Origin of the sequence: Streptomyces sp. NPDC001933 (assembly GCF_042890955.1) — a bacterium.
Lineage (GTDB): Bacteria > Actinomycetota > Actinomycetes > Streptomycetales > Streptomycetaceae > Streptomyces.
The window spans coordinates 227,181-284,851 of sequence record NZ_JBIASS010000012.1 but is presented as its reverse complement, the minus strand read 5'-3'; the positions used below and the strand labels follow the sequence as shown (position 1 = coordinate 284,851).

At 71.6% G+C, this 57,671-nt stretch carries 46 protein-coding genes (2 of these 46 cut by a window edge); 28 read left to right on the top strand and 18 right to left on the bottom strand.

What is annotated here, in order from left to right:
* Positions 1–697, bottom strand: the 5' portion of a protein-coding gene (locus ACFYY7_RS28015; RefSeq protein ID WP_388665565.1) for a hypothetical protein. Its footprint begins 104 nt before the window's first position; the window shows 697 of its 801 coding nt (coding positions 1–697); the start codon lies at positions 695–697; the stop codon falls past the left edge of the window.
* 366 nt (positions 698–1,063) lie between these two features.
* Here ACFYY7_RS28015 and ACFYY7_RS28010 point away from each other — a divergent pair, with 366 nt between their 5' ends.
* The 4 genes from ACFYY7_RS28010 to ACFYY7_RS27995 all read left to right on the top strand — a co-directional run bounded on the left by ACFYY7_RS28010 (position 1,064) and on the right by ACFYY7_RS27995 (position 4,828).
* Positions 1,064–2,347: a glycosyltransferase gene (locus tag ACFYY7_RS28010; protein WP_388665563.1), complete on the top strand. Its 1,284-nt coding sequence runs from the start codon at positions 1,064–1,066 to the stop codon at positions 2,345–2,347.
* Positions 2,344–3,183: a transferase gene (locus ACFYY7_RS28005; protein WP_388665561.1), complete on the top strand. Its 840-nt coding sequence runs from the start codon at positions 2,344–2,346 to the stop codon at positions 3,181–3,183. The genes ACFYY7_RS28010 and ACFYY7_RS28005 overlap by 4 nt, the downstream gene beginning before the upstream one ends.
* Positions 3,184–3,241: 58 nt before the next feature.
* Positions 3,242–4,201 (top strand): helix-turn-helix transcriptional regulator, encoded by a 960-nt coding sequence (locus tag ACFYY7_RS28000; RefSeq protein WP_388665559.1) that lies wholly within the window; start codon positions 3,242–3,244, stop codon positions 4,199–4,201.
* A 411-nt stretch (positions 4,202–4,612) separates the two neighbouring features.
* A complete protein-coding gene (locus tag ACFYY7_RS27995; protein WP_388665557.1) occupies positions 4,613–4,828 on the top strand; it encodes an I78 family peptidase inhibitor in 216 nt (71 codons plus the stop codon).
* Positions 4,829–4,942: 114 nt separating this feature from the next.
* On the opposite strand, the gene ACFYY7_RS27990 is transcribed toward ACFYY7_RS27995, so the two are convergent.
* Positions 4,943–5,950 (bottom strand): phosphatase PAP2 family protein, encoded by a 1,008-nt coding sequence (locus ACFYY7_RS27990; protein ID WP_388665555.1) that lies wholly within the window; start codon positions 5,948–5,950, stop codon positions 4,943–4,945.
* 533 nt (positions 5,951–6,483) lie between these two features.
* Between ACFYY7_RS27990 and ACFYY7_RS27985 the strand changes: the two genes are divergently transcribed.
* The gene (locus tag ACFYY7_RS27985; RefSeq protein ID WP_388665553.1) at positions 6,484–8,184 is read left to right on the top strand and encodes an MFS transporter; all 1,701 of its coding nucleotides are present in this window, start codon (positions 6,484–6,486) and stop codon (positions 8,182–8,184) included.
* 73 nt (positions 8,185–8,257) lie between these two features.
* Positions 8,258–9,454 carry an acyl-CoA dehydrogenase family protein gene (locus ACFYY7_RS27980; protein ID WP_388665551.1) on the top strand — a complete coding sequence of 399 codons (1,197 nt, stop codon included), beginning with the start codon at positions 8,258–8,260 and terminating at the stop codon, positions 9,452–9,454.
* Positions 9,455–9,476: 22 nt separating this feature from the next.
* Here the strand turns inward: ACFYY7_RS27980 and ACFYY7_RS27975 are convergent, their stop codons facing one another.
* Positions 9,477–9,917, bottom strand: a complete 441-nt coding sequence (locus ACFYY7_RS27975) for a cell division protein SepF (protein ID WP_266736239.1) — start codon at positions 9,915–9,917, stop codon at positions 9,477–9,479.
* A 308-nt stretch (positions 9,918–10,225) separates the two neighbouring features.
* Here ACFYY7_RS27975 and ACFYY7_RS27970 point away from each other — a divergent pair, with 308 nt between their 5' ends.
* Positions 10,226–11,461 (top strand): DUF5685 family protein, encoded by a 1,236-nt coding sequence (locus tag ACFYY7_RS27970; protein WP_388665549.1) that lies wholly within the window; start codon positions 10,226–10,228, stop codon positions 11,459–11,461.
* A gap of 39 nt (positions 11,462–11,500) precedes the next feature.
* On the opposite strand, the gene ACFYY7_RS27965 is transcribed toward ACFYY7_RS27970, so the two are convergent.
* Positions 11,501–12,439 (bottom strand): ABC transporter substrate-binding protein, encoded by a 939-nt coding sequence (locus tag ACFYY7_RS27965; RefSeq protein ID WP_388665547.1) that lies wholly within the window; start codon positions 12,437–12,439, stop codon positions 11,501–11,503.
* 505 nt (positions 12,440–12,944) lie between these two features.
* Between ACFYY7_RS27965 and ACFYY7_RS27960 the strand changes: the two genes are divergently transcribed.
* The 10 genes from ACFYY7_RS27960 (at position 12,945) to ACFYY7_RS27915 (ending at position 23,627) form a co-directional block, all read left to right on the top strand.
* The gene (locus ACFYY7_RS27960) at positions 12,945–13,811 is read left to right on the top strand and encodes an amino acid ABC transporter permease (protein ID WP_388665545.1); all 867 of its coding nucleotides are present in this window, start codon (positions 12,945–12,947) and stop codon (positions 13,809–13,811) included.
* The gene (locus tag ACFYY7_RS27955) at positions 13,808–15,652 is read left to right on the top strand and encodes an FAD/NAD(P)-binding protein (RefSeq protein ID WP_388665544.1); all 1,845 of its coding nucleotides are present in this window, start codon (positions 13,808–13,810) and stop codon (positions 15,650–15,652) included. Before ACFYY7_RS27960 ends, ACFYY7_RS27955 begins: the two co-directional genes overlap by 4 nt.
* A 147-nt stretch (positions 15,653–15,799) precedes the next feature.
* Positions 15,800–16,699 carry an amino acid ABC transporter permease gene (locus ACFYY7_RS27950; RefSeq protein ID WP_388665542.1) on the top strand — a complete coding sequence of 300 codons (900 nt, stop codon included), beginning with the start codon at positions 15,800–15,802 and terminating at the stop codon, positions 16,697–16,699.
* A 29-nt stretch (positions 16,700–16,728) separates the two neighbouring features.
* Positions 16,729–17,481 (top strand): amino acid ABC transporter ATP-binding protein, encoded by a 753-nt coding sequence (locus tag ACFYY7_RS27945; RefSeq protein WP_388665634.1) that lies wholly within the window; start codon positions 16,729–16,731, stop codon positions 17,479–17,481.
* A gap of 32 nt (positions 17,482–17,513) precedes the next feature.
* On the top strand, positions 17,514–18,488 hold the full coding sequence (locus tag ACFYY7_RS27940) for an ABC transporter substrate-binding protein (protein WP_388665540.1): 975 nt from the start codon (positions 17,514–17,516) through the stop codon (positions 18,486–18,488).
* Between the two features lie 107 nt (positions 18,489–18,595).
* Positions 18,596–19,663, top strand: a complete 1,068-nt coding sequence (locus ACFYY7_RS27935; protein ID WP_388665538.1) for an LLM class flavin-dependent oxidoreductase — start codon at positions 18,596–18,598, stop codon at positions 19,661–19,663.
* Positions 19,660–20,961, top strand: coding sequence for an NtaA/DmoA family FMN-dependent monooxygenase (locus tag ACFYY7_RS27930; RefSeq protein ID WP_388665537.1), 1,302 nt, complete (start codon positions 19,660–19,662; stop codon positions 20,959–20,961). The genes ACFYY7_RS27935 and ACFYY7_RS27930 overlap by 4 nt, the downstream gene beginning before the upstream one ends.
* A 4-nt stretch (positions 20,962–20,965) precedes the next feature.
* Positions 20,966–21,781, top strand: a complete 816-nt coding sequence (locus tag ACFYY7_RS27925) for a DUF1684 domain-containing protein (RefSeq protein ID WP_388665535.1) — start codon at positions 20,966–20,968, stop codon at positions 21,779–21,781.
* A 254-nt stretch (positions 21,782–22,035) separates the two neighbouring features.
* Positions 22,036–22,935 (top strand): S1 family peptidase, encoded by a 900-nt coding sequence (locus ACFYY7_RS27920; protein ID WP_388665534.1) that lies wholly within the window; start codon positions 22,036–22,038, stop codon positions 22,933–22,935.
* Between the two features lie 212 nt (positions 22,936–23,147).
* Positions 23,148–23,627: a hypothetical protein gene (locus ACFYY7_RS27915; RefSeq protein WP_360920425.1), complete on the top strand. Its 480-nt coding sequence runs from the start codon at positions 23,148–23,150 to the stop codon at positions 23,625–23,627.
* Positions 23,628–23,703: 76 nt separating this feature from the next.
* On the opposite strand, the gene ACFYY7_RS27910 is transcribed toward ACFYY7_RS27915, so the two are convergent.
* Positions 23,704–24,600 (bottom strand): DUF4231 domain-containing protein, encoded by an 897-nt coding sequence (locus tag ACFYY7_RS27910; RefSeq protein ID WP_360920588.1) that lies wholly within the window; start codon positions 24,598–24,600, stop codon positions 23,704–23,706.
* Between the two features lie 255 nt (positions 24,601–24,855).
* On the opposite strand from ACFYY7_RS27910, the gene fxsA reads away from it, so the two are divergent.
* The 4 genes from fxsA (at position 24,856) to fxsT (ending at position 32,820) form a co-directional block, all read left to right on the top strand.
* Complete coding sequence (gene fxsA, locus ACFYY7_RS27905) at positions 24,856–25,023, top strand: FxSxx-COOH cyclophane-containing RiPP peptide (protein ID WP_388665532.1); 168 nt, start codon at positions 24,856–24,858, stop codon at positions 25,021–25,023.
* A 68-nt stretch (positions 25,024–25,091) separates the two neighbouring features.
* Entirely contained in the window at positions 25,092–27,338 is a 2,247-nt protein-coding gene (gene fxsBH, locus ACFYY7_RS27900) for a radical SAM/SPASM protein FxsBH, inactivated beta-hydroxylase extension form (RefSeq protein ID WP_388665530.1), read from the top strand.
* Positions 27,339–27,542: 204 nt separating this feature from the next.
* Positions 27,543–28,904, top strand: coding sequence for an FxsC protein (fsxC, locus tag ACFYY7_RS27895; RefSeq protein WP_266736216.1), 1,362 nt, complete (start codon positions 27,543–27,545; stop codon positions 28,902–28,904).
* Positions 28,888–32,820, top strand: a complete 3,933-nt coding sequence (gene fxsT, locus ACFYY7_RS27890) for an FxSxx-COOH system tetratricopeptide repeat protein (protein ID WP_388665528.1) — start codon at positions 28,888–28,890, stop codon at positions 32,818–32,820. The genes fsxC and fxsT overlap by 17 nt, the downstream gene beginning before the upstream one ends.
* Before the next feature lie 54 nt (positions 32,821–32,874).
* Here fxsT and ACFYY7_RS27885 read toward each other — a convergent pair whose 3' ends face one another.
* The 7 genes from ACFYY7_RS27885 to ACFYY7_RS27855 all read right to left on the bottom strand — a co-directional run bounded on the left by ACFYY7_RS27885 (position 32,875) and on the right by ACFYY7_RS27855 (position 40,561).
* On the bottom strand, positions 32,875–33,750 hold the full coding sequence (locus tag ACFYY7_RS27885; RefSeq protein WP_388665526.1) for an alpha/beta fold hydrolase: 876 nt from the start codon (positions 33,748–33,750) through the stop codon (positions 32,875–32,877).
* Between the two features lie 299 nt (positions 33,751–34,049).
* Complete coding sequence (locus ACFYY7_RS27880; protein ID WP_388665524.1) at positions 34,050–34,547, bottom strand: phospholipase; 498 nt, start codon at positions 34,545–34,547, stop codon at positions 34,050–34,052.
* A gap of 113 nt (positions 34,548–34,660) precedes the next feature.
* Positions 34,661–35,173, bottom strand: a complete 513-nt coding sequence (locus tag ACFYY7_RS27875) for a hypothetical protein (protein WP_266736209.1) — start codon at positions 35,171–35,173, stop codon at positions 34,661–34,663.
* A 112-nt stretch (positions 35,174–35,285) separates the two neighbouring features.
* Positions 35,286–36,530, bottom strand: a complete 1,245-nt coding sequence (locus tag ACFYY7_RS27870) for a VWA-like domain-containing protein (RefSeq protein WP_388665522.1) — start codon at positions 36,528–36,530, stop codon at positions 35,286–35,288.
* Complete coding sequence (locus ACFYY7_RS27865; RefSeq protein ID WP_388665520.1) at positions 36,527–37,801, bottom strand: AAA family ATPase; 1,275 nt, start codon at positions 37,799–37,801, stop codon at positions 36,527–36,529. The genes ACFYY7_RS27870 and ACFYY7_RS27865 overlap by 4 nt, the downstream gene beginning before the upstream one ends.
* 123 nt (positions 37,802–37,924) lie before the next feature.
* Positions 37,925–39,331: a hypothetical protein gene (locus tag ACFYY7_RS27860; protein WP_388665518.1), complete on the bottom strand. Its 1,407-nt coding sequence runs from the start codon at positions 39,329–39,331 to the stop codon at positions 37,925–37,927.
* Between the two features lie 189 nt (positions 39,332–39,520).
* Positions 39,521–40,561: a DUF3533 domain-containing protein gene (locus ACFYY7_RS27855; protein WP_388665517.1), complete on the bottom strand. Its 1,041-nt coding sequence runs from the start codon at positions 40,559–40,561 to the stop codon at positions 39,521–39,523.
* 188 nt (positions 40,562–40,749) lie between these two features.
* Here ACFYY7_RS27855 and ACFYY7_RS27850 point away from each other — a divergent pair, with 188 nt between their 5' ends.
* From ACFYY7_RS27850 to ACFYY7_RS27835, 4 genes are all read left to right on the top strand, one after another.
* Positions 40,750–44,232: a DNA polymerase III subunit alpha gene (locus ACFYY7_RS27850; protein ID WP_388665515.1), complete on the top strand. Its 3,483-nt coding sequence runs from the start codon at positions 40,750–40,752 to the stop codon at positions 44,230–44,232.
* Positions 44,229–45,236: a hypothetical protein gene (locus ACFYY7_RS27845; protein WP_388665513.1), complete on the top strand. Its 1,008-nt coding sequence runs from the start codon at positions 44,229–44,231 to the stop codon at positions 45,234–45,236. Before ACFYY7_RS27850 ends, ACFYY7_RS27845 begins: the two co-directional genes overlap by 4 nt.
* 182 nt (positions 45,237–45,418) lie before the next feature.
* Positions 45,419–46,312, top strand: coding sequence for an esterase/lipase family protein (locus ACFYY7_RS27840; RefSeq protein WP_388665511.1), 894 nt, complete (start codon positions 45,419–45,421; stop codon positions 46,310–46,312).
* Positions 46,313–46,443: 131 nt separating this feature from the next.
* On the top strand, positions 46,444–47,991 hold the full coding sequence (locus tag ACFYY7_RS27835; protein ID WP_388665509.1) for a methyltransferase domain-containing protein: 1,548 nt from the start codon (positions 46,444–46,446) through the stop codon (positions 47,989–47,991).
* A 34-nt stretch (positions 47,992–48,025) separates the two neighbouring features.
* Here ACFYY7_RS27835 and ACFYY7_RS27830 read toward each other — a convergent pair whose 3' ends face one another.
* From ACFYY7_RS27830 to ACFYY7_RS27820, 3 genes are all read right to left on the bottom strand, one after another.
* Positions 48,026–49,453 (bottom strand): amidase, encoded by a 1,428-nt coding sequence (locus ACFYY7_RS27830; RefSeq protein ID WP_388665507.1) that lies wholly within the window; start codon positions 49,451–49,453, stop codon positions 48,026–48,028.
* A gap of 78 nt (positions 49,454–49,531) precedes the next feature.
* Positions 49,532–51,169, bottom strand: coding sequence for an amidohydrolase (locus ACFYY7_RS27825; RefSeq protein ID WP_388665505.1), 1,638 nt, complete (start codon positions 51,167–51,169; stop codon positions 49,532–49,534).
* A 90-nt stretch (positions 51,170–51,259) separates the two neighbouring features.
* A complete protein-coding gene (locus ACFYY7_RS27820; protein ID WP_388665632.1) occupies positions 51,260–52,732 on the bottom strand; it encodes an APC family permease in 1,473 nt (490 codons plus the stop codon).
* 170 nt (positions 52,733–52,902) lie between these two features.
* Here ACFYY7_RS27820 and ACFYY7_RS27815 point away from each other — a divergent pair, with 170 nt between their 5' ends.
* Positions 52,903–53,616 (top strand): TetR/AcrR family transcriptional regulator, encoded by a 714-nt coding sequence (locus tag ACFYY7_RS27815; protein WP_388665503.1) that lies wholly within the window; start codon positions 52,903–52,905, stop codon positions 53,614–53,616.
* 97 nt (positions 53,617–53,713) lie between these two features.
* On the opposite strand, the gene ACFYY7_RS27810 is transcribed toward ACFYY7_RS27815, so the two are convergent.
* Both ACFYY7_RS27810 and ACFYY7_RS27805 read right to left on the bottom strand, forming a co-directional pair.
* On the bottom strand, positions 53,714–54,208 hold the full coding sequence (locus ACFYY7_RS27810; RefSeq protein ID WP_388665501.1) for a DUF402 domain-containing protein: 495 nt from the start codon (positions 54,206–54,208) through the stop codon (positions 53,714–53,716).
* Positions 54,189–55,109: a GNAT family N-acetyltransferase gene (locus ACFYY7_RS27805; protein WP_388665499.1), complete on the bottom strand. Its 921-nt coding sequence runs from the start codon at positions 55,107–55,109 to the stop codon at positions 54,189–54,191. The genes ACFYY7_RS27810 and ACFYY7_RS27805 overlap by 20 nt, the downstream gene beginning before the upstream one ends.
* Before the next feature lie 80 nt (positions 55,110–55,189).
* Here ACFYY7_RS27805 and ACFYY7_RS27800 point away from each other — a divergent pair, with 80 nt between their 5' ends.
* The gene (locus ACFYY7_RS27800) at positions 55,190–55,567 is read left to right on the top strand and encodes a GntR family transcriptional regulator (protein WP_358940953.1); all 378 of its coding nucleotides are present in this window, start codon (positions 55,190–55,192) and stop codon (positions 55,565–55,567) included.
* A gap of 10 nt (positions 55,568–55,577) precedes the next feature.
* On the opposite strand, the gene ACFYY7_RS27795 is transcribed toward ACFYY7_RS27800, so the two are convergent.
* The gene (locus ACFYY7_RS27795; RefSeq protein ID WP_388665498.1) at positions 55,578–56,672 is read right to left on the bottom strand and encodes a DUF5925 domain-containing protein; all 1,095 of its coding nucleotides are present in this window, start codon (positions 56,670–56,672) and stop codon (positions 55,578–55,580) included.
* Between the two features lie 228 nt (positions 56,673–56,900).
* Between ACFYY7_RS27795 and ACFYY7_RS27790 the strand changes: the two genes are divergently transcribed.
* Positions 56,901–57,671 carry the 5' portion of an SGNH/GDSL hydrolase family protein gene (locus ACFYY7_RS27790; protein ID WP_388665497.1) on the top strand. It continues 30 nt past the right edge of the window, so 771 of the gene's 801 nt are visible here — the first part of the coding sequence; the start codon lies at positions 56,901–56,903; the stop codon falls past the right edge of the window.

The following is a 57,671-nucleotide window of genomic DNA, read 5'->3' as shown; positions in this document are numbered from 1 at the left end:
ACCCGGCCGGGGCGGCGAAGACGAGGACGGTCTGCGACTTGTTGGCCGCGGTCCGCCAGCCCTCGGTGACCTGGAGCGGCGCGTGCGCCTGCCACCAGGCGACCGGTGCGCCCCCGCCGGTGCCCGGCTGGAGCACGGCGTGCAGCTGGCCCATGGCGAGCAGGACCGACCAGCCGTGCAGCACGGCGGGCACCTGGTCCATCCGGTGGACCGGGTGGAAGCCCTGCTCCAGCAGCAGCTGGAGGAATTCGTCGCCCCGGCTGCCGTCCGTGCCCGGCCGGGCGATCGCGCCGGCCGGCTCGACGACGAGGGCCGGGTGGAGCTCGTCGTCGATCAGGACGAGGCCGCTGGTGATGCCGAGGACGGCCTGTTCGGTGAGGGCGTCCTGCGGCCGGCCCGCGCCGGCGCTCTCCGGGCCCTCGCCGCCGGTGATGCTGCGTACGGCGCCCTGGAGCTGCTCCTCGGCGACCTGGACGACCTGGGAGGGGATGCACGTCGCGTGGGCGAAGGCGAGGACAGCGGTCTCGTCGCCGACGAAGAGCACCGTGCTGGTGCGCTCCTGCTCGGAGTCTCCGGGGGTGCGGCAGGAAGTGCAGTCGTAACTGCCCGGGGCGTTGTCGCCGACAAGCAGCCGGTCGGCTTCGGCGTCGCCGATCTCGGCGCGTACGTCCTCGCTGACGTCGAGCATGCGCGGCACGGGTGGCTCCTCGAACTCGGTACGTGCGCCGGGCGGTTCCCGGCTCATGGATATGACAACGGGCGAGCCGCGGCCGGGGTCACGCGAGAAAGGGAACGTAATCGAACCAACCGGCCCGGAGAGTGAATCCCGGGGCCCAGGAGTGCACTTGGGGACCGTTCGCGCCGGTCCGACGGTTCGGGGTGTGGTCGACTCGGCGATGCGACGGTGCACCGCATACAGCAACAAAGCGGCAAAACGACAGATCGGACGAGTTCACGGCTGACCGAAACTCGCCCCTGCTCGGAGTGAACCGTCGACAGCGCTGTGCCGTCATGGCAAGTGCAGCCTGCCGCTGATCAGCCGAACCGGGAGATATGGCGTTTCATGCACATTTCTTTCCTGCTCCACAACGCGTATGGAGTCGGGGGCACGATCCGCACGACGTTCAATCTCGCCGGGGAGCTGGCCGGGCACCATGACGTGGAGATCGTGTCGGTCTTCCGGCACCGTGACGTTCCCGCGCTGGGTGCCCCCGAAGGGGTGCGCATGAGCCACCTCGTCGATCTGCGGAAGAAGAGCCCGACGTACGACGGCGACGCCGCCGAATACGCCCGCCCCGCGACCGTGTTCCCGCGCGGCGACAGCAGGTACCGCCAGTACAGCAGGCTGTCCGACGCACGGGTGGCGGACCATCTGCGCTCCCTGGAGGCGGACGTGGTGGTCGGCACCCGGCCGGGGCTCAATGTGCACATCAGCAGGCAGGCCCGCCGGGGACCGGTACGGATCGGGCAGGAGCACCTCACCCTCGACAGCCACGGCTACCGGCTCCGCCGCGAGATCGCGCACCGCTACCCTCTGCTCGACGCGATCACCACCGTCACCGAGGCCGACGCCCACGCCTACCGGACCGGGTTCAAACTGCCCGGCGTACGGATCGAGGCCATCGCCAACAGCGTGCCCGAACCGGCGGTCCCGCCCGCCGATGGCGACCACAAGTGGGTGATCGCCGCGGGCCGGCTGCACAAGGTCAAGCGGTACGACCTGCTCGTCCGGGCGTTCGCCGACGTGGTCGCGGTCCGCCCGGACTGGCGGCTGCGCATCTACGGCGGCGGCGACGCGACCGGGAACGAACGAGCGGCGCTGCTCGCGCTCGTCGCGGAACTCGGCCTGCACAACCACGTGTTCCTGATGGGGCCCGTCAACCCGCTGGAGGCCGAGTGGCCCAAGGGATCGATCGCCGCGGTCACTTCGGACCGCGAGTCCTTCGGCATGACCATCGTCGAGGCGATGCGCTGCGGCCTGCCGGTCGTCGCCACCGACTGCCCGCACGGCCCCCGCGAGATCATCGACGACGGCATCGACGGACGGCTGGTGCCCGTCGGTGACACGGCGGCCGTGGCCGACGCGCTGCTCGGTCTGATCGGCGACGACGAGGCACGGCACCGCGCGGGGCGCGCCGCACTGACCGCGTCGCAGCGGTTCGACCCGTCAAGGATCGCCGAACGCCATGAACGGCTCTTCACCGAACTCGCCTCGCGGGGCCCGCGCGACCGCTCGCACGGCGCGCTGAGCACCACACTGCACCGCGCCCGGGGCACCGTGCTGGACGGGGCGTACGCCCTGCGCTACAAGGCAGCCGCCGTGATCCGCAAGGGGAAGACCGCATGACCGACTCCGCAGCGCGAAGGACACCGCGGGCCGACTGCACCGCGGGACCCGGCGGCGGGATCACCTTCGATCTCGACCTCGGCCGCAGCGAGGACGGGGAGGCACCCGAACTGCTGCTCCGGCTGCGCGGCGCCAAGGGCGCGGGCGGCGACGGCGACACCGTACGGCTGCCGCTGAGCCCGCTGCGCGACGGACGGCTGCGCGCGGTGCTGCCGGGGGCCGTGGAACCCGCCGAGGGGCGCTGGGACGTCTACCTGCGGGAGCCCGGCGCGGACGACGACGTGGCCGTCGAGCCCGGCGTCCGGGACCTGCGGCTGCTCGTCGACCACGCGCCGGACAGCGGGCGGATCGCGGTCCGGATCCCGTACCCGACCCTCGACGGCCGGCTCGCCGTGCGCTGCTGGCTGCGCGCACCGCATGCCGAGGCCGGACCGGTGACGTTCGACGGGCACGGAATGACGGTCGAGGGCACGCTGTACGGGACCGGCCTCGGCGCCGATGCCCGCGTCGAGGCGCGACAGCCCGGCGCCGACGGCCGGGTCCTGCGGGTGCCGGTCACCGGCCAGGAGGGCGCCTTCGCCTTCACGCTCCCCCTGGACCGGCTGGCCGACGGGCCCGTCACCGCACCGCAGCTGTGGACGCTCTGGCTGGTCCCCGGGACGGCGGGGGACGGACCGGCCGGCGTACGGATCTCCCGCATCCTCGACGACGTCTGGGACCGCAAGAAGATCTTCGTCTACCCGGGCCGCGACGCCGGCGAGGGCGGCCGGGCCACGCCCTGCTACTCCACCGACAACGACCTCTGCGTACGGCTCGAACCGCAACCGGCGCCCTGAGGACCCCGCCGGGGGTTGCGGACCCGGACTGTCCGCAACCCCTGGCAGACTCGCCGCCATGTTGGAGACCTCGGCACGACTGCTGCGACTGCTCTCACTGCTCCAGGCGCACCGCGACTGGTCCGGCGCCGATCTCGCCGACCGCCTCGGGGTCACCCCGCGCACCGTCCGGCGCGACGTCGACAAGCTGCGCGAACTGGGCTACCCGGTCAACGCCAGCCCCGGCACCGGCGGCGGGTACCAGCTCGGTGCCGGGGCCCAGCTGCCGCCGCTGCTCCTGGACGACGAGGAGGCCGTCGCCGTCGCCGTCGGGCTGCGCACCGCGGCGGGCAACGGCGTCGAGGGCATCGGCGAGACCTCCGTACGCGCCCTGACCAAGCTCGAACAGGTGCTGCCGGACCGGCTCAGGCGCCGGGTGAACGCGCTGAACACCTTCACCGTGCCGCTGCTCCGCGGGCCCGGCGCTTCGGTCGCCGACGCGGGCGTCCTGACCGAGCTCGCCGGGGCCTGCCGGGACGCCGAGCGGCTGCGCTTCGAGTACCGGGACCACTCCGGTTCCGTCTCGCGGCGGACCGTCGAACCGCACCGGCTGGTGTGCACCGAGCGCCGTTGGTACCTCGTCGCCTGGGACCTGGACCGCGCGGACTGGCGTACGTTCCGGGCGGACCGGATCACCCCCACGCCGCCGCACGGCCCGAGGTTCGTGCCGCGCGAGGCGCCCGCCGAGGACCTGGCCGCCTATGTCTCGAACGGGATCTCCACGGCCGTGTACCCGACACGGGCGGTGATCCGGCTGAAGGTGGGGATGGAGCGGGCGGCCGAGCGGATCTCGCCCTCGGCCGGGGTGCTGGAGGCGGTCGACGCGGACACCTGTCTGCTGCGCGCCGGGGCGGCCACGACGGACGTGATGGTCATCCACGTGATGATGACGGGGTTCGACTTCGAGGTCGTCGAACCACCGGAGCTGAAGGATGCGATCAGGGTGGCCAGGGACCGGCTGACCAGGGCATTGGACTGAGCGCCGGCTGCGGCAACGCCATACGGACGACCGGGTCCGCCCGCTATACCGGTGGCGGTCGGAGGCCGTCCCGCACTGCGGCGTGAATATTGTGACCAGAGGATAAGGCTGCCATAAGGAAGCGTGAATTCCTGGCGACATGCTCATTTACGCACGTTATTCGGGACGGAAATTACACCCCCTCGATACGGGATATTCCGCTCCGATTCCGGGCCTTCCGAATGATCGTTCTCCAGGTTGTGTGATTACTGTGTGTCCGGTCCCGGGCCGCCGGTCCGGGTGGCGTGATTCATGCTGTGCGCGTGTCGTGATCCTGTGACACAAGTGTGACCGGCGGGGAACGTGAGGATGCCCCGCGACGGCGGGCGCCCCGGCTTCCGCCGCCGCCCGCGGCCGCCTACGGTGAGGGGCATGGCACCCATACCGACCCCTTCCACCCAGCCCGACGACGCGCCCGGCGAGTACGTCGGCCTAGCTGCCGAAGCCGCCGAACGGCGGGCCCGCAGCCGTGGCTGGAGCACCGTCAGATCCCTGCCGCCGGGCGCGATCATCACCATGGAGTTCCGGAGCGGACGGATCAACTTCGAGGTCGACGGAGCCCGCGTCACCCGCTGCTGGGTGGGCTGAGGCCCCCTGCGGCCAGGGACCCCGGGCCCGGATACAGGAGAAGGCCCCGACGTCCGTCGGGGCCTTCGGTCATGTCCGGGGAGCGGTTGTGCGTACCGGCTCCCTCGCCGGGTCTCAGCCGCCGGCCACCGGGCGGGCCGGGCTCGTGCCGCCGCGAGGTGTGCGGTCGGTGTGCGGTGGGCGCCGGCTGCCGGCCGGGGTGACCGGGGTCCGCTCCGAGCGCACCGCATGCGCCGGATGTGAGGCGTGCGCGCGTGAGCGGGTGCCCGTGGCCGCCGCGGCGACCGGCTCCAGCGCCGGGCTCCGGGCCGGGACGTCGCCGCCGTCCGGCTGCGGCAGCCGGACGGTCCGGGGGCCTCCGGCCGCGACGGGCACGGAGGGCACGGGACGGCCGAATCCCCGCAGGTTCTCGCGCTGGGCGAAGATCCAGGCCTCGGCCCGGGTGATCAGCGGCTCGGCCCAGGGCAGGCCCAGCATGATCAGCAGCCCCGCGGCCCAGCCCAGCAGGACATCGCTGAGCCAGTGCGTACCGAGATAGACGGTGGTGAGGCCGACGCCCAGCGAGACGATCGCCGACACGGCCGACAGATAGCGCCGGGCTCGGGGGGTGGTGGCCAGATAGGCAAGGATTCCCCAGGTCACAACCGCGTTGGCGGTGTGGCCGGAGGGGAATATATCGCCGCCCGCGAAGAGCTCGGCGGAGCCGATCTGGGTCGCGTAGTGCGGGCCGAGACGGCCCAGGCCGATCTTGACCGCGCCGACCGTGACGTTGAGCAGCAGCAGCGCCACGCCCAGCGTGATCAGGGGGCGCAGCGTGTGCTGCCGCCAGGAGCGCCAGCCGAGCCAGCAGGCGACCATGGTGGCGGTGGGGCCACGCTGGCCGAGCACGATGTAGTAGTCGAGGAAGGCATGGATTTCCGGCCACTGCTGATACGGCCGGAAGAGCATGACCTTCCAGTCCAGGGTCACCAGCCAGGACGAGGCAAGCACGGCAATGACGATGGCGAGATAGAACGCCAACGTCCCGCCGAAGAGCGCGATGCGGTGACGGCTCATCCGCGGTGGCTCTATCTTCGGCGGCTCCGGCTCCCGGTCCAGCCGGGCAAAGATGTCGGTACGCACCCAATCGACGTTACAGCGAGTTAGTGAGCGACCAGGTCGTTCCGGTCTCTTTGTGATGACGATGTGATGTGGACTATGTCTCAGTGCGGTCTTAATTCCTGATCCGGGTAAGCGTCTCGACAGGCCTTCGCGCTATTGATTTCGCACGCATTTCGGAAGGGTGTTTGGGCGTGGACAGAAAAGCGCAGGAGGTGCCGGTATGAATTTATCCGCGCCCGGAAGGTGGTGGAACGGACCGTGCCGGTCCGGTCACCGGCCGCTCTCGGCGCGGGCCCGGCGGGTGCTCCGAGGAGGCCACCGAGTACCGTCCCGTTCCGGGTGAGCCGGGTGTCCTCGCAGGTCCGGACGGCGGGGCGGGGTGGCGTACGCCACACCCCGCGGCTCGACCGGGTATGAGGTCGGCCACGTGGGAGGGCTCCGAACTCGCGTACGCTGACGCCCACTCGCCCGTCGATGCCGGGCCATGAGGAGCGGCGAACCGCCGCATCCCCGGTTGGCCCGCCGAGCGCGAGGGACCTTTGGGAGGTACATGCATGTCAGGGACGACCACAGCCCGGATCCGGCTGCGCCCGGCGGCCGACGGTGCCAATCGATGGGTCGTCCTCGTCGTCCTCTGCCTCAGCCTCCTGCTCGTGGCGCTCGACTCGACCGTGCTCCACGTCGCGGTGCCCGCCGTCACCGAGGACCTGAACCCCAGTGCGGTCGGTCTGCTCTGGATCGTCGACGCCTACCCGCTGGTCTGTGCCTCGCTGCTGATCCTCTTCGGCACCCTCGGCGACCGGGTCGGCCGCCGTCGCGTCCTGCTGCTCGGCTACGTCCTCTTCGGTGTCGCCTCCGCGGTCGCCGCGATGGCCGGCAGCCCCGCGGTGCTCATCGTGGCGCGTGCGCTGCTCGGGGTCGGCGGCGCGATGATCATGCCGGCGACGCTCTCGATCCTCCGGCAGGTCTTCCCCGACCGGCGTGAACGCGCAGTGGCGATCGGCATCTGGACCGCCGTCGCCGCGGTGGGCGCCGCCACCGGGCCGGTCATCGGCGGCTTCCTCGTCGAGCACTTCTGGTGGGGCTCGGTCTTTCTGATCAACGTCCCGCTGATGGCGCTGATCCTGCCGGTCGGCCGGCTGCTGCTGCCCGAGTCGCGCGGCAGTCACGACGGCCCGTGGGACGTGCTGGGCGCACTGATGGCCGCCGCCGGAGTGCTCGGCGTGGTCCTCGGGGTGAAGCGGGCGGGCGCCGGTGAGGTGCTGAGCCCGGCCACGCTCGCCCCGCTGCTGATCGGGGCGGCACTGCTCGTCGTGTTCGTGCGCCGTCAGAAGCGGCGTACGCATCCGCTGATCGACATGGGGCTGTTCACCAGGCCCGCGTTCTCCACCGCGGTGGGCTGCATCGTCATCGCCATGCTGGCCCTGGTCGGCCTCGAGCTCATAGCCGTCCAGTACCTCCAGCTCGTCCTCGGACTGAGCCCGCTGCAGACCGGACTGCGGCTGCTTCCGCTCACCTTCGCGGCCATGGCCGCGGGCGCCACCGGCTCGTACACCCTGCGCCGTATCGGTCCACGCCGGATGGTCGGCTGGGGCTTCGTGCTCACGGCCGTCTCGGTGCTGATCCTGACCTCGATGGGGCAGCACGACCGGCCGGCGCTGCTGACGACGGCCTTCGTCGCCCTCGGCTTCGGGCTCCAGACCACGCTCTTCGGGGCGTACGAATCGATGCTCAGCGAGGCCCCCGTCGACCGTGCGGGCGGGGCGGCGGCCATCGGCGAGACCTCGTACCAGCTGGGCGCGGGCATGGGGATCGCCCTGCTCGGCAGTGTCATGAACGCCGCCTACGCCCCCGGGCTCTCGAAGCTTTCCGAAGCGGGTGTCCCGGCCGGGGCCCGCGCGGCCGCCGCCCACTCGCTGGGCGAGGCGTACCAGGTGGCGGACCGGCTGGGCGGCCCGCTGGGCGCGGTACTGCGTTCCACGGCGCGCCACTCCTTCATCACCGGGCTGCATGTCACGCTGCTGGTCAGCGCCGCGCTGCTGCTGGCCGGGGCGCTGGCCGCGCTGCGGCTGCCGAGGGCGATGGACTGCCCGGCGCCGGTGCCCGACGAGCCGGAGCGGGCCGACGTGGGCGAGGTGCGGGAACACCGCACGGGGCACGAGGTGCCCGCCCCGGGCCGTGCGCAGCGGCCCCTGACGCGGCCCGCCCGGCGCCGACCCGCCGAGGCGACCGGCTCTGGACGAGCGGCACACTGAGCCGTAACGTCGGCGCGAGAGCATAACTAACACTGCTAGTTTTAGTATCGTGCGAGCCGCCGGAGGCGCCCTCATGTCCACCACCGAGTCGTCGAAGCTCCCGCCCTTCGACCCCGCCGACCCGATCGGCATCGACGATCTGCTCAGCACCGAGGACCTCGCGATCCGCCAGACCGTCCGGGACTGGGCCGCCGACCGCGTCCTGCCGCACATCGCCGAGTGGTACGAGAGCGGCGAGCTGCCCGGCATCCGCGAGCTGGCCCGTGAGCTCGGTTCGCTCGGCGCGCTCGGCATGTCCCTCCAGGGGTACGGCTGCGCGGGCGCCACCGCCGTCCAGTACGGACTGGCCTGCCTGGAGCTGGAGGCGGCCGACTCCGGGATCCGCTCCCTGGTCTCCGTGCAGGGCTCGCTCGCCATGTACGCCATCCACCGCTTCGGCTCCGAGGAGCAGCGGCAGCGCTGGCTGCCGGGCATGGCGGCCGGCGAGATCATCGGCTGCTTCGGCCTCACCGAGCCGGACCACGGCTCCGACCCGGCCGGGATGCGTACCTACGCCAAGCGCGACGGCGGGGACTGGGTGCTCACCGGCCGCAAGATGTGGATCACCAACGGCTCGGTCGCCGGGGTCGCCGTCGTCTGGGCGCAGACCGACGACGGAATCCGCGGATTCGCCGTGCCGACCGACACCCCGGGCTTCTCGGCGCCCGAGATCAAGCACAAGTGGTCGCTGCGCGCCTCGGTCACCAGCGAGCTGGTCCTGGACGAGGTGCGGCTGCCCGCCGACGCCGTGCTCCCGGGCGTCACCGGTCTGCGCGGCCCGCTCAGCTGTCTCAGTCATGCCCGCTACGGCATCGTCTGGGGCGCCATGGGCGCGGCCCGCGCCAGCTTCGAGGCGGCCGTCGACTACGCGAGGACCAGGGAACAGTTCGACCGGCCGATCGGCGGCTTCCAGCTCACCCAGGCCAAGCTCGCGGACATGGCCGTGGAACTGCACAAGGGCATCCTGCTCGCCCACCATCTGGGCCGGCGGATGGACGCGGGCAGGCTCCGCCCGGAGCAGGTCAGTTTCGGAAAGCTCAACAATGTGCGGGAGGCGATCGACATCTGCCGTACCTCGCGCACGATCCTCGGCGCCAACGGGATCTCGCTGGAGTACCCGGTGATGCGCCATGCGACGAATCTGGAGTCGGTGCTCACCTACGAGGGAACCGTGGAGATGCACCAGCTGGTGCTGGGCAAGGCGCTCACCGGTCTCGACGCGTTCCGCTAGGAACGCCCGGCGAGAGCCCTGCTCAGCTCTGGTTGAAGAAGCCGTCGGCCGACCGGCCGGCGGTTTCGCTGACCACCTGGGTGTCGGCCGGGGTCAGCAGGAAGACCCGGGTGGCCACGCGCTCGATCGAGCCGCGCAGTCCGAAGATCAGCCCGGCGGCGAAGTCCACGACGCGCTTCGCGTCGGTGGGGTCCATGGTCGTGAGGTTGACGATCACCGGGACGCCGTCCCGGAAGAGCTCTCCGATGGCCCGTGCGTCACGGAAGCTGTCCGGGGTGACGGTGGCGATCCGGCGCCCCGTCTCCTCGGCCGTCTCGGACGCGACCTGCACCCGGGGGTCGGTCACCCAGGCCTGGCCACCGGTCCCGGTCTGTGCGCCCTCGGCGTACTCGTCGTCGTAGTACCGCTCGTCGTTGTCCTCCACGAGGCCCAGCCAGGCACTCGCCTTGCGCACCGATCCCATGGACGCCTCCTCTCACCGCGGTTCCGTGGCGTTCCGCATCTCTTTCGTATCCCTATGGTCGTCCATGATGCGGATCGTGCGCCAAGTGGATAGTCGGCGCGCAGGGGGTTCGTGACGGTACTGGCACAGAAGATGTGGCGATTCGTCAGGATTCCTCCCGCATAAGGGGTCAGAAGGAATGAAAATATGATGCCCAGGCCGTACGGGTGACATGGGGGGCGTACGGGTGAACGGACTGCTCGATACGATGCACCTCGCGCACGCCGTGCGAGCTCGGCGCGAAGGTGAACGACTCTCGGGGGATCGTCGTGTTCGGAATAGTCAGGCCCTGCACCCATCGGCTGTCCGATGGGCTCAGGGCCGAGTGGATGGCCCATCTCTGTGGGCTCTGCCTCGCACTTCGCTCCGATCACGGGCAATTCGCTCGGATCGTTACGAACTATGACGGTCTGATTGTTTCTGTTCTGACGGAGGCTCAGTCCGAGCGCACCGCCGGATGGCGCCGCACGGCGGGGCCCTGCCCGCTGCGCGCCATGCGGACCGCCCCGGTCGCCCGCGGCGAGGGCGCCAGGCTGGCCGCCGCCGTCTCCCTGGTGCTGGCCTCGGCGAAGGTCCGGGACCACGTCGCGGACGGGGACGGCCTGTTGAGGCGCCGTCCGGTCGCCGCCGCCGCGCGCCGGGTCGCCGCCGGCTGGGACCGCGCCGGCGCACGCACCGGCGCCCAGCTCGGCTTCGACACCGCGCTGCTCGTGGACGCCGTCGACCGGCAGACCGGCATCGAGCTGATCGCCGGGCCCGGCACCCCGCTGCTCACGGTCACCGAACCCACCGAGACCGCCACCGCGGCCGCCTTCGCCCACACCGCGGTGCTCGCGGGCAAGCCGCAGAACGCGGAGCCGCTCGCCGAGGCCGGCCGCCTGTTCGGGCGGCTGGCGCATCTGCTTGACGCCGTGGAGGACCAGGAGGCCGACGCGGCGTCGGGTTCCTGGAACCCGCTCACCGCCACCGGCACCTCGCGGGCGGAGGCCCGGCGGCTGTGCGACGACGCGGTGCACGGCGTACGGCTGGCGCTGCGCGACGCGGAATTCACCGACGGCAAGCTGGCACATGTGCTGCTGGCGCACGAACTGCGGCAGTCGGTGGACCGGGCCTTCGGCACCACGGCGTGCTCGCACCAGCCGGGCGCCGTGCTCCTGGACGGAACTGGCGGCCCGTCAGCCGCGCGGCCGGCCGGGTCCTTCGGGCCGGTGCCGGGCAATCCGTACGCGCCGAGTCCGGGCGGCCCCGCCGGTCCGTCGCAGCCGCCGCCCGAGCCGCCGCGCGACCGGCGCGGTCTGGTCATGGGCTGCCTGGTGTGGGCGGGGCTGGCCTGTACCTGCCAGATGTGCTGCGGCACCTTCGAGGACCCGTGGAGCCATCAGCGCCGCGAAGGACTGTGCAGTCAGTGCGACTGCGGCGGCGTCTGCGATGCCTGTGACTGCTGCAGCAACTGCGGGGACTGCTGCGACGGGTGCGACTGCTGCGACTGCGACTGCAGCTGCTGACGGCGGGGGCCCGGCCGGGCGGCAGGGCCCCGTCCCTGCTCACTTGATCTCGGGCGGCGAGATCTGCGAGGCATTGATCGCCGAAGCGCTGATGCCCCACTTCTTCAGGATCCGGTCGTAGGTGCCGTCCGCCTTCAGGCTGTTCACCGCGGCCTGGAAGGCGGGTGCCAGCGCGGTGCCCTTCTTGAAGGCGAAGCCGACGTCGAGGCGCTTGAACTCGTTGAGGAAGCGCACGCCCTCCTGCTGTCGCACCGCGTACCGCAGCCCGTTGATGGTGGACATCACCACATCGCTGCGGCCCTGCTGGAGCGAGGCCCAGGTGGCGCCCTGGTCGTTGTACGTCTTCACGTCGTACGGCTTCCTGTCCGCGTCGGCGCACAGATGCCGGTTCTCCTCCAGGGTCACCTCGAAGGTGGTGCCCGCGCCGGTGCCCACGGTCAGGCCGCAGAGCTGGGTGAGATCGGTGACCTTCTTCAGCTCGCTGTCGTCACGGACCGCGAAGCCCTGACCGTCATTGATGTACGTGACGAAGTCGATCGTCCTGCGGCGCTCCTCGGTCACCCCGAAATTCCCGGTGCCCACGTCGTACTTCCCGCTGCCCAGCGCCGGGAGGATCGCCTCGAAGGAGGCCACCTCGCGGGTGAGGCGCAGCCCGAGCTTCCTGGCCACCGCGTCCGCGAAGTCGATGTCCGTACCGGCCACCGTCCTGCCGTCCGCGAGGTAGGTGGCGCCCGGCGGGTTGCTGACGCCGGCGGCGACGGTCAGGGTCCCGGCGGCGCGGACGTCGGCGGGCAGCAGCTTCGCCGCCGCCTCGTCCTCGCGTACCGAGGAGACGACATCGGCCGTCGGCACCTCGCCCCTGTCCGCGGCGGCGGCGCCGGCCGGTGCGGCCGCCGGATCACCGGACCCGCACGCGGTGAGGGCGAGAGCGGCGACGGTGATCAGTGCGAAGGCAGCGGTGTGCCGGGTCCGGGGCATGAGGTGTGGTTCTCCAGATTCGTCGGCCGTGAGCAGGCGCGCCGGCGGCGGGCAGCACGGGGCGGCCCCACGGTCGGGGCTGGGGCCGGTCCGGCGGATCAGGGCCGGACAGGCCCGGGGAAGGACGACGGAGCGAGGGGAGGGGAGAACGGTGTTGTGTACGGGAGGACACGCGGGGAAATGTGCTCAGGCGCCGCACATGGCGCCGGACAGGACACGCGAAATCGCAGGGGGTCGGCTCAACAGGAGGAGGACCACACGCGACCGAAGTCGATGTGGGAGCGCTTGACCAGCCACTGCTGCGAATGCATGGCCCCAGTGGAACAGGCATCCGGTGGTCCGTCAACCGAGCCCCGGCGCACGGCTCACAGTGTGGACGAGCTTGACAACGCGCGGCGGACAGCGCTTATCTCGGAGACGGACCGGCGCTGAGGGGCCCGGTCCGCGTTGTGTTCGCGCCGAAGGCACGCCCCGTGTTCGATCTCTGCATCCACGGAGCCTTCGCATGCCCGCGCAGACAGATACCCTCCTTTCCTCTACCACCGCACCGCTCACCAAGAGCGACGGAACCGACCGGCTCCGGATCGTCCCGGTACGCCGAACCGGCCAGTGGGCGGCGGCCGTTGCCGTCCTGGCGCTGCTCGCCCTGGTACTGGACTCCGTCGTCCGCAACGACGCCTTCCAGTGGGATGTCGTCGCCGACTACTTCACCACCACCGCGGTGCTGCGCGGCCTCGGTCTCACCCTCTGGCTCACGGCACTGGTCATGGTGCTCGGCTTCGCCCTCGGCACCCTGCTGGCCGTCCTCCGGCTCTCCGCCAACCGCGTTCTCCAAGCGGTAAGTTGGGGTTACGTCTGGCTGTTCAGGTCCACCCCGATCCTGGTCCAGCTGCTGTTCTGGTTCAACATCGGCGCGCTGTACCCGGAGATCCTCGGCGTCCGCACGGTGAACCTCCTCGGCCCGGTCACGGTCGCCGTCATCGGACTCACCCTGCACGAGGCCGCGTACGCCGCCGAAGTCGTCCGCGGCGGCATCCTCTCCGTCGAACGCGGACAGATCGAGGCCGCCCAGTCGCTCGGCCTCGGACCCTGGCGCCGGTTCCGCCGCATCGTCCTCCCGCAGGCGATGCGCTCCATCGTCCCGCCCGCCGGGAACATGCTGATCGGCACCCTCAAGGGCACCTCGATCGTCAGCATCATCGCCGTACAGGACCTGCTCTACTCCGTGCAGCTCGTGTACCACCGCACCTACCAGGTCATCCCGCTGCTGCTGGTCGCCACCATCTGGTACGCCGTGGTCACCTCGCTGCTCGGCATCGGCCAGCACTACGTCGAGCGGCACTACGCGCGCGGCGCGGCGGGTGCCCGGTGAGCGGGACACCGACGCTCGTCGTCATAGGCGCCGGACCGCGCGGCACCGGCCTGATCGAGCGTATCGCCGCCAACGTCCCCGCCCTGTACGGGAACCGCCCGCTGACCATTCACCTCGTCGACCCTTACCCGCCCGGCGGTGGACGGATCTGGCGGCACGACCAGTCGCCGCTGCTCTGGATGAACTCCATGGCCGAGGACGTCACGATGTTCACCGACGGCACCGTCCAGCAGGAAGGGCCTGTGCGCCCCGGCCCCGCGCTGCACACCTGGGCGGCGGACATCCGGGACGGGCGCGCGACACTTCCGGAGGGGGCGGGCATCGATCCCGAACTCCTCCACGAGATAAAGGCGTTGGAGGGAACCGACTTCCCGAGCAGGCGGCTGCAGAGCGTCTATCTGCGCTGGGTGTACGAGCAGGCCGTGGCCGCCCTCCCGGAAGGCGTCACCGTCCACTGGCACCGGGGCACCGCCCTGCGGGTCACCGGGCCGCGCGAAGGCCGCCAGCGGGTCTGGCTGGAGGGGCGCGGCACACCGCTGCTCGCCGATGCCGTAGTCGTCACCATCGGCCATCTCGACGCCGAACCGGATCCGGAACAGGTCGAGTTGGCCGACTTCGCGGACCGGCACGGGCTCGTCCACCTGCCGCCGGACTTCACCGCCGACACCGACCTGAGCGAGGTGCCCGCGGGCGAGCCGGTCATCGTACGGGGCTTCGGGCTCGCCTTCGTCGACCTGATGGTGCTGCTCACCGAGGGCCGCGGCGGACGGTACGAGGACGGCGAGTACGCGCCGTCCGGCCGGGAGCCCCTGCTCCACATCGGATCGCGCCGGGGCGTCCCTTACCACTCCAAGATCGGCTACGCCTGGGAGGGTGAACGGCCGCCGCTGCCGCGCTTCCTCGGCCCGGAGCTGACCGAGGCGCTGCTGAAGGCGGACCGGCCGGTCGACTTCCGGCGCGACGTGTGGCCACATGTCGACAAAGAGCTCGGATACGCCCACTACCACCGGCTCTTCACCGCCCACCCCGAGCGCACCACCGGCGACTGGGCCGGCTTCGAGGCGGAGTACGCCGCCGCCGACCCTGCAGGACCCGCACTTGCCGCCCTCGTCGTCGCCGCCGTCCCCGACCCGGAGGACCGGCTCGACCTCGAAGCGCTCGACCACCCCCTGGAAGGGGTGCGTCATCCCTCGTTCGACGCGCTCCAGGAGGGGCTGCGCGACTACATCACCGCCGACCTGGAACGCCGCCACGACCCCGGCCGCAGCCCGGACCTCGCCGTCTTCCTCGGACTGCTGTCCGCCTACGGGCAGTTGATCCGGCTCGGCGACATCGGCGGCTGGTGGCACGGCTTCTTCAGCTATCTCGCCTCCGGCCCGCCCGGACCCCGGCTGCACCAGCTCCTCGCGCTCTCCCGGGCCGGGGTCGTCCGCTTCCTCGGCGCCGGAATGACCGTCGAGGCCGACGAGCGGCGGGGCCTGTTCCTGGCGGGCAGCGCCACCGTGCCGGGACAGCGGATAGCGGCCCGCACCCTGGTCGAGGCCCGGCTGCCCGACCCCACCCTGGAACGCACCCGCAGCCCGCTGCTCCAGGAGCTGCACGAGGACGGGGCCGCCGCCACCGCCACCGGGCTGCTCCAGGTCGCTCCTGACAGCGGCCGGATCCTGGGCCGCGACGGCCGGCCGCACCCGCGCCGCTTCGCGCTCGGCCCGTTCACCACCGCCCGCGCGGGCGGGGCGTTCACCCGGCCGCGCACCGGCGGTCCGGCCTTCCGGCAGAACGACGCCACCGCCCGCACGGCGCTCGCCCTCCTGAGGGACCTCGCCTGTAGCGACGGCTGACCGCCGCTTCACCCGCGGCCCGTCCCCTCCCAGGAGCGAGCGGCCCCGCCCCCCAGAGAGCGCGGCCCGCCCCCAGGGGCAAACCGCGCCCCCAGGAGGGCACGGCCCGCCACCCCGCCCTCGTACACCGCAGCCCAAGGACCCCTCATGGCCCTCACCAGCGATCCACTCATCGACAAGGCGACAGGACCACATGTCGCCCCGCCCGCCGACGACGGCCACGACGCGCTCACCGTCGTACCCCTGCGCCACCCCTGGCGCTGGGCCGCCGTCGCCGCCACCGCCGTCGTACTCGCCCAGTTCCTGCACGGCCTGGTCACCAACCCGGGCTGGGAGTGGGACGTCTTCGCCCAGTTCTTCACCGCAGGGACCGTCCTCAAGGCCGTCTGGGTCACCCTCCAACTGACCTTCTACGGCACGGTCCTCGGCTTCGCGCTCGGCATCGTGCTCGCCTTCATGCGGCTGTCGGCCAGCCCGTTCCTCAGCGCGGTCGCCCACGCGTACATCTGGGCGTTCCGCTCGATCCCGCTCATCGTCCAGCTGCTCTTCTGGTTCAACCTCGCCTATCTCTACAAGGAGTTGCAGTTCGGCATCCCGTTCGGGCCCGGCTTCTTCTCCTTCGACACGATGAACCTGGTCGGCGCGATGAGCGCGGCCGTCCTCGGTCTCGCACTGCACCAGGCCGCCTACGCGGCGGAGATCGTCCGGGGCGGGGTACTGGCGGTGGACGCCGGCCAGTCGGAGGCCGCCGCGGCGCTCGGGATCCCCCGGCACCGGCAGCTGCGCCGGATCGTGCTCCCGCAGGCGATGCGCTCCATCCTGCCGAACGCCGCCAACGAGATCATCTCGCTCTTCAAGGGCACCTCGATCGTTTCCGTGATGGCGATCGGCGAACTCTTCTACCAGGTCCAGGTCGTCTACGGGCGCAACGGCAGGGTCGTGCCCCTGCTGATGGTCGCGACGGTCTGGTACATCCTCCTGACCACCGTGCTCTCCGTCCTCCAGCACTACGTCGAACGTCACTACGCCAAGGGGGCCACGCGATGAGCACCACCACCACCGGATCCACCGACGCCATGGTCGAGATCCGCTCCGTCCACAAGAGCTTCGGCAGCCTCGAAGTGCTGCGCGGCATCGACCTGTCCGTACGGGCGGGAGAGGTCACCGTCGTCCTCGGCCCGTCCGGCTCCGGCAAGTCCACACTGCTGCGCACCATCAACCATCTGGAGAAGGTCGACCACGGCTGGATCAGCGTCGACGGCACCCTGGTCGGCTACCGCAGGGCCGGCGACAAGCTGTACGAGCTTCGCGAGCGCGAGGTGCTGCGCCGGCGCACCCGGATCGGCTTCGTCTTCCAGCACTTCAATCTCTTCCCGCACCTGACCGTGCTGGAGAACATCACCGAGGCCCCGGTCGCCGCCCTCGGCCGCCCGAAGAAGGAGGCCGTGGCCGCCGCGGAGAAGCTGCTCGCCCGGGTCGGGCTCGCCGAGAAGGCGGACGCCTACCCCAGGCAGCTCTCCGGGGGACAGCAGCAGCGGGTCGCCATCGCCCGAGCGCTGGCCCTCGAACCGAAGCTGCTGCTCTTCGACGAGCCGACCTCGGCGCTCGACCCCGAGCTGGTCGGCGAAGTCCTCGACGTCATCAAGGACCTGGCGCTCCAGGGCACCACCATGATCGTCGTCACGCACGAGATCGGCTTCGCCCGCGAGGTCGCCGACACCGTCGTCTTCATGGACGAGGGACGGATCGTCGAGCAGGGCGCCCCCGGCGACGTACTCGACCGTCCGAAGCACGAGCGCACCCGCGCCTTCCTGTCCAAGGTCCTGTGATCCCACCCATGTCCGCACCGAGGAGTACCCCCGTGTCCGTCCGCCGCACCCTGTCCGCCGCACTCGCCACCCTCACCGCCGCCGGGCTGCTCACCGCCTGCGGAACCGGTGACGCCGCGACCGACGGGGTGAAGCCGAAGGGCCAACGGGGCACCGGCATCAACATCGGCCCCGACCAGCACCGGATCAGGGGCGAGAAGGACGAAGCCATCGCGGCGAAGGTGCCCGGGGCCATCCGCGAGCGGGGCACCCTGCGGCTGGGCGCGAGTGCCGAAGCCTCGCCACCGCTCGGCTTCTACGCGACCGACGACAGGACCCGGATCGGCTCCGAGATCGACATCGCGACCCTGATCGCCGACACGCTCGGCCTGGAGCCGCGGTTCGAGCAGGTCTCCTGGGAGAACCTCTTCGTCGGCCTGGACAGCTCCAAGTTCGACGGCGTGCTCTCCAACGTCACGGTCACCGAGGAGCGCAAGGAGAAGTACGACTTCGCGACCTACCGGCTCGACAACATCGCCTTCGAGGCCAAGAAGGGATCCGGCTGGAAGGTGAAGGGGCCGAAGGACGTGGCGGGGCGGACCATCGCCGTCTCGTCCGGGACCAACCAGGAGAAGATCCTCGTCGACTGGAGCGAGGAGAACGTCAGGGCCGGGCGCGAGCCGGTCGACATCAAGTATTTCCAGAAGGACACCGACTACTACCTGGCGCTCCAGTCCGGCCGGATCGACGCCTATCTCGGTCCCAGCCCGTCCGCCAACTACCACGTCGCGTCGGCCGGCCAGTCCGAGATCGTCGGCACGCTGTCGGGCGCGGGCGACGGACTCCAGGGCAAGATCGCCGCCACCACGAAGAAGGGCAGCGGCCTGGTCGGGGCGTACGCGGCGGCCATCGACCACATCGTGCAGAACGGCTCGTACGCCAGGGTGCTGAAGCGCTGGGGGCTCTCCGACGAGGCCGTCACCGAGTCGGAGATCAACCCGCCCGGCCTGCCCAAGTCCGGGAGCTGAGAGCCCGGGAGCCGAGCCCGCGAGCCGAGCCCGGGAACTGAGCCCGGAGCCGAGCCCGGCCGGATCGCCGAGAGAACACCTGAGAGAGCTCTGGAGAGGTACCACCCATGTCTTCGACCGCCCCCCTTCATCTGGCCGCCGAGATCGGCGGTCCGCCACGCTACGACCCCGGGCACTACACCGGCCTCGCCCGGCTCGCCGAGCACGGCGCCCTGGACTTCGTCACGCTCGGCGACTCCTTCGCCCGACCCGGCCCCGACGCGCTCGCCGTGCTCTCCCGGGTCGCGCCCGCCACCGGCCGGATCGGCCTGGTGCCCACCGTCACCACCACCCACACCGAGCCGTTCCACGTGTCGTCCGCCGTGGCCACCCTGGACTGGGTGAGCCGCGGCCGGGCGGGCTGGCAGGCCGATGTGTCGACGACCGGGGCGGAGGCCCGGCTGTTCGGCCGGCGTCCGGCGGCGTCCGCCGACGAGCTGTGGCGCGAGGCCGGTGACAGCGCCGAGGCGGGCGCCCGGCTGTGGGACAGCTGGGAGGACGACGCCGAGATCAGGGACGTCGCCACCGGCCGCTTCATCGACCGGGACAAGCTGCACTACATCGACTTCGAGGGCGCTTCCTTCTCCGTCCGGGGCCCGGCGATCGTGCCCCGGCCCCCGCAGGGCCGCCCGGTCATCGTCGTCGAGGGGACGAGCGGCCCGGCCCGGGAGACCGCCGCCCGCCACGCCGATGTCGTCCTGGTCCGGGCCACCACCCCCGAGCAGGCCGCCGGGGCCCGCACCGATCTGCGCCGGCGCGCGGCGGCGTACGGACGCGACCCCGGCGCGCTCCGGGTCCTGGTCGCGCTCACCGTCGACCTCGGCGACGCCGAGGCCGCCCCGGAACCGGGGCTGGAGAGCGGACCACCACTCGCCGCGGGCAGCTCGTACTACCGGGGCGGCCCGGTCGACCTCGCCGAACTGATCACCCGGTGGCACCGCGGCGGCGCGGCGGACGGCTTCCACCTCACACCCATCACCCCCGGGCGCGACCTCGAACGGATCGTCAACGGCACCGTGGCGCTGCTCCAGCACCGCAGCCTGTTCCGCACCTTCTACCCCGGCGGCACCCTGCGCGAGCACCTGGGGCTGGCCCGCCCCGCCAACCGGTACGCCTTCGAAGGAGGACGGGCATGAGCACCGCGACGAGGCAGATGCATCTCGCCGCCCACTTCCCGGGCGTCAACAGCACCACCGTCTGGGCGGACCCCCGCTCGAAGAGCCAGATCGACTTCTCCTCCTTCGAGCACCTCGCCCGCACCGCGGAGCGCGGCAGGTTCGACTTCTTCTTCCTCGCCGAAGGGCTGCGGCTGCGCGAGCACAACGGCCGCATCCACGACCTGGACGTGGTCGGCCGCCCCGAATCCCTCACCGTGCTGGCCGCGCTGGCCGCCGTCACCGACCGGCTCGGCCTCGCCGCCACCGTCAACGCCACCTTCAACGAGCCGTACGAACTGGCCCGCCGCCTGGCCACCCTCGACCACCTCAGCGAGGGCCGGGCCGCCTGGAACGTCGTCACCTCCTTCGACGCCTTCACCGGGGAGAACTTCCGGCGCGGCGGCTACCTCGACCGGGCCGACCGGTACACCAGGGCCGCCGAGTTCGTCGCCACCGCCCGCGAACTGTGGGACAGCTGGACGCCCGACGGCACCCCGCGCCCCTTCACGCACCGGGGGCAGCACTTCGCCATCGAGGGCGAGTTCACCGTCCCGCGCCCCCCGCAGGGCCATCCGGTCGTGATCCAGGCCGGTGACTCCCCGGACGGCCGCGAGTTCGCCGCGTCCACCGCCGACATCGTCTTCACCCGGCACGGCACCCTGGAGTCGGGGCGCGAGTTCTACGCCGACGTCAAGGCGCGGCTGGCGAAGTACGGCCGGGAACCCGACGAGCTGAAGATCATGCCCGGGGTCACCTTCGTACTCGGCGACAGCGACGCGGAGGCCCAGGAGCGGGCGGCCGAGATCCGCCTCCAGCAGGTCTCCCCGCAGAACGCGCTGCTGGCCCTGGAGCAGATCTGGGGCCGCGACCTCTCCGCGTACGACCCCGACGGGCCGCTGCCCGACATCGACCCGGACCCCGGATCCTCGCTGGTCCAGGGCCGGGTCAGGCCCGGCGACGTGCTCGCCGTCGCGGCGCGCTGGCGGGCGCTGTCCAAGGAGAAGGGGCTGTCCATCCGGCAGACCGTCATCGAGACGACCGGCCGGCAGTCCTTCATCGGCAGCCCGCGGACGGTCGCGGAGCAGCTCACCGAGTTCGTCGCCGCCGACGCCGCCGACGGATTCATCCTCGTACCGCACCTCACCCCAGGCGGCCTGGACGACTTCGTCGACCGGGTGGTCCCGCTCCTCCAGGAGCGCGGAGTGTTCCGCTCCGAATACACCGGTCCCACGCTGCGATCACACCTCGGGCTCGCGGAGCCGGTATGGAAGGGTTGACCTCATGAGCACGGACGCACAGCAGCCGCACGGACCCGAGCAGGCGGCACAGGACTGGAAGCACTGGCACGAGGAGCGCACCGCCACGGTCGCCGGCCCCTACGGACCGCTCTCCCTCACCGGCACCCACTGGCTCTCCGACCACCCGGAGGGCCGCATCCCCGAGGTACCCGGGCAGTGGCGGGAGGACGGCGACGAGCTGGTGCTCAGCGCCTCCGCAGCGGACGGGCTGACCGTGGACGGCGAGCCCTTCACCGGCCAGGTCCGCCTCACCGCCGACCGCGGACCGATCGACGAGTCCCGCGTCGCGCACGGCGAGCGGCGGCTGGTCGTGCTGAGCCGCGAAGGGCTCTGGGCGGTACGGGACTTCGACCCGGACTCCCCGGCGCGGCGCGCCTTCCAGGCCATCGAGGCCACCCCGTACGACCCCCGCTGGGTGCTGCCGGGTACCTTCCGCCCGTACGACAGCGCCCGCACCGTCCGGGTCGAGAACGCCGACGGGGTCGAGCGAGGTCTCGGGCTCGCCGGTGAGATCGCCTTCGAGGTCGACGGTACGGAGCACACGCTGCACGTCGCGGTCGAGCCGGACGGCTCGCTCTGGGCGGTGTTCGCCGACGCCACCAGCGGGAACAGCAGCTACCGCTTCCGGTTCCTGCGGCCCGCGGCACCCGCCGAGGACGGCAGCGTGACGGTCGACCTCAACCGCGCGCTGCTGCCGCCGTGCGCCTTCGCGGACCACTTCATCTGCCCCTTCCCGCCCCCGGGCAACACCCTGTCCGTCGCCGTCGAGGCGGGGGAGCGCAACCGCGTCGACAACTGACGTGCAGTCACATCTTTCCGGGACGGCGGCCCCGGCAGCCCGTGTGCTGCCGGGGCCGCTCCCGTGCGGTGCGACAAGTTCAGGCCAGAGGGCCCTCTTGCGCCACAAGTTGACGCCTTGAATACTCCCGAGCAGCGCTTGTCAGGAACACGGCATGTCCGCATCGCGGGCGCACGGCCGTGTGCCCGACTGCGCCTCACGGGTCCGACCACCCCACAGGCGGACCCCCGACTTCCCCTCGGGAGGAATGAAAAGTGAGGATCAAGCGCACCACCCCCCTCAGCGGCACTGCGAGACGGACCAGGGCCGTCGCCATCGCCGCGGGCCTCGTCGCCGTCGCCGCCCTCGCCGTCCCCAGTGCCCAGGCCGACACCAACACCACCTTCAGTGCCGCGCAGCTCTCCGCCGCGAGCGACGCCGTGCTCGGCGCCGACGTGGCGGGCACGGCGTGGAACGTCGACCCGGTGAGCAAGAAGCTCGTGGTCACCGTCGACCGCACGGTTTCGAAAGCCGAGATCGAACAGATCAAGCAGTCCGCCGGGGTCAATGCCGGTGCCCTGAAGATCGAGCGCACCACCGGGAAGTTCAGCAAACTGCTCTCCGGCGGCGACGCGATCTACGCCCCCGGCTGGCGCTGCTCCCTCGGCTTCAACGTCCGCAGCGGCAGCACCTACTACTTCCTGACCGCCGGTCACTGCACCGACGGCAACCCGCCCTGGTACACCAACTCGTCGAACTCGACCAGCATCGGCCCGACGGTCGGCTCCAGCTTCCCGACCAACGACTACGGCCTGGTCCGGTACGACAATGCCGCGGTCGCCCACGCGGGCACCGTCGGCAGCGTCGACATCACGAGCGCGGCCAACGCCACGGTCGGCATGTCCGTCACCCGCCGCGGCTCCACCACCGGCATCCACAGCGGCTCCGTCACGGGCCTCAACGCCACCGTCAACTACGGCGGCGGCGACATCGTCTACGGCATGATCAAGACCAACGTCTGTGCGGAGCCAGGCGACTCCGGCGGTCCGCTCTACTCCGGTTCCAAGGCGATCGGCCTCACCTCCGGCGGCAGCGGCAACTGCACCTCCGGCGGCACCACGTACTTCCAGCCGGTCACCGAGGCGCTCAGCGCGTACGGGGTCAGCGTCTACTGACACCCCGGCACACCCCCGGACCGGCCCTCGAACAAGCGGCCGACCGTGAAGGAGCCCCTGCCCGAATCCCGGGCGGGGGCTCCCGCGCACCCCGCGGCTTTTGAGAGGATGTGGGGCAGGTCGGTCACGCAGGAGCAACGGGGGCGGAGCTGTGCCAACCGGAGGGGATGACCTCCGGGCCCCCGGCAGACACCTCAGGGGGTTCCAGGTCCGTGAAACGCATCGGAGTGACCGGTCATCGCACCATTCCGCAGGAGGCCCACGCCCATGTGCTCGCGGGGTTACGGGCGGCGCTCTGCGGCCACGACGGCGCCCTGGAGGCCCTCTCCAGCCTGGCGGTGGGGGCGGACCAGCTCTTCGCCGACCTCGCCCTGGCCCGCGGCGCCGACCTGACGGTGGTGATCCCGAGCGGCGACTACGAGTCCTGCTTCGAGGACGCAGCCGAACTCGCCCGCTACCGGGCGCTCAAGGACCGGGCGGTGCGGGAGGTCCGGCTCGACTACCCGCACTCCACCGACGAGGCGTACTACGCGGCGGGCGCGTACATCGCCGACCACTGCGACCGGCTGCTCGCGGTGTGGGACGGCAGGCCGGCCCGCGGCCTCGGCGGCACCGGTGACATCGTGACGTACGCCCGCAGCCTGGGCCGCCCGGTCACGGTGATCTGGCGCGAGGGCGTGGAGCGGGGCTGACGGCCGGTCCGGCCGCCCGGCATCCGTGTCGCGCGGGGCCGGCCGCCGGTGCGGCCGCTGTATTGCTGACGTCACGTCACATCTGGTGCCGGGCAAGCCAGTCGGTGTGCTGCGGGGAGACGATGCGCTCGGTCTCGAAGACCGCGCCCGGCCACTGGCGCTCGGTCAGCGTGGTCTCCATCGCCACCTGCATCGCCTCAAGGTCCTGCTCCACCAGGGAGTGGGCCGAGATCAGCGGGTGGTGACGGCGCATCTCGCTCCACGCCAGACAGGCGGCCGCCGCCGCTGACAGCACCCCCGTAAGGGCGAAGGACTGGGTGACGGAGAACGTCCGCAGCAGGGCGAACACCAGGGCGAGCGCGGTCAGCGCGGCGATGGTGGTCGACCAGACCAGGGTGGCCCGCCGGGACACGTCCTGGCGCCTGCGGTACCAACTTCTCTGCTCGATAAGGCGGTCACGCACGTACGTCTCCTTGCGTACGGTGAACGCTTTGTCCCGTAACTCGCGCATCGACTCGGTGATCAGCCCGCCCGAATCGGCCGTCAGGTCGCGAGGATCGGCCCACCCCACCTTGCGCAGCTCCTGAAGGCCCTCCTCGAGACGGTTCGCGAACACCGCCTCCGGGTGCTGGGTACCGGTGTCGAAAGGTGATCCGTGCACCGAGTAACGCCAGCACATCGACTTGATGAACTCCGCCGCCGAGCGGTTGAGTTGCCAATGCGACTTTGCTTTGCGCCGGGCGGAGAGGTACGTCGTGATCAGGACACCCAGGTAGGCCAACACGCCTGCGGCGTCGGTGAGTTGAAACGTGTCACCCAGCTCGGCGTGCCAGGGGACGGCGGCCGGCAGTGCCCCTGTGACCAGGAGTATCAGTTGAATGCGGGTGGTGTTCACGGCCTCCCGCTGCCTCGCGATGGCGATCTCGTCCGTGTGGTGAAAGAGCGCCGGAAGGTCGGCGTTCCTGAAGACCATGCTCTGGAGCGGCCCGGGAAGCGCCGTCATGTTCACTCCCGTCTGCGGTTATGTCGTCGCCTGAATGGCGGAATCAGGGGTTCCGTTCGATTCGGGACGGCCTTGTGTGACGCTCTCGTTCCAAGTGGCTGTCCTCAGTTGCCAACCGAAGCCATGAGAGTAAAGTCGTGCCGCCGGACCTGCAATGGTGCAGATACTGTTGCTGCATTCCTGTCCGGAACCATTCCATCGGAACAAATCCCCTCAAGGACGGCCGTGAACACCTCAGAATCCTCCCCCTCCTTCGCCGTTGCGAAGAAGAACCGTGTGCCGCTCGCCCAGATCGACGTCCGAGGCACTGCTGCTGCCCGGAAGCTCGGCCGCGTGCACGCCGTGTCAGCCGGTCGCCCCACCCAGGCATCGACCTTCAACTCGGCACTCTGAGAAACAACCCGCCCAACACCTCGTGAACCGCGCTCCGAGCACCCCTTCGGGCTGGCTAGACTGGTGGAATGACAGGACCCCTGGTCCCTTTCCGCGAAGTCGTTCTCAAGGTTCACAGCAGGTGCGATCTTGCTTGTGACCATTGCTATGTCTATGAACATGCAGATCAGAGCTGGCGTACCCGGCCCAGGACAATCTCTGATGATGTCATTTTCCGGACTGCTCAACGCTTGGCCGAGCATGCCAAGGCACATGCACTGCCCTCCGTGTCAGTGATCCTGCACGGAGGGGAGCCTCTACTGGCGGGGCCCGCCCGATTGCGGCGAGTCTGCGAAGTGCTCACCTCCGCCTTCGACGGCGTCGCGGAACTCGACCTCCGCATCCACACCAACGGACTCCAGCTCAGTCCGCGGTATCTCGACCTCTTCGACGAGTTCAACGTCAGGGTCGGCATCTCCCTCGACGGCGACCGGGCCGCCAACGACCGGCACCGCCGCTACGCGGACGGGCGCAGCAGCCATCCCCTGGTTCTCAAGGCCGTGGAACTGCTCCGGCAGGAGCGCTACCGCCACCTCGATCTCGGGCTCCTGTGCACCGTCGACATCGAGAACGACCCGATCGCGGTCCTCGACGCGCTCACCGAGCTCGATCCGCCGCTCATCGACTTCCTGCTCCCGCACGCCACCTGGGACGATCCGCCGCCACGTCCGGACGGTTCGCCCACCGCCTACGCCGAATGGCTCCTCGCGGTCTTCGACCGCTGGCAGGAGCAGGGGCGTCCGGTGCCGGTGCGGCTCTTCTCCTCGGTGCTGTCCACGCTGAGCGGCGGCCCCAGCCTCACCGAGTCCCTGGGGCTCGCCCCGACCGACCTGGTCGTCGTCGAGACCGACGGCCAGCTGGAGCAGGTCGACTCGCTCAAGAGCGCCTACGAGGGCGCCGCGGCCACCGGCTTCGACGTCTTCACCCACACCTTGGACGAGGTGGCGGCCCACCCCGGCGTGCGGGCCCGTCAGCTCGGGCTGGCCGGTGTCAGCGAGACCTGCCGCAGCTGTCCCGTCGTGCGCTCGTGCGGCGGCGGGCTCTACACCCACCGGTACCGCTCCACCGGGCCGTCCGGCGAGTTCGACAACCCGTCCGTGTACTGCGAGGACCTGGCCGCCCTGGTGCGCGGCATCGAGGCGCGCACGGCGGCCTCCCTCGTCGCGCCCGAGATCGCCGACCCGGTCGAGCTGGCCGCCTCCCAGCGAGAGCTCACCCGCATGCTGCTGGCCCGGCTGAACGCCGACGTCGAGGAGCACGGCGACGAGCGGTGGGTCCGGGCCTGGGGGCTGGCCGCCGCCATCGAGGGCTCCGAGGAGGGGGCCCGCGGCCTGGACGAGGTGCTGGCCCACCCGTACACCCGCACCTGGCTGCTCCATGTCCTGGAGGCGCTCCACGACGAACGGCCGGGGGCGGTCGAGCACGCGCTGCGGCTGCCGGCACTTCTCGCTGCCGCCGCCGTACGGGCCGGTCTCGACATCCCCGTGGGCGTCGGCTACACGGACGGCAGGCTGGTCCTTCCGGGTCTCGGCGAGTTGCGGATCGGGGGAGCGGGGGAGCACGGCACGGCGCTGGTGCGCGCCGTCGAGGACGGCTTCCTGGTCCGGTGGGGCGAGGGCGACCCGGCCGAGCGGCGGGTGGTGCTGTCGGCGGCCGGTCCCGGCTGGCGGCCGGTACGCCGGCTCTCGGTGCCCGGCGCCGCTTCCGGCCCGGTGCTCGACCTGGCGATCGACGACCTCGACCCGTACCGCGACTGCTTCGCCGCGCCGGCTTCGGCCGCGCTCGACGACCGGGCCGCCGCGGAGCTGGTGGCCAGGATCGGCGACGCCTGGACGCTGATCGTGGCGAAGGCGCCGCTGCGGGCCGCGGAGATGGCGGGGCGCCTCACCACCCTCACGCCGCTCACCGGTCCCGCCGCGGCCGAACCCGCAGTGGGGCGGCACGGCTACGGCGCGCTGGGCATCGTCGCGGACGGCAGTGCCGAGGAGTTGGCGCTCGCGCTGCTGCGCGGATCGCGGCGGGCCGAATTGCAGGCGCTGGCCGATGTCACGGATCTTTACGCGGCGGACGGCGCCTGGGAACATCGAATTCCCTGGCAGGAAGAACCAGTTCCGTTTTCCCGGTTGCTGGCCGAGACCTATGAACGGATGGCGTTGGGCGCATTCGAGCCACGCTGTCTGGAGGGCGTACCGCAGGCCCTCGACACGCTGGAGGGTGCCGCCGAGCTCACCGTCAGCGGAAAGCGGCTGCTGGATCTGATGCGAAAAGAGATCTGAGGGTCGAATTCCGGTTCGGCCGGAGGGCCGGAACACACGGGACAACTGGGAGGAACGGTCGCAGACCGAATTCGATCAAGGAAATGTTCGGCGGAACCCGGGAACGTATGACTGAAAACCGGCGTTGAATGACCGAACGCCATGGGGGTGGAGCAAGGTCCGCTCCGGAATGATGAATTCGCTCGCATTCACTTCAGTCCCCGGATGCGGGTGCTCACACAGGACGGGGGTCGTGTGCACGCAACAACGCAGCAGCGAGCGGCGGACCATCGGCCGTACTTCTTCTTGAGTTATGCCCATACACCGGGCTACGGCCGTGGAACCGACCCGGATATGTGGGTCGAACGCCTCTTCAAGGATCTCTGTGACCATGTACTGGCCATGACGGATCTGCCCGCGGGCGCGCCCGCGGGGTTCATCGACCGAGAGATACGCTCCGGCGAGGGCTGGTCGGAACGGCTCGGTGAGGTGCTCGCCACCTGCCGGGTGTTCGTTCCGCTGTTCTCGCCGCGCTATTTCGCGAGCGAGATGTGCGGCAAGGAGTGGTACGCCTTCGCTCAGCGCGCCATCCATCACCGTGCCCGCTCCAACCAGCGGGCCGAGGCGATCGTCCCGGCCCTCTGGGTCCCGGTACCCCCGAGCCAACTCCCCGGTCCCGCCGAGCGATTACAGTTCAACCACCGCGATTTCGGAGACCGTTACGTCAGTGACGGACTCTACGGGCTGATCAAACTCCGGCTCTTCGCCGAGGAGTACGAGCGCGCGGTGTACGAACTGGCCAAGCGCATCGTCAACGTCGCCGACACCATAAGGATCGGCACCGGCCGCCCCGTCGACTACCGACTGGCGCCCAGTGCCTTCGGCCCGCCCAACAGCTCGATGGGCGGCCCCCGTCCGATGCAGGTCACCATCGCTGCCGCCACCCGGCACGACCTGCCCGCCGGACGCAGTGCCGACTACTACGGAGACAGCCCGCAGGACTGGAACCCCTACCACCCGGCCGCCGCCCGGCCGCTGGCCTACGTCGCCGAGGACCTGGTGCGCTCCCTCAACTACCAGGCGACCATCTCCTCCTTCGACGAGGAGACCGGGCACGGAGAAGGCAAGCAGCCGCCCAGCAGGCCGGAGATCCTGCTCGTCGACCGCTGGGCCCTGCAGGACGAGGACCGGTGCCGGCGGCTCGCCGCCTTCGACGCCGAGAACCGCCCCTGGGTGACGATGATCGTGCCGTGGAACCGGGAGGACCACGAGAGCATGGCGGCCGAGGCCGAACTGACCGAGAAGCTCGAACAGACCATGCCGACCAAGATGCGCCAGGGACGGGCCTACTGTCGCGCCGCCGCCAAGGGCGTCCCCAGCATGGAGGCCTTCGGGCAGATCCTGCCGCAGGTCGTCGAGGTGGCGGCCCAGCAGTACCTGAGACACGCGGCGGTGTACCCACCCGCCACCGGCGGCGGACACACCGAACGGACCCGGCTGATGGGGCCGATGGCACAGACGAACTACATCCCCGAGACACACGACCCTGCGACGGATGCGGAGGACACGGATGACGGCCAGTCGTGACGGGCGCATCGTCACCTTCTACTCGTACAAGGGCGGCACCGGCCGCACCATGGCCCTGGCCAACACGGCCTGGATACTCGCCGCCAACGGGAAACGGGTACTGGCTGTCGACTGGGACCTGGAGGCACCCGGGCTCCACCGGTTCTTCCACCCGTTCCTCGACCCGTCGACACTCGGTGCCACCACCGGCGTCATCGATCTGATCACCGAATACGCGTGGGCCGCGACCAGCCCCGTCCAGCGCGCCGACGACTGGCACCGCGACTACGCCCGGATCCAGCCGCACGCCGTCTCCCTGACCCCCGAAGCGCTCGGCTGGGAGTTCCCGCAGGGCGGCACGCTCGACTTCGTCTCCGCGGGACGGCAGAACCGCGAGTACTCCGCGACCGTCTCCACCTTCGACTGGGACAACTTCTACGACCGGCTCGGCGGCGGCCACTTCTTCGACGCCCTGCGCGACGACATGAAGGCCAACTACGACTACGTCCTCATCGACAGCCGGACCGGCCTCAGCGACATCGCCGACATCTGCACCGTCCACCTCCCCGACGTCCTCGTCGACTGCTTCACGCTCAGCGACCAGTCCATCGACGGCGCCGCCTCCGTCGCCCGGCAGATCTCCGAGCGCTACACCGGCCGCCCCATCTCCATCTTCCCCGTCCCGATGCGCATCGACGAGGGCGAGAAGGAGAAGGCGGATGCCGGACGGGCGCTGGCCCGGCTGAAGTTCGACCGGCTGCCGCGCGACCTGTCCGGGGACGAACTCACCGCCTACTGGGGCGCGGTGGAGATTCCGTACCGCCCCTACTACGCCTACGAGGAGACCCTCGCCACCTTCGGCGACGAGGCCGGTCTCACCAACTCCCTGCTCTCCGCCTTCGAGCGGCTCACCTCCGTCATCACCGACCAGCAGATCACCTCGATGCCACCGGTCGGCGAAGAGGTGCGGCTGCGCATCCGGGACGCGTTCACCCGGCGCAGGCCGGCGCTGCCGGCCGATCTCTTCCTCAGCTATGTGGCGGAGAACCGGATGTGGGCCGACTGGATCGAGTCCGTGCTCACCCGGGCCGGGTTCCGCGTCGTGCCGCGCGACGTGTCCGCCCAGCGGGAGAACGTGGAGCAGGCGCCCGCCGAGAGCGCCGCCCGTACCGTGGTGCTGCTCTCCAGCGCCTACCTCAAGTCCCAGCGCGCGGTGAACCTCTGGGACCGGGCCGTCGCGGAGGACCCCGGCGGCGGCCGGCGCCATCTGCTGCCGCTCAGGGTCGGTGACGTACGGCTCTCCGCGCCCTACATCGACCGCAACCCCGTCGACCTCTTCCGGCTCGACGAGGTGCACGCCACGGCCGCCCTGCTGCGCGCCCTGGACCGGCCCGTACAGCTCACCGACGCGGTGTCGCCCGGACCGCGCTTCCCGGGCACCGTCCCCAGGATCTGGAACGCCCCGCCGCGCAACCCCGGCTTCACCGGCCGCTCCCTGGTCCTGGAACGGATGCGCGACCAGCTCGGCGGCGGCATGGCCGTGGTGCTGCCGCAGCCGCAGACCCTGTACGGGCTCGGCGGCGTCGGCAAGACCCAGGTCGCCCTGGAGTACGTGCACCGCTTCATGGCCGACTACGACCTGGTCTGGTGGATATCTTCCGAGCAGACCGACGACGTGGTGGCCGCGCTCGCCGAGCTCGCGGTCCGGCTCGGCGCCCAGGGCGGCGACGACATGGCGGCCGCCTCCCAGGAGGCCGTGGACCTGCTGCGCCGGGGTGTGCCCTCGGACCGCTGGCTGCTGGTCTTCGACAACGCCGACGACCCCGAACGGCTCCGCCGCTACTTCCCGCAGGGCGGCTCGGGCCACATCCTGGTCACCTCGCGCAACCAGGCATGGTCCCAGCACGGCGACGCGCTGCCGGTCGACGTCTTCCTGCGCGAGGAGTCCATCGAGCACCTCCAGCGCCGGGCCCCGGGGCTGAGCGACGAGGACGCCGCCCAGGTGGCCACCGCCGTCGGTGACCTGCCGCTGGCCGTGGAGCAGGCGGCGGCCTGGATCGCGGAGACCGCCACCCCGATCGACACCTATCTCGAACAGCTGGCCCAGCAGGCGCCCGAGGTCCTGGCGCTCAACCAGCCGGCCGGTTACCCGGAGCCGGTCGCCGCGACCTGGAACATCTCCATCCAGCGGCTCAAGGAGCGCTCGCCCGCCGCGGTCCGGCTGCTCCAGCTCTGCGCCTTCTTCGCACCCGAGCCCATCTCGGGGAACCTCCTGTACAGCAAGGAGATGATCGAGGCGCTGAAGCCGTACGACGCCTCGCTCCAGGAGAAGCTGGTGCTGGGCCGGGTCATCCGGGAGATCGGCCGGTTCGCGCTCGCCAAGGTCGACCAGGTCTCCAACTCCATCCAGGTGCACCGGCTCGTCCAGGCCGTCATCCGGGCGCAGCTCACCGAGGAGGAGCAGCAGGACGCCCGGCACGCCGTCCACCGCATCCTGGCGGGCGCCCGGCCCGACGACGACGAGCCGATCGACAACCCCTCGACCTGGCCGCAGTTCGCCACCATCTGGCCGCACCTCGGCCCGTCCGACGCGCGAAACTGCAAGGAGCCCGAGGCCCGCAGGCTGCTGATCGACCGGGTCCGCTACCTCTGGAAGCGCGGTGACTTCCGGACCGCGACGACGGTCTGCGAGGAGCTGCGCGAGATCTGGCGTCAGACGCTGGGGGAGCGGGACATCCAGTACCTCTACCTCTGCTTCCACCTCTCCAACATCTACCGCTCGCGCGGACGTTACGTGGAGGCCAGGGAGCTCGACGAGATCACCCTGGCGACACAGCGGGAGGTCCTGGGCCCGGAGCATCCGCACACGTACATGAGCACCAGCAGCCTGGCGACCGACCTCGGCACGCTGGGGGAGTACACCAGGGCGATCGAGCTGGCGACCGAGGCCACCGACGGGTTCAACCAGATCTTCCACGAGTCGCACCCGAGGACGCTGGCCGCGGCCAACAACCTGGCGTTCACCCTGCGGTCCATCGGCCAGTACGCCAAGGCCCGTGAGATCGACCAGGACGTCTTCGACCGGCGCGTCGAGGTGCTCGGCGCGGAGCATCCCTACAGCCTCTCCTCGGCCATGAACCTGGCCCGTGACCTGCGGGACGTCGGACGGTACGAGGACTCGGTCGGCATCCTCAGCCGTACGTACGACAGCTACAAGGCCACGCTCGGCCGGGCCTTCCCGGGCACGCTGAGCGCGGCGAAGAGCCTCGCGGTGTCGCTGCGCCGGGCGGGCAGACTGGAGGACGCCCGCAGGCTCACGGTGGCCACCCGGTCCAGGTACCGGGCCAAGTACACCTCCGCCAACCCGGAGTCGCTGGCCTGCGATCTCAACATGGCGGCCGACCTGTTCGCGGCCGGCGAGCCGGCCGAGGCCAGGGACACCGCACAGGAGGTCGTCGACCAGTACATGAAGGTGCCGGGGGAGAAACACCCGTACACCCTGGCCGCGCTGAACAACCTCGGCGTCTACCAGTCGGGGACCGGCGCGTCCGAGGAGTCGGTGCGGGTGCTGACCCGGGTGGTCGCCTCGATGCGGGAGGTGTACGGGCCGGAGCACCCCAACACCCTGTTCTGCGTGATGAACCTGGCGAACGCGACGGCGGAGCGGGGCGATCTCGATCTGGTGCTGGAGACCGAGGAGAAGGTGTCCGGGCAGCTCAGGAGGGTACTGGGGGCGCATCACCCGGAGACCCTGGCCATGACGTCGAACATGGCGGTCACGCTCGACGCGATGGGGCGCAAGGACGAGGCGCTGCGACTGCGGACCGAGACGGTCGAGGAGCTGGCCCGTCAGCTCGGTGACGACCATCCGATGACCCGGATCGCCCGGGACGAGGACGACCGGTTCGAGCGCGAACTGGAACCGACGGCGGTGTGAGCCCCGGGAGCGTCCGGCCGTCGCCGGCCGCTCCCGGAACACCGGCCCTGCCCGTCATTCGGCGGGCGGGTCCAGCAGCCAGTTGAGGATCTCGGGCAGCGCGTGCAGCGCGTCGAAGTGCGCTGCCGCCGGTTCCACCACGACGGTGGAGTTAGGGATGCGTTCGGCCAGCCAGCGCGAGTGGCCCACCGGGGAGAACACGTCCTTCTCGCCGTGCCACAGCAGTACGGGGCTCGTGATGTCCGCAGGGTCGAACCCCCACGGATTGCTGAACGCGAGCGCGTCGTCGATCCAGCCCCAGGCCGAAGTGCGCAGCCCCTCACGGTAGTTGTGCAGCAGCATGGTGCGGACCCCGGCGTCGTTGACCACCATCCGGTCGGAGTCGGTCAGCTCCCGGCGCAGATCGTCGATGAGCTGGACCGGGTTCTTCCTGATCACCGCGGACCGGGAGATGAACGACTCCGCGAGCCCGTCCGGATCGGCCGTCGCCGTGGAGTACGCCAGCACGTTGGAGGCGGCCATCCCGTCGAACCAGTCGAGACCGTCGGCCCCCCGGGGGGCCAGCGCGACCAGTGCGGCGGTGCGGGTCACCCGCTCGGGCATCAGCGCCGCGCAGGCCAGGGCATGCGGGGCGCCACCGGATCGGCCCACCACGGCGAACCGTTCGAGCCCGAGGTGGTCTGCGATGGCCCGTACGTCCTGAACGGCATCGGCGACACAGCGGCCCGGCAGCCGGTCGGACTCGCCGTAGCCCGGCCGGTCGTAGGTGATGAGCTGGGTCTTGCGCTGGTACAGGACCATGCCGCGCGGAGCCGGACCGAGCCTGCTGCCGGGCATCCCGTGCAGCAGGAAGACCGGTCTGCCGCGAGGATCCCCCCGTCGCTCCACCACCAGATGCCGCCCGTCCACCGCGCGCACCCGACTACGCACTTGGCGCCTCCTTGGAATGGTGCGGGCACCGCGTGCCCGTCTTTTCCCGCCCGATTCGATGATGACTCATCAGAGCTCTTACCGGGTATGGGAGTTGGAAACCCATTGGAGGGCTGCGGATACTGCGGGAGGGGTCGGACCCGGCTGTTGCGGGCGGAGTCGAGTCCGCCGGCGGTGATGCGGTCCGGGCTTCGGTGAGGGCACCGAGGGCGCCCTGTTCCGATCCTGCCGCACTGCAACGGGCTCGTCCGTATCGACCGAGGCGATGCGGACGAGCCCGTCGTCACGTTCAGGAGGAGTCAGGCGGCTCGGTTCAGTCCTTCGGCGCCCGCCTTCGCCGGTGCCACGCCGAAGATGTCCACGGCGTGGTAGTAGGTCCATGCCGTGCTGTTGCACGCGGTGAGCTTCGCTCCGGAGTAGGCGGCGCACACGCGCTTGAGGTCCGAGTAGAACGCGGAGTCGATGCGCGACTTGTTGGCGTCGAAGGTGCCGGCCGCCTTGTGGTTGCGGTAGCCGAAGTCGTGGCGGGCGCAGGCGGTCTGGAAGGGGAAGCCGAACGGGTTGTCGGGCGAGCTGCTGCAGTAGTCCGTCGACCAGTCGAAGCCGTAAGCGGACCAGGCGCCCTGGTTGTTGCGGGCGGAGTTCCAGGCGTTGTAGCTGGAGAGGCTCGTCTGGGTCCAGGAGCTGAGGACCTGGGGTTTGTCGGCAGGGGCGGCCGAGGCGGACGCGGCAGGGAGCAGGACGAGGGGGAGCGACAGAGCGGCCGTGGCGAGCGGGACGGTGAATCGGCGACGCATGAGCAACCTCCGCAGTATGAAAGGGAGTTGTGCTGAACGTGCTCCTCGTGGTCTCACGAGATCGTTCAGCATGATGCCATGCGTCCCCGACGCGTAGGGGGCTGTCCGGTGGATCAGGGCGCCTTCGACTCCAGGTGGTAGGTCGTGTCGACCCAGAAGCCGTTCGTGGCGGCGGCCTTGATCTCCAGCACGTACTGACCGGGGGTCAGCGGTTCGAAGCCGCCCCAGATGCCCCAGGCGTAACGCTGGGTCAGCCCGGTCCGGAACGGCGCGGTGAACTCCTGCAAGGACAGCGGGACACTGTTGAGCGAGGCCGTGGCCTCCGTGGCCGTCATGCGCTGGGGAATCCTCGAGTACGACCGGGGGTGCTGCATGTTGAGGACGGGGAAGAAGACCGGCCGGTCCGAGGGGATCGCGCAGCGCCGCACCACCCGCCCGCCGTAGGTGCCGGCCAGGAACCAGAGGTCGTCCGGCTGGTTCCAGGCGGCGTGCTCACCCGTCGTGTCCCTGACCGGGCTCCGGTCGTCGGGCGCGGACAGGGCCCACTGCCACCACCGGCCCGCGAGCGCCCCGCCCTCCTCGTTGTTCGGCTTCCACATACGCTCCGCCGGTCCTGCTCCGCTCATGACGACTCTCCCACGTGCAGCCCCGGGTTACGGGGCCTGATTCGAACAAGCGGACAGTACCCGGGGTGGTGCACCGGGCCGGACGAAGGGGTGACGGCGTACGCCCGGAGCCCTACCGGGCCGCGGGAACCGCCCCGATGACCACCGTGCGTGCCCACTCGGGCGGGGAGCTGGGGACGTAGTACGGATCGTCCTCGTCCCGCAGCCGGGGGAACAGGCCCACCACCGTCCGGCACGCCGGCTGGGCACTCGGCCAGGGGGTCTGGCCGTCCGTCAGGACCACGACGACATCGGGCCTCGGCTGCGTCCGCAGGGCCCTGGCGAAGCCCGAGCGCAGATCCGTACCCCCGCCGCCCACCAGCGGGATTCCCTCGGCACGGCACAACGGGTGCGCGACCCTGGCCGCCGCGTCGCACGGGAGGACGGTGATCAGGTCGCGACGGCCGCCGACCGCGCGGGAGATCGCGGCGACCTCCAGGAGCGCGCTGCCCAGTTCGGTGTCGCTGACCGAAGCGGACGTGTCGATGACCACGCAGACCCGGGGCGGCCTGCGCCGCAGGCTCGGCAGAACGGCACCGGGCACACCGGCCGAGCGCCGCGAGGGGCGGCCGTACGTGTAGTCCTCGCCCGCGCCGGACCCGGAGGCGGCCGAACGGACCGCCGTACCCAGCAGTTCCCGCCACGGCTGCGGCGGGTGGAACGCCTCCTCGGCCCACCGCTGCCACCCCTTCGAGGCGTTCCCCGGACGGCCGGTGATGCCTTGAGCCACCCGGAACCGGACCGCGTCCCGTTCCTGCTCGCTCAGGCCGTGCGCGCCGTCCGGCCCCAGGTCCCACTCCCGCTCCAGCCCGTCGGCGCCACTGCCGCAGTCCAGCCAGGCCAGGTGCTCCGTATGCGGACCGAGCCTGAACTGACGCAGGTAGTCCTCCATGAGCTGCCCCTCGGGGAGCCCCAGAAAGGCCGGACCGACGGCGCCCTCCGGCCGGACCAGCCCCTCGCCGAACGCGTCGTCGTTGATCTCGCAGTCGGCGGCGATGTTCATCCGCAGCCGTTCGGCGGGTCCGGTCAGCCCCTGCTGCCGTGCGACCCGGTCGCTGCGCCCGTGGTGGTCGCGCAGCAGGTGCGACACCTCGTGCACCCACACCCCGGCCAGCTCCTCCTCCGGTGTCCGGTCCACGAAGCCGGGCGAGACGTAGCACCGCCAGTGCCGGTCGACGGCCATCGTCGGTACCCGCCGCGACTCCACGACGCGCAGGGCGAACAACGCCGTAGCCAGGTAGGGGCGGGCCCGGACGGCCTGCAGCCGGGCGGCGAAGAGCTTGTCGAGGTCCAGCACCCCCGGCGCCTCGGGTGTCATCGGCCGGCCTTCGCCGCCGCGGCTGCCCGGTCCGCGGCCCGGGTCGCCGCCCGGTCCGCCCGCCGGGACAGGGACACCGCTCCGGCGAGCTGCTCGATCGATGCCGGAACGTCCCAGTCCGCCCGGCGCAGCGAGGCGAGCGTGGTCGCCGGTACTACCACCACGTCCGGGGCACCGGTCTCCAATGCCCGGACCAGGAGCGCCCATGCCGCGTCCCAGCGGGGCTTCTCCGGACGATTGCGGACCGCCGCCACCACACCGTCGAGCACCGCCTGACGCAGATCCCCCCGCTCGGGCAGGACGGCGCCCGCCGGGTCGGCGAGCAGTGTCTCGGGGTCCGGCAGGTCCATCCGGTCCAGGCTCGCCAGCAGCTCCAGCCCCGGACCGTCCCCCACGGTGCCCCGGACCAGCAGGGAGAGCACGTCCCTGGAGGAGCCGGCCGCGGTCGCGAACGCGATCAGACACAGGGTCATGTCCCAGCTCCGGGGTGACGGCCAGGGACCGCCCCGGCGCGTCTCACCGCTGGGCAGCCGGTGCACGAGCGCCGGGCGCGCGGCGAGGAGCCCGCACACCGCGCGGCGGGCGAAGTCCACGGCCTCCGGCAGCCGTTCGGGGTCGAGCCGGGGCAGTGTCGCCCGGGGCCAGGTCCCGCCGAGGCCGCGCACCACCACCTCGTGGTCGTGGGTCCACTGCAGATGCACGAACCGGTTGGCCAGCGGCGGGCTCAGCTCCCAGCCGTCGGCCGCCGAGGAACGCGGATTGGCCGCGGCCACGATCCGTACCCCGGGCGGCAGTTGAAGGGCGCCGATCCGCCGCTCCAGCACGAGGCGGAGCAGGGCGGCCTGAACGGCCGGCGGCGCGGTGGACAGCTCGTCCAGGAACAGCAGCCCCCGGCCTGCCCGCACCAGCCGCACCGCCCAGTCCGGCGGCGCCATCGGCACGCCCTGCTCAGCGGGGTCGTCCCCCACGATGGGCAGCCCCGAGAAGTCGGACGGCTCATGGACGCTGGCGATGACAGTGGTCAGCGGAAGATCCAGGGACACGGCGAGCTGGGTGAGCGCGGCGGTCTTGCCGATGCCGGGCTCGCCCCACAGGAGTACGGGCAGATCGGCGGCAACGGCCAGGGTCAGGGCCTCCAGCTGGATGTCGGGACGGGGTTCGGTGGTGGTGTCGCGCAGCAGGGCCGTCAGCTGACCGGCGATGTCGAGCTGGGAGGTGCGGTCCTGGCCGGAGGAAGGGACGGACGTGACGAAAGGGGTGCGTGTGAGCATGTCTGAATCACCTGTGGGTTCGTGGTGAGGCGTACGGAGGAAGTGAGAGGAATTCCGGCCGTCGACGGACGGTGTGCCGGTCGCGGACGGCATGCGAGCTGCGGGCCGGTGACGGACCGTGGGTCAGCGACGGACCGCGTGGCGCGGGTGCGAGCGGCGGTCACGGGGCCGGCGGCGGTACGGGTGGAGGCGGTCGGGCCCTTCGACCAGGCCCGCCCGGAACAGCCCGTACGTGATCCGCCGCCGCGCGGCCTCCTCCAGCTCGTCCCGCAGTTCGCCGCTGCGCAGCAGCGCGCCGGGGCCGAGCAGACCCTCGACGACGGCCAGCGCACCGGCGATGTCGCCGTGGTCCAGGCGTTCGCGCACACCGGTGAGGCAGTCCGGACGGCGGTGCGCCTCGTCGATGGCCTGGAGGCAGGGCAGCGGGGTGCCGGTCAGTGCGACCAGCAGCTCCTCCCGGCGGATCTCGGCCGGGTCGTGGTCCAGCGGGGCCAGCACCCCGTCGACCAGGCCGATCCGGTGCAGAGCTCCCCGGCATTCCACGAGGCGTGGCTGCCCCGCCCGGTCCGGGGCCGGTGCCGGACCGGGCGGCGGGCGCTCCGGTGCCAGTGCCGCGAGGACCAGCGGATGGAGCCGCCCTGCCTCGATCGACCCGGTACGGATCAGATCGAGGTCGGGCAGCACCCAGGTCGCCGCGTCGGGCAGCACCGGCAGCGCGGAGGCACCACCGCCCGTGGCCGTGGTGGCGGCCGCGATCCGCAGCGTGGGCGGCCCGGGGCCGTCCCCCTCGGGCACCAGGTCCAGGAGCAGCCGGTGCCGGGCCCCGAACCGCACGGCGACGGTCCCGGCGGACCGCCCCTCGGCCCGGAGCAGGATCCCCGCCTCGTCCGCCCACCGGTCGACGGCGCAGCGACGGGCGGGCGGCACCAGCTCCAGCACCTCGGGAGGCACCGCGACCCGGCGGCCGGCGGGCGGCCCGTCGGCCCCGGACCGGAACCGCAGCTCGTCGGTCCTGCGCGCATCCCAGAGATGGCGGTGCAGGTCGAGGCGGAACCGGGGGTTCGGGCGGTGGTGCGGATGGCGGCGGGCCTCGGTGCCGGACTCCGGTCCGTCCCACAGCGCGAGCCCGATCCGCTGACCGGCATCCGCCCAGGCGGGCGGGGTCCGGACCACCAGACGCACCGGGCGCATACCGCCGGGCCCCTCGGTGTCGTACCGGGCCAGAGAGACCGTCAGCCCCGGGCGCAGCAGCCCGCGCGGAGCGATTCTCGGCAGGTGCCAGCGCAACAGGTCAGGGGCCAGATGGCGCAGATCGTCCCGGATCCGGGACGCGAGTTCTCGCCCGTGGGTGCGTGCCACGGACCGTGGGCTGAGATCGACATCGACACCCGCGGCGGCGCATGCCCCCGCCCAGTCGCCGACATGACGGCGGGCGGTCGCGGTCTCGATCATGGAGGGCGGCACGGCGAACTCTCGCACGCGCAGCCAGAAGGACAGGCGGGAATCCCTGTTCGCGTCCTGAGTGAGCATCAGCACTCACCTTGCGCGGACGGGGCCCCCAATCTGTTGGCAGAGTGAGTTGTCATCGCGGGGCAGCGTAGCTCCCCGTCTCCCCGAATGCCAGGTGTATTCGGGCCGCCCTCCCCCGGGGGGAGGGCGGCCCTTCCCGCACGAAGGGCCGCGCCGGCCGGTCGGCGGGCGCGGCGCGGGGTGCGAAGGTCAGGCGGCGGGATTCGAACCGAACGGCGGCCGCTCGCCGCTGAGTTCCTCCGGGCTGCGGTGCGCGGCGACCAGGAGCGTGACGGCTGTGCCCACCGCCGCCCACGCGGACAGCACCAGCAGGGAGCCGGTGACCGCGTTGCCCCTGAAGTAGGCGATCGAGCGGGCCACCCAGGTGCCCGCCCCGGGCGGCAGCGCGGGGCCGATCGCCCGCCAGAAGTCCGGGAGCATCGGCAGCGGGTAAGCGCCGCCGGCGCTCGGGTTGCCCGCGATCACCACGATCAGGACGGCCAGGCCGATGCCGACGATGCCGGTGACGGCCTGGAGGGCGAGGGTGATCATGCCGACCGCGAAGACGGTCAGCGCGCCCAGGCCCGACAGGCCCCAGAAGCTTCCGGGCAGGGCGCCGAGGATCGGGCCGATGATGATCGCGCCGCCGATCCCGCCCATGATCGAGTACAGCGCCATGACACCGGTCCGGATCACCGCGCGCTGTCGGTTGGCGGGTTTGGCGCCCGCGCTGATCGCCAGGATCGAGGCGCAGAGGTAGCCGCCGACGCACCAGCCGACGACCAGGTAGAACGACGAGATCCCGTTGAAGTCCTGGTCGGAGGCGGGGGCCAGGTCCACGGTCCGTACCGTGCGCTGCTGGGTCCGGTCGACCTCCGTGATGATCTTCGTCAGGGTGGTGGCCAGCGAGGTGCCGCCGCCGGAGGCGACCAGCACGGTGTCGGTCGTGCCCTCGGGGCTGACGATCAGGGCGCCGTCGATCCTGCGGTCGAGGATCTGCTCGCGGGCGGTGGCCGCGTCGGCGAGCGTGCGGGGGTCCAGTGGGCCGCCGGGGAGATTCTTCAGCTCGGTGAGGAGCTGTGCGGAGATCTGCCGGGGTGCGACGAGGCCGAAGGGTACGTCCGTCGGCTTCGGCTTGTGCAGCGCCCCGACGTAGGACGCGATGAACAGCAACTGCAGTCCGAGCACACCGATGACGAGCAGTGCGGCCCGTGGAGTGACGGCGTTCTTCACCTCGTCGACGAAAGTCATGCCCCCACGCTCCGGGGCGCCGGTTGTTCGTGCAGGCGGGGCAGGGCCGAATGGCTGATCGGATCCCTCGCGGACCGCCGGTCCGGGGCAGAGGAGGTTCTGTGCTCCCGCTATCGCACGAATGTTCGAAACTTGGTCTATGGTGGAGGCGAGGGGGTGGTGAGTACGGATCGGTCCAGGAGGTGCAGATGCCCGGGTTCACGCATCTGCATACCGTTTCCGGGTTCTCCCTGCGGTACGGGGCATCGCACCCGGAGCGGCTGGCGGAGCGCGCCGCCCAGCGGGGGATGGACGCGCTGGCGCTGACCGACCGCGACACCCTCGCGGGCACGGTCCGCTTCGCCAGGGCCTGCGAGAAGGCCGGGATGCGGCCGCTCTTCGGGGTGGAGCTCGCGGTGGGATCCGCGACGGCGGAGCATACGAGAAGGGGCGGGCCCGCGCAGCGGCTGCGGACCCCGGTCCGCGGCGGCGCCTTCGTCGACGAATCCGCACCCCGGGTCACCTTCCTCGCCCGGGACGGCGCCCGGGGCTGGGCGGAGCTGTGCCGGCTCGTCACCGCCGCCCACGCCCCCACGCCCGACGGTGCCGGACAGCCCCTGGTCGGCCGGGCCGAGCTGCCCGCCGAAGGGCTCACCGTGCTGCTCGGCCCCGCCTCCGACGTCGGCAGGGCGCTGGCCGCCGGCCGCCCGGACCGGGCCGCCGCGCTGCTCGCCGACTGGCGCGAGATCTACGGCGACGACCTGCGCCTCGAAGCCGTCCACCACGGGCGGGAAGGCACCGGCCCCGGTTCGCTGCGGCTCGCCGCCCGTACCGTCGGCCTCGCCGCCGAGCAGGGGGTGCGGGCCGTGCTGACCAACGCGGTCCGGTACGCCGACGCCGGGCAGGGCCCGGTCGCCGATGTGCTCGACGCGGCCCGCCGACTGGTCCCCGTCGACCCCCGCCGCGCCCCGCTCGACAGCGGGGAACGCTGGCTGAAGGACGCCCGCGCGATGGCGGACACCGCGGAGCGGATCGCCACGGCCGCCGGTCTCGGCGAGGGCGCCGGGGCGCGGCTGCTCGCGGAGACCCGGCGCACCGCCGACGCCTGCGTCGTCGACCCCGAGGGCGACCTCGGTCTCGGCACCGTCCACTTCCCCGAACCGGAGCTCGTCGGCGCCGGGCGGCGCACCGCCCAGCGGGTGCTGGCCTCCCGCGCCGCTGCCGGCATGGTGCTGCGCGGCTACGACCGCAGGCGCGACTACTGGGAGCGGATGCACCAGGAGCTGGACGTCATCGCCCACCACGGCTTCGCCTCTTACTTCCTGACGGTCACTCAAGTGGTGGACGACGTACGGGAGATGAAGGTACGGGTCGCCGCCCGGGGCTCCGGGGCGGGATCCCTGGTCAACCATCTCCTCGGGATCGCGCACGCCGACCCGGTCGAGCACGGGCTGCTGATGGAGCGCTTCCTGTCCAGGCGCCGCTTCGTGCTGCCCGACATCGACATCGACGTGGAGTCCGCCCGCAGGCTCGACGTCTACCGCGCGATCATCGGACGCTTCGGCACCGAACGGGTCGCGACCGTCGCCATGCCCGAGACCTACCGGGTGCGCCACGCCATCCGTGACGTGGGTGCCGCGCTCTCCATGGACCCGGCCGAGACCGACCGGCTCGCCAAGGCCTTCCCGCACATCCGGGCCCGCGACGCCCGCGCGGCCATGGAGGAACTGCCCGAACTGCGCGAAGTGGCACGGGAGAAGGGCCGGTACGGACGGCTCTGGGAGCTGGTGGAGGCGCTGGACGCACTGCCGCGCGGCATCGCCATGCACCCGTGCGGGGTGATCCTGTCGGACGCCACGCTGCTGCGCCGGGTGCCCACCGTGCCCACCAGCGGCGACGGCTTCCCGATGGTGCAGTTCGACAAGGAGGACGTGGAGGAGCTGGGGCTGCTCAAGCTCGATGTGCTGGGTGTGCGGATGCAGTCGGCGATGGCGCACGCGGTCGCGGAGATCGGGCGGGCCTCGGGGCAGGCCGTGGACCTGGACGCGGTGGAGCCGGACGACCCGGAGACGTACCGGTTGATCAGGAGCGCCGAGACGCTGGGCTGCTTCCAGATCGAGTCGCCGGGCCAGCGCGACCTGGTCGGCAGGCTCCAGCCGGCCGGCTTCCACGACCTGGTGGTCGACATCTCGCTGTTCCGCCCCGGACCGGTCGCCGCCGACATGGTGCGGCCGTTCATCGAGGCCCGGCACGGCCGGGCCCCCGTGCGCTACCCGCACCCCGATCTGGAAGGACCGCTGCGCGAGACGTACGGAGTGGTCGTCTTCCACGAGCAGATCATCGAGATGGTCGACATCATGACCGGCTGCGGCCGGGACGAGGCCGACCGGGTGCGGCGCGGACTCTCCGACCCCGGATCGCAGGACCGGATCAAGGTGTGGTTCGCGCAGCGGGCGGCGGAGAGGAAGTACGGCGCCGAAGCGATCGCCCGGACCTGGGAGATCATCGAGGCGTTCGGCAGCTACGGCTTCTGCAAGGCGCACGCGGTCGCCTTCGCCGTGCCGACGTACCAGTCGGCCTGGCTCAAGGCGCACCACCCGGCCGCCTTCTACGCCGGGCTGCTCACCCATGACCCCGGGATGTACCCGAAGCGGCTGCTGCTCGCGGACGCGCGGCGGCGCGGGGTGCCGGTGCTGGGACTGGACGTGAACCGGTCGGCGGCCACCCATCGAATCGAACTGGTGTCCGACAGTGAGGGTGGAAAGGGCGTCTGGGGGGTGCGGCTCGCACTCTCGGACGTCCACGGCATCGGCGCGGCCGAGGTCGCCCGGATCGAGGCCGGACAGCCCTACACCTCGCTGCTCGACTTCTGGCAGCGCGCCAGGCCGGGCAGGCCGGCCGCCGAACGGCTGGCCCGGGTGGGCGCGTTGGACGCGTTCGGCGCCAACCGGCGCGATCTGCTGCTGCACCTGTCCGAACTGCACCGCGCCCAGCGGGGCACGGGCTCCGGCGGCGGACCGGGCGGGCAGCTGCCGCTCGACGGCGGACACCGGACCGGCTCCATCGGCCTGCCCGACCTCGACGAGACGGAACGGCTCAGCGCCGAGCTGGGCGTCCTGAGCATGGACGTCTCCCGCCACCTGATGGACGATCACCACGTCTTCCTGAAGGAGCTCGGCGTGGTCCTCGCCAACCGGCTGCGCGAGGCACGGCACGGGGACACCGTGCTGGTCGCGGGCGCCAAGGCGGCCACCCAGACCCCGCCGGTCCGCTCCGGCCGCCGGGTCGTCTTCACCACCCTGGACGACGGCACGGGCCTGGTCGACCTGGCCTTCTTCGACGACAGCCACGCCGCCTGCGCGCACACCGTCTTCCACTCCTGGCTGCTGCTGGTACGCGGAGTGGTGCAGCGACGCGGACCGCGGAGCCTGAGCGTGGTCGGCGCGGCCGCCTGGAACCTGGCGGAGCTGGCCGAGCTGCGGCGTACCGGCGGACTCGACGCGGTCGCGGACCGGCTGGCGGAGGAACCCCGGGCCGAGGAGGCCGAGAAGACCGGCCCCGCCGGCAACGGCCGCCGCATCCAGCTGCCCACCGGATACGAGATGAACCCCTGGTCCGACCTCCAGCCGCCCGGCGAAGGCATCGCCACCGGCAGGAAGCTGTACCACCAGAGCCCGGGGAGCGCGGGATGAGCACCGCACCCGAGGTCCCGGGCATCCTGTACCTGCGGTTCCGCAAGGTCGGCGGCGGCCTCCCGGACGGTGCCGGTTACGAGGGGCTGCTCGCCCTGCTCGGCGCGTTCACCCCGGTGGTCGAGGCGGCCCCGCCCGACGGGGCGCTCGCCGATGTGCGCGGCGCGCTGCGCTACTTCGGGCTGGACGTGCGGGGGCTGGCCTCGGTGATCCGGATCCGCGCGCTCGCCCTGCACAGCGTGGACTGCGCCGTCGGGGCGGCGGAGAACCCGATGCTGGCCAGGGCGGCGGCCCGGCGGGCCGCACCCGGGACGACCTTCGTGGTGCCCGGGGGCGGGGGAGCGGAGTTCCTCGCGGACCGGCCGGCCGCGGCACTGGACGGCGTCGGCGCGGCGACGGCCCGCACCCTGTGCGAGTACGGGCTCGACTCCGTCGGCCGGATCGCGGCGGCCCCGCTCGGCACCCTCCAGCGGATCACCGGCGTACGGACCGGACGCGAACTGTGGGAGCGGGCGCGCGGCATCGACCGCACGGCGGTCGTGCCGGGCGCCGCGGCCCGGTCGATCGCCGCCGAACGGTCCTTCCCCCGCGACGAACTGGACCGGGAACGGCAGCGCCGCGCACTCATGTCGCTCACCGAGGAGCTGGGGGCCAGGATGCGCGGGGACGGGCAGGTCTGCCGCGGCCTCGCGGTCTCCGTGCGCTACGCCGACCGGACCGGATACTCGACGCTGACCCGCAGCCGTACGCTCCAGGAACCCACCGCCCACTCCGCGGCGCTCACCGCACTCGCGTACCGGATCCATGACTCGTTCGCCCTGCAGCGGGCCCGGGTACGGGGGATCGCGCTGCGCGCGGAGGGGCTGATGGAGAGCGAGCGGGCCGCGCACCAGCTGTCGTTCGACCCGGTGGACGAGCGGGCCCGCCGGATCGAGGCGGTGGCGGACCGGCTGCGGGCCAGGTTCGGCCCGCAGGCCGTGATGCCGGGACGCCTCGCGGCCTGATCACTCCTTCGGGCCCGTCCGACTGATGGATCATCACTTTTTACCGACGCGTAACTTCCCAGGCCACCCTACTCACGCGTAATTTGGCCCGGGAACACGGATGAATCAGCAGTCAGACCCGTGGTCCGGGCCGCAGGGTGTACAGACATCGCAACTCCCTTGATCCGCAAGGAGACCACACGATGCTGCCCTGGACACGTGCGTCGCGCACCCCACGCGCGCGAAGAGCTCTTGCCGCACTGCTCCTCGCCGTCGCCGCAGCCGCCACCCCCACCGCCGCTGCCGCCGCGGCCACCCCCACCGCCGCCACAGCCACCTCCCGCGGCTGGAACGACTATTCCTGCAAGCCGTCCGCGGCCCACCCCCGCCCCGTCGTCCTGGTCCACGGAACCTTCGGGAACTCGATCGACAACTGGCTGGTCCTCGCCCCCTATCTGGTCAACCGGGGCTACTGCGTCTACTCGCTCGACTACGGGCAGCTGCCCGGCGTGCCGCTCTTCAACGGACTCGGCCCGGTCGACAAGTCGGCCGGCCAGCTCTCCTCGTTCGTCGACAAGGTGCTCGCCGCCACCGGCGCGGACAAGGCCGACCTGGTGGGCCACTCGCAGGGCGGCATGATGCCGAACTACTACCTGAAGTTCCTCGGCGGGGCCGCCAAGGTGAACGCCATGATCGGGATCGCGCCCGACAACCACGGCACCACCCTGCTCGGTCTGACGAAGCTGCTGCCGTACTTCCCGGGAGCCGAGGACCTGCTGAACGCCAACACCCCCGGCCTCGCCGACCAGGTGGCGGGCTCCCCGTTCATCACCAAGCTCAACTCGCTCCCCGACACCGTGCCCGGAGTGCATTACACCGTCATCGCGACCAGGTACGACGAGGTCGTGACCCCGTACCGCACGCAGTTCCTGGACGGGCCGGACGTGCGCAACGTCCTGCTCCAGGACCTGTGCCCGGTCGACCTCTCCGAGCACGTGGCGATCGGCACCGTCGACCGGGTCGCCTACCACGAGGTGGCGAACGCCCTGGACCCGGCGCACGCCACCCGCACCACCTGCGCCTCGGCCGTCGGGTAGCCGTCGGGCCGCGCGAGCCGCGGTACGAGGGGGTCCGGGGCCGCCCGTACCCCTCGTACCGCGGAGTCCGGGCGGGTCCCGGTCGGCGCATCCTTCGTACCGCTGTCGGCGGCGACTGGCACGATCTACTCATGACGACGATCGACTGGGACTCCGCAGCCGACTCCTTCGACGAGGAACCCGACCACGGGCTGCTCGACCCGGTGGTCCGGCACGCCTGGGCGCAGCGGTTGGAGAGCTGGCTGCCCGACGGGCGCTCCGAGGTGCTCGACCTCGGGTGCGGCACCGGAAGCCTGGCGCTGCTCGTCGCCGGGCAGGGCCACCGGGTCACCGCCGTCGACCGCTCCCCGCGCATGGTGGAGCAGGCCCGGACCAAGCTCGCCGGGACGGGCACCGCGGTCCTGCTCGGGGACGCGGCCCGGCCACCGGTCGGCAATCAGCGGTTCGACGTGATCATGGTCAGACATGTGGTGTGGCTGCTGCCCGACCCGGCGGCGGCCCTGCGCCACTGGTTCACGCTGCTGCGGCCCGGCGGCCGGCTGATCCTGATCGAGGGCGTCTGGAACGGCGTCGGCCTATCCGCCGGGCAACTGACCGGCCTGCTCTCGGAGTTCACCGAACGCGTCCACCACGAGCGGCTCTCCGGCGATCCCGATCTGTGGGGCAAGCGGGTCGACGACGAGCGCTACGCCCTGGTGGCCCGCGCCGAACCGCCGCACCGGCACACCGAGGTCGTCGATGTCCACCTGATCCTCCGCCGCGGCCCCGAGGTCCTGCTCGCCCGCCGGGCCGGCACGGGATACGCGGACGGGCTGTTCAACGCCCCGTCCGGACACGTCGAGGACGGCGAGGACGTCCGCGAGGCGATGATCCGCGAGGCGGCCGAGGAGATCGGTGTCGAACTGGACCCGGACGAGCTGCGGGTCGCCCTGGTCATGCAGCACCGGGGCCCCGGCGGCGCTCCCAGGACGGGGTGGTTCTTCGAGGCGGAGTACGACCCCGACCGCCCGCCGTACAACCGCGAACCGGACAAGTGCTCCGAGCTGGCCTGGTTCCCGCTGGACGCACTCCCGGACGATGCCGTCGCCTACTGCCGGGCCGGGATCGAGGGCTACCGGGCGGGGGAGCGCTTCCTGATCCACTGGCACGAGGACGGCGACACCGTGGCGTACGAGCCGGACGGCGTCCGCCGCGCCGTTCCGCTGCCCGCCGCCCGGACCGGCACCGGCGGGGTGCACCACATCGAGCTGTGGGTGCCCGACCTGGCGGTGGCCGAGCGGGGGTGGGGCTGGCTCCTGGGCGAGCTGGGCCATGTCCCGTACCAGCGCTGGGAACACGGCCGCAGCTGGCGGCGCGGCGACAGCTATGTCGTGGTCGAGCAGTCACCCGATCTGACCCCGGGCCCGCACGACCGGCGCCGCCCCGGGCTCAACCACCTCGCGTTCCACGTCAGCGACCGCGCCACCCTCGACGCACTGGTGGAAAGAGCCCCGGAGCACGGCTGGCGGCCGCTCTTCCCGGACCGCTACCCGCACGCGGGCGGCGAGGAGCACACCGCCGCCTACCTGGAGGACGCCGCCGGGTACGAGGTGGAGCTGGTCGCCGGAGTCCACCGGCCCCGCCCCGTACCGGAGGAACCGGCGCCGTACACCGATGTGTGGGCACGGCGCCGGGACTGAGCGGCGGTTCGGGCGCCGGTCGGCCGGCGCCCCGTCAGAGGACCGGGATGCGGCTCCAGGGCCGGGCGGACTCGATGGCCTGCGCGACGCGGAACACCATGCTGTCGTCATAGGTGCGTCCGACGACCTGCACCCCCGTCGGTACGCCGTTCGAGGCGAAGCCGGACGGCACGCTCAGCACCGGGCAGCGGCTGGCTATGTTGAACGGTGTGGTCATCGCGGATTCCAGGTAGAAGTCCAGCTCGACGCCGTTGATCACGACCTTGGTCGAGAGGTGGTCGTCGTCCGCAGCGAGCGCCGGTACGGCGGTCGTCGGGCACAGCAGGACGTCGTAGCGGTCCAGCAGCACACCGAGCGTCGTCTGCACCCCGGCTTCGAGCTCGAGGCCCCGGAGGAAACTGCCGGGCTCGCGGACGGCCTCGTTGGCCCGCCGGGCGAAGTCGAGCGCGTACGTGGTGAGCAGGTCACCGTGGTCGGCGGCGACCGAAGCGATGTACGGGCCGAAGATCGAGCCGAAATGGATCATCGCGGCCCGCATCACGTCCGCCCGCATGATGGGGACCTCCACCTCCTCGACGACGGCACCGGCCGCGCGCAACGCCTCCGCGACCGCACGGGTGTTGGCCTCGACCTCGGGATCGACCGGCCAGTCCCCGAGGGTGACCGAGAGCGCCACCCGCAGGCCCTCGACGCTCTCGAACCGCTCGGGCAGGACGATCTCGGGCCGCAGCGAGACGGCGTCCAGCGGATGCGGCCCCGCGATGACGTTCTCCAGCAAGGCGCAGTCGGCGACGGTACGCGCCATCGGGCCGTCGTGGCAGTACGTGTCGAGGTTGAAGGGCGGCATCGACGGCACGCGCCCGTAGGGCGGCTTGAAGCCGACCGTGCCCGTGTTCGAAGCGGGGATGCGGATCGAGCCGCCGATGTCGGAGCCGGTCGCGAGCGTCGTCTCGCCCGCCGCGAGCGCGGCGCCCGCACCGCCCGATGAGCCGCCCGGAGTGAACTCCGTGTTCCACGGGTTCCGGGTGACGCCCCACAGTCGTGACTGGGTGTAACCCGCGCAGCTGAACTCCGGGGTCGTGGTCCGGGCGTGCACGATGCCGCCGGCGGCCTGGACCCGCTCGATCACAGGGTGCGTCTGCTCGGCGATCTCCTCCCGGAACGCCAGCGAGCCGTCCGTGCTGAGGCGTCCCGCGATGGGCTGCTCCTCCTTCGTTGCGACGGCCAGGCCCTCCAGCGCGCGGGGTGCCTCGCCCTTGCCCCCGTAGCGGGCCTCGGCCTCGCGGGCGGCGGCGAGCGCCTCCTCGAAGGTCTGCTCGGCCAGGGCGTTGATCTTCGGCTCGACGGCTTCCGCACGCGCGATGACCGCGGACATCAGCTCGACCGGTGAGAGAGAGCGGTCACGGAAGCGGCGCAGTGCCTCGGTGGCGGACAGATGGGCGAGGTCGGTGAGGTCGGTCATGCGAGGGTCCTTTGCGATGAGGCGGAGAGGTGTGGGAGTCGCCCACGGGGCGGCTCGGGGGCGACGGCTGCACGGCCGTCAGGAGGCGGAGTACACCCGCGATCCCCCCACGTAGGTCTGCAGGACCCGGGCGGTGTGGATCTCCTCGGCCGGCTCGGTGAAGATGTCCCGGTCGAGGACCACCAGGTCGGCCAGGTGGCCCGGCCGCAGCGTTCCGGCGTCGTCCGTGCCGTTGACGTGGGCCGAGCCCGCGGTGTACGCGGCGACGGCGGTGGCGAGGTCGAGCCGCTGTTCGGGCAGGAAGACCCGGCCGTCGGTCGCGCCGGGCTGCATCCGGTTGACGGCGACATGGATTCCGGCGAGCGGGTCGGGGCTGCTCACGGACCAGTCGCTGCCCGCCGCGAGCGTGGCACCGGCCCTCAGCAGGGAACCGAAGGGGTACTGCCAGGCGGCGCGCTCGGGGCCCAGGTAGGGGATGGTCAGCTCGTCCATCTGGGGCTCGTGCGAAGCCCAGAGCGGCTGGATGTTGGCTATCGCCCCGAGCCCGGCGAAACGCGGGATGTCGTCGGGGTGGACCACCTGCAGGTGAGCGAGGTGGTGTCGGGTGGCGCGGCGGCCGTTGGCGGTGCGGGCCGCCTCGACGGCGTCCAGCGCCTCGCGCACCGCACGGTCGCCGAGAGCGTGGAAGTGGACCTGGAAGTCGAGCGCGTCGAGCTCGGTGACGTACCCGCGCAGCGCGACCGGGTCGACGAAGCTCAGGCCGCTGTTGGTGGTGGCGCAGCCGCAGCCGTCCAGGTAGGGGGTGGTCATCGCGGCGGTGAAGTTTTCCGCGATGCCGTCCTGCATGATCTTCACCGAGCCTGCCCGGAACCTGCCGTGAGCCAGCTCCTCGCGGCGGGAGACCAGCTCCGGGATCTGGTCGGAGCCCCGGGCGCGGTCCCACCAGAGCGCACCGTTGACCCGGGCGGTGAGAGTTCCCTCGCGGGCGGCGGTGAGATATGCGTCGGAGGGGTCGGGCTGGCCGTTGAACACGCCGAGCAGGGCGTCCTGCCAGCCGGTGATCCCGAGCGAGTGGAGCAGCCGCTGCGCGCGCAGCAGGCCGTCGAGGCGGTCGGCGGCGGTCTTCCTGGGCACCAGCCGGGCCACCAGAGCGGTGGCGCCTTCCTGGAGGACGCCGCTCGGCGTGCCGTCGCCCTCCCGTTCGATCCGGCCGTCGCCGGGGTCCGGGGTGTCCCGGTCGATGCCCGCGAGTTCGAGCGCGCGCGTGTTGGCCCAGGCGCCGTGGTGGTCGCGGTTGACCAAGTACACCGGCCGGTCCGGCACCACCGAGTCGAGCAGCTGCCGGGTCGGAAGACCGCCCTCGAAGCTCTCCAGGGACCAGCCGCCGCCGGTGATCCAGGTGCTGTCGGGGTGGGCCCGGGCGAACTCGCGGAGGAGACGCAGGTATTCGTCGACCCCCACGGTGCCGCTGAGGTCGCACTCGGCGAGCTCCAGGCCACCGTAGACGGCGTGGATGTGGGAATCCTGGAAGCCGGGGAGCAGCAGCTTGCCCCTGAGATCGACCACCTCGGTCCTCGGGCCGATCAGTTCCCGTACCTCGTCATGGCCGACGGCCGAGATCCGCTCCCCGGTGACGGCGAGGCTGCTCGCCCGGGTGCGGGCGGGGTCGCCGGTGTGCACGGGGCCTTGGGTGAAGACCAGATCGGCCTTGGTCATGGGAGGTGCTCCTGGTGGTTCGGCGGCCCGAGGGGGACCGCTGGGGGAACGGGGTGTCACGGTCCGCACCGCGGGTGAGCGGCGCGGGCGTCACACGGCGGCACCGGCCTCGTCGGCGACGGAGGGGACGCGGTCGGCGGCGGAGGGGACGCGGGCGGCGACGAAGTAGGGCGACCGACGGCGCCAGCGGGCCCACGCGGCGGCCAGCAGTCCGGAGCCGATCATCAGGACCGGGACGAGCAGCGCGAACCATCCGTTGTCGGCGGAGACCTCGAAGTGATCGGTGGAGCGGTAGAAGGTCCAGGCGAGGTAGCCGCCGGTGGCGAGCAGCGCGAGCGCGCCCAGCACCGGACCGACGACGGCGCGCAGGGCCTCCAGCGGTGAGGTGCGCAGCAGGTGGCGGAAGCGCACCGCGGCGGCCGCGGCGGTGAGGGCGTAGTAGAGGGCGACGACGATGCCGATCGCGTTGACGGAGGCGAAGATCAGATCGTTGACGGTGGGGATGACCAGGGCCAGCGTGGCGAGGGCCAGGGCGATCGCGGTGATCAGCAGGGTGCCGGCGGCGGGGGTCTTGTGCTTGGGGTGCAGCCGCGTCCAGACGGGGCCGAGAACGCCGTCGCGGCCCATCGCGTACAGCCCGCGGGCGGTGGGGATGACGGAGGCCTGGAGCGACGCCACCGCGGAGAACATGAGGGCGATGAGCGGCAGGGCGGCCAGTGGCTGCTCGGCGAGCTTGGTGCCGAAGTAGGCGAGTCCCTGTGCGCCGTTGTCGGCCAGTTCTTCCAGCGGCAGGACCCGCTGGAAGGCGGTGCCGGCGAGCAGGAAGAGGAGCAGCATGACGGTCAGCGCGATGAACCCGCCGCGGGAGGCGTCCCGCGGGTCGCCGACCTCCTCGCCGACGCTGAAGACCGATTCGAAGCCCCAGTAGCAGAAGACCGCGAGCACCATGCCCTGGGCGAGGGCGGCGGCCGAGGGGATGTCGAAGGGGTTGAACCACTGGAGCGAGAAGGGCTGGTCACCGGCGAACAGGCCGTAGCCGCAGAACGCGAGCAGCACGCCGTACTCGAAGATCAGCAGGTACTTCTGCAGACGCGCCGCGAGGTCGAGCCCGCGCACCGCGACCAGCGCGGCAGCGACCAGGACGGCCATGCCGAGCAGGGTGGACTGGAAGGTGGAGTTCGGATCGAGGGTCAGGCCCCCGATGCTGTGGAGTGTGGCCTGGCCCAGCAGCTGGATGACCGCCGAGCCCGTGATCGTGGTGGTGTAGGCCATGAACACGATGGTGCCCACGACGTTGACCCAGCCGGTCAGGAAGCCCAGCCAGGGACTGAAGATGCGGCCGACCCACTGGTAACTGCTGCCCGCGTTCGGTTCGACGCGGTTGAGCCGGCCGTAGCCGCCGGCTATGCCGAGCACGGGCAGGAAGGCCAGCAGCATGATCGCCGGCAGGTGCAGGCCGACGATGGTCGCCATCAGGCCGAGCCCGATGCCGATACTGCTGGTGGCCGCAGTGCTCGACGCGGCGAGGACCATGCCGTCGACGACGCCTATGGACTTGCGCATCGCGACCTGTGGGGCCTGGTCGCCGCCGGCCGGCGTGGTGCTTGCGTTCTTCACTGGTACCACCAACAGTCGTCGCCCTGTTCAGGGGAGGTGGCCGGATGACCCGGATGGCACGCCATGAAACCGTTGCCCTCTTCACACGTCAATGCCGTTGTCATAAGCTCCGCGCCATGAATGAGCGTGTGGTTCCGGAGTCGCAGCGACGGCGCAGAAGGCCGACGAAACAGGGCACGGTGCTGTCCGAACAGGTCATCGTGGAGACGGCTCTGAGGCTGGTGGGCCAGCATGGTGCGGACGCTCTGACGGTCCGGCGGCTGGGTGCCGCGCTGGGCGCCGACCCCAGCGCGCTCTACCGGTACTTCCACAGCACCGACGATCTGCTGCTGGCGGTCGCCGACGAGCTCATCGGCCGTGCCCAGCAGGGGTGGCGGCCCACCGGCGAATGGCGCAGCGACCTGTGCGAACTGGGCCTGCGCGTCCATGCCTCGTACCAGGCACACCCGCAGGCCGCCCTGCTGGCGGCGCACCGGACGACGGGGCGGAACAACGAGACACGCGCCGTGGAGGCGGTCCTCGGCATACTCCGGTCGGCGGGCTTCCCCGACCCGGAAGCGGTACGGATCTACCACGCCTTCGTGGACCAGGCGCTCGCCTTCGCGGCCCTGGACTCGGCCGCGCTCGCCCTGCCGGCCTCCGCGCAGGCGGCCGATCTCCAGGTGTGGCAGCACCGCTACGGCCGCCTGGACGCGGACACCCACCCCCATATCGCCGCCACCGTGAGGCTGCTGGCCGACGACATGCGGCTCAGCGGCTATCCGTTCGCGCTGGAGCTGCTCCTCGACGCCGCCGCGGCCAGGCTGCCCGGGCCGGCGGCGGGCGGCTGAGCCGGGACCGGCCGCGGGTGGAGCGGACCGGGGCAGTCCGCTCCACCCCGCTCCTCGCGACATCGCGGCCCCGGCGGACGGACGGCGGCTGCGGGCATCAGCCCAGCAACGGCGCGAGACCCTCCGTGCGGGCCAGGTGCTCCAGCTCGTCCAGCGCCCGGAGCGCCGCGTCGGCCGCCGCCGGATCGCGTCCGGCGAGACCGCTCTCCTCGAACTCGTCCTCGTCCAGCCGCAGTACGGACGAGCCGTCCGCCGACACCCACAGGTCCAGGTCCAGGTCCTCGACCAGCAGCTCCCCGTCCCGCAGCACCGCGGGGCGGGTGATGTCGCAGTACCAGCCCTTGAGCCCGCCCGCGCCGCTGCGGACCTCCTTCACGGCGAACCAGCGGTCCCGCCAGTAGTGCTCGGTGAACACGTCGCCGGGCTCGAACCGCACGAAGCCGAAGTCACGGACCCCCGGAGCCGCCCACGGCGCACGCACCGTGACCCGTACTCCGTCGTCGTGGACCATGTCCGCCGGGTAGCGGATCTTGGTCCGCCCGGCCTTCACCAGGGCGACCACCAGAGCTGACTCAGCCGAGCTTGCGGACATGGCGCACCTCCGTGGCACAGATCTCGTAGCCGAACCATCGATTGATCGCCAGCATCGGGCCGTTGTCCGCGTCGTTGCCGGTGTACGCGTCCGTGTAGCCGGCGGCGCGCGCCCGGTGCAGCGAGTCGTTCTTGGCGAGCTTGGCCAGGCCCCGGCCGCGGTACGCCCGGCGGGTGCCGGTCATCCCGGACATGTACCGGGTCAGGCCGTCGGTCTGCGCGGCGCTGAACGCCGCCGGTTCCCCGTCCACCACCGCGACCGAGGTGAGCTCGCGGTCGAGCGCGGGGGCGCGCCAGATGTTGTTCAGCCAGTCCTCGTAGTCGGACAGCTGGGCCGGGGTGTCGCTCGGCTCGTCGGCGGTGGTCTCGGCGTCCAGCTCGAAGAGCGGGCGCGGGTCGTCCGCGAAGTCCGCGGCGGTACGCAGCTCGACCCCCGGCGGGAGCTCCTGACGGGGCGGCAGCGGTCCGCCCGCCAGATCGAGATGGAGGAAGTGCGCCGGACGGCTCGGCGCGTAGCCGCGCTTCTCGGCGAAGGCCCGGTTCGACGGGGTGTCGAGCACCCAGGTGTAGACGGCCCTCGCGCCCTCCCGGGCCAGGTGCTCCTCGGCCGTGCGCACCAGCAGCGCACCGGCCCCGCGCCCGGTGCGGTCCGGACGCGTGTATGTGTTGCAGAACCCCTGGCCGGGTTCGGGGCTGTCGTGGACGATACCGACCTGCGCGGTGCCGATGAGCTCCCCGTCCGCCTCGGCGACCAGCAGCCGGGAGCGCTTGTCGGGGTGGGCGGAGGCCAGCTCGAAGACGACGGATTCGGGTGTCGTCACCATGTAGGGCAGAGCGGCGCGCCGGACCCGTACCCAGCCTTCGGCGTCGGCCGGGAGGAAGTCGCGAACGATGACAGTCATGGGCCGGACGTTACGCGCGGGCCGCCACCGGCCGCTCCTCAATTTCCGGCGGTGCGGCGGACGTGGGGGAGAATCGGGGCGTGACCCTGAAGATCGCTCTTGATCCGGACGCCGGTACCGCCCCGTACGAGCAACTGCGCACGCAGATCTCCGAACTGGCCCGCTCCGGCGCGCTGCCCGTCGGTTTCAGACTGCCGACCGTACGCGGCTTCGCCGAGGAACTCGGCCTCGCCGCCAACACCGTCGCGAAGGCGTACCGGGCACTGGAGGCCGACGGGGTGATCGAGACCCGTGGCCGCAACGGCACGTTCATCGCCGCCGCCGGGGACGCGGCGGACCGTCATGCGGCCGCCGCGGCACAGGAGTACGCGGAGCAGGCGCGGCGGCTGGGCCTGTCCCGGGCCGAGGCGCTGTCCCTGGCGCGGGACGCGGTGCGGGCGGCGTACGGGGCGGAGTGAGCCGGCGGGCTCAGAGGTACAGGCCCGCGTCCGCCCCGGAGTCCTGCTTCGGCACCGACGCGGGAGTGCTGCCGCGCCGCAGCGCGTACAGCTCGGCGAGTGTCGCGCCCTCGCGGCCGAGCCCTTCCTCCGTGCCCAGCCAGGACACCGCCTCCTTGCGGGTCAGTGACCCCACCTCGATCCTGGCGAGGCAGCGGCCGGGCCTGACCACGGCCGGATGGAGCCGCTCCAGGTCCTCGTTGGTGGTGACGCCCACCAGCACGTTGCGGCCCTGCCCGAGCAGCCCGTCGGTGAGGTTCAGCAGCCGGGACAGCGCCTGCCCCGCGGTGTGCTTCGCCTCGCCCCGGATCAGCTCGTCGCAGTCCTCCAGCAGCAGCAGCCGCCACCGGCCCTTGCCGGTGCCCTCGTCCTCGCCGATCGCGATGTCCATCAGATAGCCGACGTCGTTGAAGAGCCGCTCCGGGTCGAGCACGCAGTCGACCTGGCACCAGTCCCGCCACGAGCGCGCGAGCGTGCGCAGCGCGGACGTCTTGCCGGTGCCGGGCGGGCCGTGCAGCAGGAGCAGCCGGCCCGCGATGTCGTCGGGCGTGACCTTCATCAGCCGGTCCATGGCATCGGCCACCGGTGCCGTGTAGTTGCCGCGGATCTCGTCCCAGGTGCCGGCCGCGATCTGCCGGGTGGTGCGGTACGGGCCGCGGCGCGGGGAGACGTACCAGAAGCCCATCGTCACGTTCTCGGGCTGGGGTTCCGGCTCGTCCAGGGCGCCGTCCGTCGCCCGTTCCAGGATCTGCCGCGCCAGCTCCGGGCTGGTCGCGGTGACCGTGACGTCGGCGCCGCGGCTCCACCGCGAGACGAGCAGCGTCCAGCCGTCGCCCTCGGCGAGCGTGGCGCTGCGGTCGTCGTCGCGGGCGGCGCGCAGCACCTTGGCGGCCGGGGGCAGCAACGTCGCCCCGGCCTTGACGCGTTCCAGTGAGGAGCTGTGCGAGTACGGCTGCTCGCCCGTCGCGAAACGGCCGAGGAACAGGGCGTCGACCACGTCGGACGGGGAATCGCTGTCGTCGACGGTGAGCCGGATCGGCAGAGCGGACTCAGGGTTGGCGGACATGGCGCCCATGATCCGGCAAGGGGGTACCCGGCGCACCCGGGTTTCACTGTCTTCCTCCCTTTTTCCGGCAGTGGCACCGGACATGACGGGGGCTCAAGGGGGCGCATAGAAGAGCTCAAGGCAGGTGGGGAAAGTTGGCATGCACACTTCCGGTGGGGGTGCCGGTACTGCTACCACGGTCTCGGCAGACCGCGCGGAGATCCCACCGGTCGGTCCTAGGGAGGTTCCATGAAACTGTCCAGACTCGCGGCACTCTCGTCCTCGCTCCTGCTCGGTGCCGTACTCGCCCTGACCGGGGCGGCCACCGCCAACGCCGCCACGGCCGTCGACTACGTCGCCCTCGGCGACTCGTACTCCTCGGGTGTCGGATCCGGCAGTTACGACAGTGCCAGTGGCGACTGCAAGCGCAGCACCAAGGCGTATCCCGCACTCTGGGCCGCCGCCAACTCGCCCGCCTCGTTCTCCTTCGCCGCCTGCTCGGGTGCTCGTACGGGTGATGTGAAGGCCGGTCAGCTCGGCCCGCTGAACTCCTCGACCGACCTGGTCTCGATCTCCATCGGCGGCAACGACGCGGGCTTCGCCGATGTCATGACGACCTGTGTCCTCAATTCGGAGGCCACCTGCCTCAGCCGGATAGCCACGGCCCGCAGTTATGTCGAGTCCACCCTGCCCGGCAACCTCGACTCGGTGTACACGGCGATCCACGCCAAGGCGCCGTCCGCCCGTGTCGTCGTCCTCGGATACCCGCGCTTCTACAAGATAGGCGGCAGCTGCGCCGTCGGCCTGAGCGACAAGGTGCGCACCGCGATCAACAGCGCGGCCGACCTCCTCAACTCGACGACCGCCAAGCGCGCGGCCGACCATGGATTCGCCTTCGCCGATGTCGCGGGGAAGTTCACCGGTCACGAGATCTGCTCCGGCAGCGCCTGGCTGCACAGTGTCAACTGGCTCAACATCGGTGAGTCCTACCACCCCACCGCCGCCGGACAGTCGGGCGGC

Bases quoted from the DNA above. Each gene is read 5' to 3' on its own strand.
- ACFYY7_RS28010 (WP_388665563.1), top strand. From the start codon at position 1,064: ATGCACATTTCTTTCCTGCTCCACAACGCGTATGGAGTCGGGGGCACG.
- ACFYY7_RS28005 (WP_388665561.1), top strand. From the start codon at position 2,344: ATGACCGACTCCGCAGCGCGAAGGACACCGCGGGCCGACTGCACCGCG.
- ACFYY7_RS28000 (WP_388665559.1), top strand. From the start codon at position 3,242: ATGTTGGAGACCTCGGCACGACTGCTGCGACTGCTCTCACTGCTCCAG.
- ACFYY7_RS27995 (WP_388665557.1), top strand. From the start codon at position 4,613: ATGGCACCCATACCGACCCCTTCCACCCAGCCCGACGACGCGCCCGGC.
- ACFYY7_RS27985 (WP_388665553.1), top strand. From the start codon at position 6,484: ATGTCAGGGACGACCACAGCCCGGATCCGGCTGCGCCCGGCGGCCGAC.
- ACFYY7_RS27980 (WP_388665551.1), top strand. From the start codon at position 8,258: ATGTCCACCACCGAGTCGTCGAAGCTCCCGCCCTTCGACCCCGCCGAC.
- ACFYY7_RS27975 (WP_266736239.1), bottom strand. From the start codon at position 9,917: ATGGGATCGGTGCGCAAGGCGAGTGCCTGGCTGGGCCTCGTGGAGGAC.
- ACFYY7_RS27965 (WP_388665547.1), bottom strand. From the start codon at position 12,439: ATGCCCCGGACCCGGCACACCGCTGCCTTCGCACTGATCACCGTCGCC.
- ACFYY7_RS27960 (WP_388665545.1), top strand. From the start codon at position 12,945: ATGCCCGCGCAGACAGATACCCTCCTTTCCTCTACCACCGCACCGCTC.
- ACFYY7_RS27950 (WP_388665542.1), top strand. From the start codon at position 15,800: ATGGCCCTCACCAGCGATCCACTCATCGACAAGGCGACAGGACCACAT.
- ACFYY7_RS27945 (WP_388665634.1), top strand. From the start codon at position 16,729: ATGGTCGAGATCCGCTCCGTCCACAAGAGCTTCGGCAGCCTCGAAGTG.
- ACFYY7_RS27935 (WP_388665538.1), top strand. From the start codon at position 18,596: ATGTCTTCGACCGCCCCCCTTCATCTGGCCGCCGAGATCGGCGGTCCG.
- ACFYY7_RS27930 (WP_388665537.1), top strand. From the start codon at position 19,660: ATGAGCACCGCGACGAGGCAGATGCATCTCGCCGCCCACTTCCCGGGC.
- ACFYY7_RS27925 (WP_388665535.1), top strand. From the start codon at position 20,966: ATGAGCACGGACGCACAGCAGCCGCACGGACCCGAGCAGGCGGCACAG.
- ACFYY7_RS27910 (WP_360920588.1), bottom strand. From the start codon at position 24,600: ATGGTCTTCAGGAACGCCGACCTTCCGGCGCTCTTTCACCACACGGAC.
- fxsBH (WP_388665530.1), top strand. From the start codon at position 25,092: ATGACAGGACCCCTGGTCCCTTTCCGCGAAGTCGTTCTCAAGGTTCAC.
- fsxC (WP_266736216.1), top strand. From the start codon at position 27,543: ATGCGGGTGCTCACACAGGACGGGGGTCGTGTGCACGCAACAACGCAG.
- fxsT (WP_388665528.1), top strand. From the start codon at position 28,888: ATGACGGCCAGTCGTGACGGGCGCATCGTCACCTTCTACTCGTACAAG.
- ACFYY7_RS27880 (WP_388665524.1), bottom strand. From the start codon at position 34,547: ATGCGTCGCCGATTCACCGTCCCGCTCGCCACGGCCGCTCTGTCGCTC.
- ACFYY7_RS27875 (WP_266736209.1), bottom strand. From the start codon at position 35,173: ATGAGCGGAGCAGGACCGGCGGAGCGTATGTGGAAGCCGAACAACGAG.
- ACFYY7_RS27870 (WP_388665522.1), bottom strand. From the start codon at position 36,530: ATGACACCCGAGGCGCCGGGGGTGCTGGACCTCGACAAGCTCTTCGCC.
- ACFYY7_RS27865 (WP_388665520.1), bottom strand. From the start codon at position 37,801: ATGCTCACACGCACCCCTTTCGTCACGTCCGTCCCTTCCTCCGGCCAG.
- ACFYY7_RS27860 (WP_388665518.1), bottom strand. From the start codon at position 39,331: ATGCTCACTCAGGACGCGAACAGGGATTCCCGCCTGTCCTTCTGGCTG.
- ACFYY7_RS27855 (WP_388665517.1), bottom strand. From the start codon at position 40,561: ATGACTTTCGTCGACGAGGTGAAGAACGCCGTCACTCCACGGGCCGCA.
- ACFYY7_RS27850 (WP_388665515.1), top strand. From the start codon at position 40,750: ATGCCCGGGTTCACGCATCTGCATACCGTTTCCGGGTTCTCCCTGCGG.
- ACFYY7_RS27845 (WP_388665513.1), top strand. From the start codon at position 44,229: ATGAGCACCGCACCCGAGGTCCCGGGCATCCTGTACCTGCGGTTCCGC.
- ACFYY7_RS27840 (WP_388665511.1), top strand. From the start codon at position 45,419: ATGCTGCCCTGGACACGTGCGTCGCGCACCCCACGCGCGCGAAGAGCT.
- ACFYY7_RS27835 (WP_388665509.1), top strand. From the start codon at position 46,444: ATGACGACGATCGACTGGGACTCCGCAGCCGACTCCTTCGACGAGGAA.
- ACFYY7_RS27830 (WP_388665507.1), bottom strand. From the start codon at position 49,453: ATGACCGACCTCACCGACCTCGCCCATCTGTCCGCCACCGAGGCACTG.
- ACFYY7_RS27825 (WP_388665505.1), bottom strand. From the start codon at position 51,169: ATGACCAAGGCCGATCTGGTCTTCACCCAAGGCCCCGTGCACACCGGC.
- ACFYY7_RS27820 (WP_388665632.1), bottom strand. From the start codon at position 52,732: ATGCGCAAGTCCATAGGCGTCGTCGACGGCATGGTCCTCGCCGCGTCG.
- ACFYY7_RS27815 (WP_388665503.1), top strand. From the start codon at position 52,903: ATGAATGAGCGTGTGGTTCCGGAGTCGCAGCGACGGCGCAGAAGGCCG.
- ACFYY7_RS27810 (WP_388665501.1), bottom strand. From the start codon at position 54,208: ATGTCCGCAAGCTCGGCTGAGTCAGCTCTGGTGGTCGCCCTGGTGAAG.
- ACFYY7_RS27805 (WP_388665499.1), bottom strand. From the start codon at position 55,109: ATGACTGTCATCGTTCGCGACTTCCTCCCGGCCGACGCCGAAGGCTGG.
- ACFYY7_RS27795 (WP_388665498.1), bottom strand. From the start codon at position 56,672: ATGTCCGCCAACCCTGAGTCCGCTCTGCCGATCCGGCTCACCGTCGAC.